This window comes from Flavobacterium sp. RSSA_27 (assembly GCF_051547125.1).
Classification (GTDB): Bacteria; Bacteroidota; Bacteroidia; order Flavobacteriales; family Flavobacteriaceae; genus Flavobacterium.
This window is the reverse complement of the sequence record NZ_JBPTTN010000003.1, coordinates 288358-340911: the sequence shown is the minus strand read 5'-3', so window position 1 is coordinate 340911 and position 52554 is coordinate 288358. Positions and strand designations below refer to the sequence as shown.

Genomic DNA, 52554 nt, shown 5'->3' with positions numbered 1-52554 from the left:
TACATCAAATCAAACCTTGAATTTAGTTTCGATAAATAATCCGACTACTTCATGTACTCAGACATTGTCCGGGTCTTCAACAGTAACAGTTAATCCAAATTTACCTGCGACTGTAAGTATTGCTATTACAGCAGGAACACAGGTTTCATGTTCAGGAACATCAGTAACATTTGCAGCAACCCCAACCAATGGAGGAGCTTCCCCAGCATACCAATGGACTAAAAATGGTTCAAATATTAGTGGAGCTACTTCTGTAACCTATACAGGAGTTTCTGGGACAGATTTTGTGAATACAGATGTAATTGCTTGTATAATGACCTCTAATGCTTCGCCATGTTTAACAGGTTCTCCAGCTACAAGTTCGGGTTTGGCAATGACAGTTAATCCAATTGTAACGCCAACCTTTACCCAAGTTGCGCCAATATGTTCGGGAGCCACTTTATCTGCTTTACCAACAACATCAAACAATGGAATCACAGGAACTTGGTCACCAGCGTTGGACAATACAGCAACAACAACCTATACTTTTACGCCAGATGCAGGATTGTGTGCTACTACAGCTACTATGACCATCACGGTAAATCCAAATGTAACCCCAACCTTTACCCAAGTTGCGCCAATCTGTTCGGGAGCGACTTTATCGGCTTTGCCAACGACTTCTACTAACGGAATCACAGGAACCTGGTCACCAGCGTTGGACAATACAGCAACAACAACCTATACTTTTACGCCAACTGCAGGACAATGTGCGACTACAGCTACTATGACCATTGACGTTTTACCAAATGTAGCAAATGCAGGTAATATCAGTGGAGCAACTTATGTTATATCAGGTAGTTCAGCAACTTATACTGTTCCAGTAATTGCCAATGCTACCTCCTATGTTTGGACGTACTATGATAGTTCTGATGTTATAGTAAATACTTTTACTACAGCAACAGACTCTCTAACTTTTAAGCCAACAAAGTTTGTTGGTTATTTGAAGGTAAAAGGAATTAATAGCGCTTGTATTGGACAAGATTCTGATAAGTTCGATATTTTTGTAGGTGATTCACCCTCTCCACCAACTATTGAAGGGCCTTTAACTGTTTGTCAAGGGCAACAAGGGGTAGTGTATTCTGTAGACAATTTTGTGAAGGATTATGAATGGACTGTTCCTACTGGGGCAGTTTTTAGAGAAGGCAGTCTAGGACCTCGATCAATTATAGTTGACTTTTCTTCATCAGCTGTTTCAGGAGAGGTAAGGGTGGAAATTACCAATGATTTTGGGACTGTAGCAGCTGCAAAACCTGTAACCGTTAATAGCACTCCTAGTGCTCCAAGTATTGTTTCACAAAACAATGTTACTTGTACTTCATTAGGGTCTGTTGAATTAGGTGGTTTGCAAAATGGTTGGACAATTGCTCAATCGGGTACTTCGTCGGACAGTTATACTGCAACAGGAACAAGCTTTACGGTTACCGAATTAGTTGCAGGAAACTATACTTTTACAGTAAGTAATACCAATTGTACTTCATTACCAATTGCGGTTACAATCAAAGACGATTCCAGTACCACTTGGGATGGTTTGTCTACATCTTGGAGCAATGGGCCGCCAAATGCCTCTAAAAACGCGATAATTACCGGTGTCTCTCCAAATGCTCCTTTCACTACAGATTTGACAGCTTGTGCCTTAACTATTAGTTCAGGTGTAACTGCAACAGTACCATCAGGAGTGACTTTAACGATCACGAATGCTGTTACCAACAACGGTCAATTAATCTTTGAAAACAATGCAAGTTTGGTACAAACTACCAATGCAACTAACACAGGTGCTATAGAATACCGCCGTATTTCTGCCCCAATGAAGAATTTCGATTTTACGTATTGGTCTTCTCCAGTTTGGGGAGATGGTATTGTTGTACCAAAACAGACTGCCAAAAATTTGTCCCCAAATACTTTATGGGATAAGTACTTCAGATACAATGCTACTACTGGATGGGTTTTTGATGCTGGAGAAATGAAGCCAGGGGTTGGGTTTATTATTCGTACTCCTAAACCTGGAACCTATGGACTTCCTTATCCCGAAACAGTTACCATGCCTTATTCTCAACCCGTAGCCTTCAAAGGGGTGCCCAACAACGGGAATTACTCTTTTGCAGTAGGTGCAGATGAGTATAATTTGATTGGGAACCCGTATCCATCCGCTATCGATGCTACAAGGTTTATGCAGGACAATAGCGCTATTATTTATGGTCCGTTGTATTTTTGGACGCACAATACCCCTATTACCAATAATGTATATACGGCTGATGATTATGCAACTTTTAATATCACAGGAGGAACTGCAACCGGGCCGCCTTCGGGTCCAGCTGCAAGTCCTGGAATAAATACAAGTACACCCAATGGTTTCATAGCCGCTGGCCAATCGTTTTTTGTGGGTAATGCAGCAGCAGGAAGTTTTCAATTTACCAATGCGATGCGAGTGGCAGGCAACAACACCCAATTCTTCAAACAAGCCAGTACCAAAAAAACTGCGACTATCGAGAAAAACCGTGTGTGGTTGAATTTGTCGAACAGTCAAGGTGCTTTCAAGCAATTATTGGTGGGTTACCTTACGGGAGCGACCAACGATTGGGATAATTTGTATGACGGTCCCACTTTTGATGGGCAACCTTACATCGATTTTTATAGTATCAATAAAGGGCAAAATCTCACCATTCAAGGACGTGCTTTACCATTCGACAGTGCCGATGAAGTGCCTTTGGGGTATCGCAGTACGATTGCAGGCACCTTTGATATCAGTATAAATAATAGAGACGGAGTACTAGCGAGTCAAGAGATTTGGTTGCAAGACAAGAAAACGAATACGATCCATGATTTAACCAAAGGCAAGTACACGTTTACAGCCATCAACGGGGTAGAGAATAACCGTTTTGTTTTGAAATACACCAATGCTACTTTGGTCAACAAACCTTCTACCAATAAAAATGTATTGGTAACTGTTACTTCCAAAGAGGCGGTAATTACTTCTACAGCAGAGGTTATTGCGCAAGTACAAGTATTTGATTTGTTAGGAAGATTGGTATATACAAAATCCAATATCAATGCGCAAAATTGGTCCATTACAGGTCTGCCAACAAAGGATCAAGCCTTGATTGTGAAAACCACTTTGGCCAACGGTACCATTAGTACCAAGAAAATTATCTTATAAAAAAACTTTTTTTTTAATCTAACCCTTTCATAGTGAATGCTTTGAAAGGGTTATTGTTTTTATAGTGATTTTTATTGTTAGACGGCCTCTTTTTTAACTTTATATAACCTATTTATTAGTTACTTTTGCGCCGATTTCCAAATGGGGAAAGGCATGGTTTCTGCTGCTTTATTTGGTTTCATTGTTAAAATTGACTACTTATTTTTTATGAAAAGAATACTATTTAGTGCGCTCTTATTTTTTATGATAGGGTTGGTTAATGCTCAAGCTACATTTACAACTTCTCAAACAGGAAATTGGAATGCCTCCACTACTTGGACTTTAAGCAGTGGTACAGATTCAGATGGTATTCCTGATGCTGATGATAATGTAATAGTTGATAATAAACATGTTTTAAACCTTACTCAAAACGAAAGCTGTGCCTCTTTGACGATAAATGGATCTGCAGGAGCAAATACAGCTATTCTTAAGATCAATTCCTCTACTTTAAATGTTATCGGGAACATTTCAGTTCCTGGCGCAGCAAATTCTCAAGTTGAAATGACTACTGGTGTTTTAAATATTGGCGGTAATTTTAATAGTGGCGCTACATTTAGTGCAGGGGCAGGTACTGTAAACTACAATAACACGGGTGCACAAACAATAGGAACCTATACTTATAATAATCTAACCTTATCAGGGAGTGGGGTAAAAACAGCTAACGGTAATTTAACTGTAAATGGAGCTTTGACAACAGCAAATGCTGTTACACTCAATATGGGAACCAATCAATTGTTAGGATCACTTACGGTACTAAACAACTTAGGGACAATACAAACTCAAAATATTGCTACAACTCCAATACCTACAGGAAAATCTTGGGGAGGATCAGTAGAATTTAATGGAATTGCCCAAACAGTTAGTACAGGTACCTATAACAACCTGATTCTTTCTGGGAGTGGTACCAAAACAACAACAGGTGTGACCGTTAACGGAATTCTTTCTATGGAAGGAACTGCGACAGCATCTGTGGTGCCAACTTATGGTACTGCCGCTACTTTACAGTATAATACAGTAACGGCAAGAACTACTGGGGTAGAATGGCCATCAACTTTTTCTGGAACAGGTGGGGTGGTTATTAAAAATACAGGTGTCATTACCTTAAATAATGCAAAGACAATGAATACTATTTTTTCAATTGAAACTTCAGCAAGAGTAAACCTAGGGATCTTTACCCATTATTCAAACGGACTAAGTTTAGGAGGCTCTAGTAAAGCTGTTGGAAGTTGGGGAAGTACTAGTTCTGTTGCACCAAATACTGATAACACTTTTTTTGCTGCTTCTACAGGGATACTAAATGTATCTTCAAGTACTTGTGTGAATAATTTAATTACTAATGGTGATTTTACTAATGCCGCCACAGGATTTAACCTTGCAGTTGGCTGGGTTTTTACCCCTAAAAAAGGAACTTATGTAGAGACGTATCCAGAAGACACTTATTTTAGTACCGGTAATACTGGGTACACTGCTGAATTAGATGCTGGAGCATCACTTCGACAAACCGTTACTGTAGTACCTGGGGTTTCCTATACACTAAGTTTTATTTATGCCCGTAGAAATGGCTCTCAAGCACCTTCACCATCAGGGGTTACCGTTGATGTAATTCAAGGAACTATAGTAACTTCCCCATTAATTTTAGGTACTACTAGTTCCATTCCTCAAATAGGTGCTTTCACGTTTACTCCTACGAGCGCTTCAATTACTTTGGATTTTTACAATCATTTAGCTACAAACCAAACGTATGGAACGATAATCGATAATATAGTTTTGGTGCCTACGAGTCAAGTGACTCCATTTGCCACCACCATCCCAAAAGGAATTTTTAATACTTTACTTTCATGTGTAGGAACACCAGTGCAATTAGATGTTGATAATGTACCAACTTCAGGGGTAACTTATTCATGGACTGGATCGTCTGGCGCCACCTTTTCTGCAACAAACATCAAAAATCCAATAGTAACCTTTACTTTGAATGGTTTGAATCAAGCCACAGTAACTGTGACAACGGCAGGAGGTTGTGTCTCAAGTTCTACTACTTATGTAAATAGTACTAGTACAAACGGTCCTACTATAACTACTGCAGCAACACCTGCTGTAGTGGCAGCAGTTTGTCAAAGTTCAAGTGCCCAAAACACGACTTTGGCTTATACTACCACAACTAATTCACCAACAAGTTATAGAATTGATTGGGATACCTTGGCGGATCAAGCTTCTACTTCATTTACTACTGGAGGTAGTTTGACTGGAATTATTGTCCCAGCCGGAACCCCAGCCGGAACCTATTCGGGTACATTGATTATCACAAATGCAAATTGTTCCTCTACAAAAGCAATTACTTTGACGGTAAATCCACTGCCACAAGGGAGTTTAACGGCTAATGGTCCTTTTTGTTCAACAGGATCTGGTCAATTAACTTGGACAGCTACTGCAGGTACTGGGCCTTTTACTGTGATTTATAATGATGGTGTTGCCAATCGAACGGTAACTAATGTAGTAAGTGGAACTCCTTTCGCAACATTTACTTCACCGGTAACAGCCAACACTACTTATACCTTAGTCTCAGTAACAGATGCCAATGGTTGTGTAAGAAACACCTCTTTTACAAGTGGTTCAGCTACAATTTCCGTTACTGCTTTGCCTGCAACCCCTACAGTGGACACAGTAATCAATGTTACTTGCTCTGTATTAGGAAGTGTAGTATTAAGCGGTTTACCAGCCAATTGGACCATTACACAATCCGGTACTACACCTGCAACTTATTCAGGGACTGCACCTGTTCATACTGTCACTGGTCTAGGTGTGGGAAGCTATGCTTTTACAGTTTCAAGTAGTGGAAGCCCTTGTGTGTCCTTACCCACTGGTAGTATAGCTATAGCTGATGCCTCAAGTACCACTTGGAATGGAACGGCTTGGAGCAATGGCTTTCCAGATGCCACTAAAAATGCAATCATAAACGGTCCTTTTACAGTCGGTTCAAATATGACAGCTTGTGCATTGACTATAAATTCAGGTGTTGTAGTAACCGTTCCATCAGGAGTTACTTTGACAATCACTAACGCCGTAACTACTAACGGTCAATTGATTTTCGAAAACAATGCTAGTTTGGTACAAACAACCAATGTTGTGAATACAGGAACGATTGAATACCGCCGAATTTCTGCGCCCATGAAGAATTTCGATTTTACGTATTGGTCCTCACCAGTAACAGGGCAAAATATAGTGGCTTTGTCACCCAATACCTTAGCAGATAAGTATTTTAGATATGATCCTATTAACGGTTGGTTATTGCATACTGGAGTTATGACACCTGGCGAAGGGTATATCATTCGTGTGCCAAAACCTGGAACTACCTATCCAAATGGAGAAAATTGGAATACTCCCACTTATGCACAGCCGGTAGCTTTCAAAGGTGTTCCAAATAATGGGAATTACTCTTTTGGAGTAGGTACAGACCAATACAATTTGATTGGAAATCCCTATCCTTCAGCAATCGATGCCGATTTGTTTATGACTGATCCTAATAACAAAAGTATTATTTATGGTGCTTTGTATTTCTGGACGCACAAAACAGCAATTACTAATAATGCCTATACTGCTGATGATTACGCTACTTACACCTTAACTGGTGGAGTTGGCACAGGAGTCACTACTTCCCCAAGCGGTATAGCTGCACCCACTCGATACATTGGAGCTGGCCAATCGTTTTTTGTTGGAAATGCAACAGCAGGAAGTTTTCAATTTACCAATGCGATGAGGGTAGCAGGGAACAACACCCAATTCTTCAAACAAGACAGTACTAAAAAAACGACGGCTATAGAAAAAAACCGTGTGTGGTTGAATTTGACCAATAGCGGAGGGGCTTTCAAACAATTGCTAGTAGGCTACATCACCGGTGCAACCAATGATTGGGATAATTTGTATGACGGACCCACTTTTGACGGACAAGAGTTTGTAGATTTTTACAGTATCAACCAAGGTCAAAACTTGACCATTCAAGGGCGTGCGTTACCTTTTGAAAATACCGACGAAGTGCCTTTAGGATATCGAAGTACTATCGCTGGTACATTCGATATCAGTATCGATACTACAGACGGGGCTTTGGCAACTCAAGAGATTTGGTTAGAGGACAAAAAGACCAACACACTTCATGAATTGACCAAAGTTAAGTACACTTTTACAGCCATAAAAGGAGTGGAGAACGATCGATTTGTGTTGAAATACACCAACAAAACTTTAGGAACCGATGATAAGGAAATAGCAGATCAATCACTTGTAGTAAGTGTTAAAAACAAAAAAATCACGCTGATTTCTTCAGCTGATGCAATAGTACAAGTACAAATATTTGATTTGTTAGGTAGAAAAATTTACGAAAAAGCTAAAATCAATGCACAAGAATGGTCAATTGCAACTTTGCCTTCGAGTGACCAAACTTTGATTGTAAAAACTATTTTAGCTAACGGCGCCATCAGTAACAAGAAGATTGTTTTCTAGAGCAGATTAATCGGTTAACCGTTTAATTGGTTAATCGTTTAAACTTTGCGTTCCTTGCGGTTACATTTTTACCACAAAGCCTCACGAAGCAGTCACGAAGCTACACAAAGAAGTACGGATAAACTTTGCACCCCTTGCGTAATTCTTTGCGAACTTTGCGGTAAAAAAAAGACACAGATTACACAGATTTTCACAGATTAAAACGTTGCGCTCCTTGCGTAATTCTTTGCGAACTTTGCGGTAAAAAAAGACACAGATTTTCACAGATTAAATCGTTGCACCCCTTGCGTAATCCCTTGCGAACTTTGCGGTAAAAAATGACACAGATTACACAGATTTTCACAGATTAAAACGTTGCGCTCCTTGCGTAATTCTTTGCGAACTTTGCGGTTAAATTTTGAGTGCATTGAGCCTTCTTAGTGCTTAAATTTTGCCACTATTTTACTGTGATTAACGCTCTTTAGCCAAGTAGTTATGAGTATCAGTGATTGCTTTTTCGTTTTTATAATCAATCCATGCTTGTCCTTTAATTTTTCGCATTGCATTGTCAAAATATCGCATAACAAAAACATTGTAAACAGCTTTAGACAAATTTGGAATTCTTCTAGGAAAAGCTCTCAAACTCATTGAAAATCCAGGTGTAAGGTATTTCATATAATGCCAATATCCTTCTGGCATATAGAGCATTTCTCCATGCTCTAAAGTAGTAATAAGTCCTTTTGCTTTTTGTAAGGCTGGAAATTTATCAAAATCGGGGTCATCAAAATTAATATCTTCTCTCGCGATTAAGGCGTGCGGAACTTTGTAGAGATAAGGTGTTTGATCAGGGGCAAAAAGAATGCATTGTTTTTTACCATGAAAATGGAAATGCAAAATATTAGAATAGTCAATGTCGTAATGCATAAAGACTTTGGAGTTTTCACCTCCAAAAAACAACATGGGCAATTGTTTGACTAGTTTCAATCCTATTTTTGGCCATTTAAAATCATTTTGAAGGATGGGCACTTCTTTCATCAATTCGTATAAGAAAATGCGGTAATTGGTAGGTTTGGACTGTAATAAATCTATATAATCGGCCATTTTCATGGTGGCATGGGCGCTATTAAATCCTTCTTTATGCGATACAGGACGATCGTCATATAAGGGTACTGTTTTGTCTCCAGCTACCTCTTTGATGTAATTGAGATGCCACTTTTCGTAAGCAGGCCAATCTTGCGTCAGTTTTTGGATGACTAAGGGCTTTTGTTTTTTAATGTAATGATTATAAAAATCCTCTTTAGAAATGGTTTCAACGCGTTCAATTTCAGTAAGATTCAGTTTCATAAATGGAAATTAAAAATTAAAAAAAAAGCTCTTAGTTTATAAGACTAAGAGCAAATGTAATAAAGCTTTAATTTATGGTAAAATATTTTTACTTATTCTTAACAGCGGCCTCGATATTTTTTTCGATGGTATGACCTGGTCTTGACCATTTTGGCTTTTCGCCCAAAGCAGTATATTGTGAATCCGCTGCTTCTACGGTTTCGGGCTGCATAATTTTAATAAAAGGTTTTTGTGGAGTTAATCCAAGCATTTCAAACATTTTCATGTCTTCATTTACATCGGGATTGGGAGTGGTCAACAATTTGTCACCAGCAAAAATAGAGTTCGCACCAGCAAAGAAACATAAGGCTTGTCCTTCTCTACTCATGTTCATTCGTCCAGCAGATAAACGAACTTGTGTTTCTGGCATCACGATTCGGGTAGTAGCAACCATTCGAATCATTTCCCAAATTTCAACTGGTTTTTCTTCTTCTAGTGGGGTTCCTTCAACGGCAACCAAGGCGTTAATAGGCACAGATTCTGGTTGAGGGTTCAACGTTGCTAAAGCCACTAGCATGCCAGCACGATCCTCAATGCTTTCTCCCATGCCGATAATTCCGCCACTACAAACGGTTACATTAGTTTTACGTACGTTTTCAATTGTTTGTAAACGATCCTCAAAACCACGAGTTGAAATTACTTCTTTATAATATTCTTCAGAGGTATCTAAGTTATGATTGTAGGCATATAGTCCTGCTTCTGCTAATCGTTTGGCTTGGTTTTCGGTAAGCATTCCCAACGTACAACAAACTTCCATGTCTAGTTTGTTGATGGTACGCACCATTTCCAAAACTTGATCAAATTCAGGTCCGTCTTTCACATTTCGCCAAGCCGCACCCATACAAACTCTTGAGGAGCCTCCTGATTTTGCTCTTAATGCTTGCGCTTTTACTTGACTAACAGACATCAAATCATTCCCTTCAATATCCGTGTGATATCTAGCGGCTTGCGGACAATAGCCACAGTCTTCAGGGCAGCCACCGGTTTTAATTGAAAGTAAGGTAGACACTTGAACAACATTTGGATCGTGTTGTGTTCTATGAACCGTAGCTGCTTCATAAAGCAGATCCATTAAAGGTTTGTTATATATGGCAATGATTTCTTCTTTGGTCCAATTGTGTTTGATACTGTTCATAGGTGCATTTTTAGTGCCACAAAAGTAATCAAATAGTTTTTAAGTAGCAATGCTGTGCTAAAAACCACAGGGCAAACGCACCATTTATTTTTTCGCCACGAATTTCAAGAAAGTGGAAAAACTTTGACGGCAGCTTGGCTAAATTTGTTTACCGCTGATTCGCTGATTTTCATATATGTAAATTTTATTTTTTATAGGTCATATATGGTATCGCCTTTTATTATTGGTGTTTGTTTGCAACAAACCTGTTTTTAATGGAGATTTCATAGATTTAAAAAAGTGTTTGATAGAATGACACTACTACGCACTACTATTTGTTATAGTAAAATTCGAATGACACGAATCGTATCTTTCTTTGGCAGATTTGTGCTATATATGCTATTCTAATGTGTGTTTGTTTGCGTAATTGCTTCGCCAATTCGCTGCCGATCGGGTTGTGACTATTTTTTTTAAATTCATGCTTTTTCCCTGCTAAAAAGCATTTTTTATTGGCCGACTAGTAATCGGTTACCATGCGGTTGTTCCAATATAAGAGTAAAAGCATTGTAACGACTACCGAGGAGGCAATTCCTTCAAACAATAAGCAAATACTGTAGGTCATCACCGAAGGACTTCCTCCAAATAAAAAGGTTTTCGATAAGGATTGAACATAGGAATCGCCTCCTTGAAAATAGCTATAGGCAATCAATCCCATGATGCTCAGAAAAACACCAATTAGGGAGGTTTTCATGGCCGATTTTGCATTGTTGGCCAATAATACGTTGCCTTCATGAATGTTCATAACAATAGAGCGATTGACTCCGTAAAAGACAAAAATTGTATTGAATAAGCGCAAGTAAAATACATCAGACAAACCAACAAGGTTCATGATCAAAAAATAAATAGCAATTCCCAAAAAAATGAGAAAGCCGTTTTGGAATTCTTTGGAAAGTTTCATGGCATAATTTTTTAAATAAGACTTCAGTGCATTGAATATCAATTCAATAGGTATAAAGTTACTTAAAAAAAGGACTGAAAATTTAGTAGGATCGTTTATTTTTGTGCAGTGACGGATAAGTAGCGCAATAAGCCCTTGCCTCGTATTCATCTTTAATTAATTGAGCCTTTAGAAAGTCAATATTTTGGAATTTTTGTTCGGAACGCAAGCGGTGTAAAACAGAAATTTTTACTACTTGATGGTATAAGTCCTTATCAAAATCAAAAAAGTGCACCTCAATACTTTGCTTTTCGCCTCCAACAGTAGGATTGGTGCCAATATTCATCATTCCGTAGACAATTTCGTTGCCGATATGGCTTTGTACTACATACACTCCATTTTTTGGAATGAGCTTAAAATCCTCAGGAATTTGAATATTCGCGGTAGGAAATCCAATGGTTCTACCTAATTGTTTGCCTTTAACTACAAGTCCCGTCAGGGGATAAGGATATTCTAAGTAAGCATTAGCAAGATCTAGATTACCTTCTAGAATGGCTGTTCTTATTTTGGTAGAGCTAATAGAGATAGCATCAATTTCTTGAGCCGTAATTTGTTCTACTTCAAAGTTGTATTGTTTGCCATACCTAATCAAGTCATGAATATCGGCAGTTCTATTGCTGCCAAAACGATGATCATACCCAATAATTATTTTTTGAATATTGAACCGTTGCACCAAAACATCTCTCACAAATTCCTCAGCAGTTAGTTTGGAAAAAGCAGTATCAAAGGGATGAATGACTAGGTTTTCTATGGCTAAATCTGCTAATAATTCGATTTTTTCATCGATAGTGTTGAGTAATTTTATAGCTGATTTTTCTTGAAGCACCATTCTAGGATGCGGAAAAAAAGTAAGCACCACACTTTCATAGTCACCATGGTTAGTGTTTTGAGTGAGCTTGTTCAATATGGTTTTGTGGCCAAAATGAACACCGTCAAAGGTGCCCAAGGTAAGGATGGTTTTTTTAGTGCTAACAAATTCGTTGATGGAATGAAAAATCTTCAAAATGACTAATTTATAAAGCTGCAAATTTATGCTTTATATCACATAACAAACAAATTCATAGAAGACATTTCTGCTGTTTTTGCTGAATTCTGGGGATAAATTTTAATTTATTTGGTTCTAAAAATCGATTTAAAGCTAGTTTTCATATAATTGTTATATTTTTGGATAGTAAATACTTATCCAATGAAGAAAATTGTATGGTGCCTACTATTTTTTTATGTATCTAATTTGGCTAGTGCACAAAGTCAAGGGTTCTGGAAAAAAATCACTTTGCCCCAAGATGTTCAGTTGCAAATGTCGGAAGAAAGGCCTTTCGAAGGGGTGTATGAATTAGAAGTGTCTAGTTGGACTTCTAGTTTGCAATCAGCTGTCGGTAAAAGTGCTGAGAATACTAAAACCATACTAACTCTTCCTAATTCAAAGGGAGCAATGGAACAGTTTTTAGTCTGGGAAGCCTCCAATTTTGATCCACAATTACAAGCGCAATATCCTACTATTCGTTCGTTTTACGGTAGAGGAATAACCGATACTCAAGCCACGGTATATTTCAGTACCTCTGGTTCCGAGGTGCAAACCATGATTTTGCGCAGTGATTCCCAAACCGAATTTATGGAGCCCATGAAAGGGGATGCTAATAAATATGTAGTTTACCAATCCGATAAAAGAGCCAAAGGCGCCTTGCCATTACATTGTAGTACAGAAGATAAAGCATTGGCCAAAAACATCACTACTAAAACAGCCAAATCAACGATTAATGATCGTGTTTTTCGTACGCTACGTTTGGCGCTATCTTGTACTGCAGAATATACTGCTTATCATGGTGGAACTGTTCAAGGTGCGTTGGCAGCAATGAATGCTACGATGACTAGAGTCAATGGGGTTTTCAATAGAGATTTGGCCTTGAGGCTAGTTATTATTGCTGATAATGAAAAAGTAATTTTTACTAATGCATCCACCGATCCTTATACTGCAGTAAGTGGAGGAGAAGCACCAATTTCATGGAATCAAGAACTACAAACTACTTTGACTAACATCATTGGTGAAGATAAGTATGACATCGGCCATTTGTTTGGGGCTTCTGGTGGGGGTGGTAATGCGGGCTGTATTGGTTGTATTTGTGAGGCGGGTAAAGGGAGTGCTTATACCTCTCCATCAAACAATAGACCTGAAGGTGATTTGTTTGACATTGATTTTGTAGCGCATGAATTTGGCCATCAATTGGGGGCAACACATACTTTTTCGTTTGAATTAGAGGGTGAAGGTACCAGTGTTGAACCCGGCAGCGGTACTACAATTATGGGGTATGCAGGTGTTACGGATTATAATGTTCAATCCAATTCGGATGATTATTTTGTTTACGCTTCCATAAAACAAATTCAAGATAATTTGATAACCAAGCAATGTCCGGTTCGGACTACCATTCCAACAACTAATTTTACTGTGGATGCAGGTGCTGATTTTACCATTCCAAAAATGACACCCTTTTCGCTGAAAGCAACGGCAACTGGAACCAATTTGGCGGCACAAACCTATGTTTGGGAGCAAAATGATTCGGCGAGTACCTCACAAGGAAACCAAAGTATTGCTTTTCCTGAAAAAATCGACGGGCCGATGTTTCGTTCTTTGCCACCAACTAAGTCTTTACAAAGGTATTTTCCTGAATATGAAAAAGTAGTGTCTGGCCAACTAAGTTCAACATGGGAGTCGCTAAGTAGTGTGTCTCGCGATCTTACGTTTGTAGTTACTGCAAGAGATAATGCAGCATTGGGAGCCGGGCAAACGGCTTCTGATACGGCTATTATTACAGTTGATGCCAGTAATGGACCCTTTGCGGTTACTTCACAAAACACTGTGGATTTGAGTTGGAATCCAAGTACTAGTCAAACGGTAACTTGGAGTGTCAATGGAACCAACACAATCCCCGGTGCTGCCAATGTGAATATAAAATTATCAACTGATGGAGGGAAAACATTTCCTACGGTGTTAGCCAACACTACTCCAAATGATGGCTCCGAAGTAATTACAGTACCTGCAGTTACAGGCGAAAATTGTAGAATACTTATTGAGCCTACAGGAAATGTTTTTTATGCCATCAATGCTACAGCTTTTGCAATTGGTTATACTACAGTAACCGATTGTAAGACTTATGTTTATGATACTCCTATCGCTATACCGGATGGAGTTGGCTCCTTTACAACCAGAGAAATTGTAGTGCCTGCCAATCTTGGATCTATAACAGATGTGAATGTGGTGCTTGGAATAACCCATTCCTATTTGTCTGATGTGGAAGTTGAAATTGTTAGCCCACAAAAGACTACGGTTAAGTTGCTGCAACGCAATTGTGGAAGTACATCTAATACCTTAGTGCTTACTTTTGATGATAATGGGCAGAATATTAAATGCGCCGATGGTTCTCCTCAAACGGTTACACCTGCTGGCGTTTTGTCTAGTTTTAATGGGCAAGATCCAGCTGGAGTTTGGAGATTACGTGTTAGAGATGTTTCTGATGTAGACAGCGGAACTATTAATAATGCCTCGGTATCGATTTGTACTAAAAAAGCAACTTTAGCCACAGAGGATTTCGCTATAGCCGATTTTAAATTGTTTCCAAATCCGTCTAACGGCAATTTTAAAATAGAGTTCTCGAGTGGGTCCAATAACCCAATTGTAGTTTCAGTGTTGGACCTATTGGGGCGAAAAGTATATCATAAAGCGTTTGAAAACACCGGTAATTTTAGTGAATCTATCGACTTAAAAAAAGTAACTCCAGGAATTTATGTAGTGAACGTTGAAGAGGGCAATAAAAAGCAAGTACAAAAAATTGTGGTGGAATAAACGAGCTTAAGGAATTAAAAAAGGGAAACAATGGTGCAATTGTTTCCCTTTTTTTATTTCCCATTAAAAGCAGACATGGTGTTGTCTAGTCCTGCCGTTCCAAATGACTTGATAATTTCGGAAGCAATTTCGAGTCTTTCGGGTAGTTTGGCTTTTTCGTTATCATCCCATTCTCCTAATACATAATCCACTTGTTGTCCTTTTTTGAATTCATCGCTGATGCCAAAGCGAAAACGAGTATAGTCTTGCGTATTCAAGACCTGATTGATGTTTTTGAGTCCGTTATGCCCACCGTCACTCCCTTTTTTGCGAATGCGAATGGTGCCAAAGGAGAGGTTTAAATCATCGGTGATGATGAATATATTTTCTAAGGGGATGTTTTCTTTTTCCATCCAATATTTTACAGCTTTTCCACTTAGGTTCATGTAAGTGTTGGGTTTTAAAAGCAAAAAAGTTTTGCCTTTAAATTTGTATTCGGCCAAGGCGCCGAGTTTTACGGTTTGAAAATCTAGGCTTTCTTTTCTAGCTAGGAAGTCTAGCACTTTAAAACCAATGTTGTGACGGGTATTGACATATTCGGCACCAATGTTGCCTAATCCGACGATTAGAAATTTTTTACTCACTTTTCCAATATTGTTTTTTTGGTGTTTTTGAACCACCGGTTACTTGTTACTTCCTTTCTTTGTTTTTTTGGGAGATGAAAACAACTGTTGTGTCCCTTTTATCAAGCTGCAAAAATAGTGTATTTAGTGCAGAAGTTAAACCCAGATTCCGCATTAGAAATCTGCTACAACTAAATTACTTCACCATTTTTATATTTTTTGGCGGAGTTAAGTGAATGAATTTCTTCTTCAAAACCAAGAACTTTTTTCACGAGTTTATATTTTTTGAGAGGAGTTCAAGATACGCTACGCTTGATTCTCCTATTTTTAAATTCAAAATACAAAAGTAGTAGCTCATTGGTTTATATTTATATAGGTATTCGCTGAACGTTGTTTCCTTCTTCAAAAATAGTCCGTGAGCTCTTGCTTTTATTGAATAATTCAGTTTCCCTACGAAGTCTAATGCGGATTTTGGGTTAAAAAAAAGCGCCAGTTGTGTAACTGACGCTTTGGTATAGAGATTGAAAAAAAATTATTTTTTCTTTCCTTTTGCAGGGGCTTTTGCTGCTTTTGCTGCTTCTTGAGCTGCTTTCATAGCCGCACGAGAGATCTTCACTTGACAGATAACAGTGTTGTCTGGGTGCATGATTTTGAAATTTGGTGTAGGTACTTTAGTTACATACAATTTGTTACCCATGTCTAATGGAGTGATGTCAGCTTCAACAAAATCAGGAAGATTTTTAGGTAAAGCTTTTACTTTTAATTTACGGTTGTTCATACGTAAATCACCACCTGCCATAACACCTTTAGATTTACCAGTGATTTTTACTGGAACTTCCATAGTGATTTCTTTATCCTCGTGGATTTGAAAGAAGTCAACGTGTAATATTCTGTCAGATACTGGGTGTACTTGAATGTCTTGCAAAATTGCATTGTACGTAGTTCCGTTGGCCAACTCAATCACAACTGTGTGCGCGTTTGGAGTGTAAACCAAGTTTTTGAAAGCTGCAGTTTCTGCTGAAAAATGCACCGCTTGATTTCCTCCGTATAATACGCAAGGAACCAATCCAGCATTACGTAAGGCTTTAGTTGACACTTTGCCCACGCTTTCTCTTTCTGATCCTTTAATTGTAATCGATTTCATTGTAAATATTTAAATAGTTATTAATTAAACTCTTCTTTTTGAGTGATTAGTAATTGGTAATTAGTGATTAGCCTTGTTTTTTTGCTAATTACTAATCACTAAGTGCTATTCACTAATGCTACATTATAAATTTCCCACTAATGGAATTGTTGTGGTGCACCATGTGCATTACTTCGGCAAAAAGTGGTGCACAACTCAACACTTTTATCTTATTGGATTCTTTTCTTAACGGAATAGAATCGGAAACGATTAACTCGCTTAATTTTGAATTTTCTATTTTTTCGTAAGCGCTACCAGACAAAATTGCATGTGTACAAATGGCTCGTACGCTCAAAGCCCCTTTTTCGATCATTAAATCGGCGGCTTTGGCAAGTGTACCTCCTGTATCGATCATGTCGTCTACTAGAATTACATTTTTGCCGCTTACTTCTCCAATCAATTCCATAGATTCGATGATGTTGGCAGCTTTTCTTTGTTTGTAACAAATTACCACATCGGATTCTAAGAATTTAGAATACGCATAAGCTCTTTTAGAACCTCCCATATCGGGCGAAGCGATGGTCAAGTTTTCAAGCCCTAAACTTTTTACATAAGGCAAAAAGATGGTAGAGGCAAATAAATGATCCACCGGTATTTCAAAGAAGCCTTGAATTTGATCGGCATGCAAATCCATGGTCATGATTCGGGTTGCCCCGGCAGCATCTAATAAATTAGCTACTAGTTTGGCTCCAATTGGAACTCTTGGTTTGTCTTTTCGGTCTTGTCTCGCCCAACCAAAATAAGGAATCACTGCGGTAATGTGTCTAGCTGAAGCTCTTTTGGCTGCATCTATCATCATTAACAATTCCATCAAATTGTCTGCCGTTGGAAATGTAGAACAAACAATAAAAACGCGTAACCCTCTGATCGACTCTTCATAAGAAGGTTGAAATTCCCCATCGCTATACTTAGCTAAGGTAACTTTCCCTAAAGGGATTCCGTAATTTTTTGCAATTTGTTCTGCAAGATATACACTTTGTGAACACGCAAAAATTTTAGCTTCTGGTTCTAGGTGTGACATGTATTGTGTTGTTTTATTCCGATGCGCTTACAATGGTACTGAAATATTTCATTAAAGTGTGGTTGTATTTGCCTCGGATGTAGTTAGTTAGTGTGTGTCGTTTTAACGAGGTGCAAATTTATAAAATTTATTCAAGACTGAAAGGAAAAATTTAAGTATTTTTAGTTGAACATTTAATTTTATTTTTTACATTTGCACCGTGTTAAAGGAAAAGACGTTTAGCTACCACTAAACATCTCTTTATTGCGAGAAATAACTGTTGTTATTTCAGTCTGCTAAGCCCGGATGGCGGAATTGGTAGACGCGCTGGTCTCAAACACCTGTGGGAAACCGTGCCGGTTCGACTCCGGCTCCGGGTACAAAACCGCTTCGAAAGAAGCGGTTTTTTTATGCTTTTTACTTAATTTTAGCTATATTTCCTTTTAAATAAGGACTATACATCAATTGTCTAAACCTTTCATAATTTATCCAAGAGTATACTAAATATGAAAAATACTTTCACAATACTTTTTTGTTGTTGGTTAGCAGTACAAACAGCATGCTCTAGCGATAGCGAAAAAAGCGATGGCGGAACCGTTACGCCACCTGTAGTAACAAGTGATTTTATCAAAGCGGCTGATATTTCTTTTTTACCAGAAATAGAAGCGGCAGGTGTCGTTTTTACCAACAATGGAAAAACCGAAGACATGTTGACTACATTAAAAACTGCTGGTTGTAATACCATTCGAATTCGATTGTGGAAAGACCCTGCCAATGGACATTCTGGATTGACAGAAGTAAAAGCTCTAGCACAACGAGTAAAAAAAGCGGGTCTAAAAGTTTGGTTAACGGTTCACTACTCTGACACTTGGGCTGATCCAGCAGCTCAAACCACTCCAGCTGCTTGGAAAAATTTATCCTTTACGGATTTGAAAGCAGCAGTAGCCGCGTATACTTCAACTATTTTGACAGAAATCAATCCAGATATTTTCCAAATCGGGAACGAAATCAATAGCGGATTGCTTTGGCCTCAAGGACATTTAATCAATCAAGAAGCACAATGTATAGATTTGTTAAAAACAATGAGTACTACTATTCGAAGCAAAGCGCCAACTACCAAAATTATGATTCACTATGCAGGCGTTTCGGCTACAGATACTAATTGGTTTTTTACTAAAGTAAAAAATGTTGATTATGATTATATCGGTTTGTCGTATTATCCTATTTGGCACGGGAAAGATTTGACTACGGTAAAAACCACTATCGATGCCTTAGGAAAAAACTTTTCTAAAAAAGTAGTGATTGCAGAAACTGCTTATCCCTTTACTTTAGGATTCAATGACTGGACGAATAATATTGTTGGCTTAGATTCACAATTGGTTACCGGTTATCCAGCTACGGCAGAAGGGCAAAAAAACTTTATTTTGGCGATTAAAGAGTTAGTAAAATCCTCTACTTACGGACAAGGATTTGCGTATTGGGGAGGCGAATGGGTAGCTTTCAAAGGCAACCAAGCTACTAATGGTTCTACTTTCGAAAATCAAGCTTTTTATGATTTTTACAATAAATCGTTACCTGTTTTGCAAGCGTTCAAGAATTAATTTTGGAAAAAATAGAATTGTTTTCAAAAAAAATAGCGCTACACTTTTTTAATCACATAAGTTACCATACCCCAAATGATCAATTGGTTTTCTTCGGTAACTAAAATGGGTTTATAGCTGGGGTTTTCGGGTAGCAAATACATACAATCCTTTTCGACTTGAATGCGTTTTACGGTAAATTCACCATCAATACAGCAAATTGCAATTTTGTTGTTTTTGGGTTCCAAACTTCGGTCAACGACCAATACATCTTTGTCATTGATACCGGCATCAATCATAGAATTGCCTTTGACTTTGATGTAAAATGTAGCCAATGGATTTTCGCTCAATTCTTTGTTCAAATCAATATTGGTTTCCATAAAATCTGCTGCCGGCGAAGGAAATCCTGCCGAAACGCCCTCATTGATATACGGTATTCGAAGTTCACTTTCGAAGTCTGGACGGAAGAAAGTGAGCTTTTGTTCTTTGTTTACAGACATTGTATTTCGAGTATTTCTTTAAACTTTGTGGTGTATTTTGGTGACAAATGATTTTGATTCATGTTCCAAGTCAGACTCAAATTTTGGGTAGCCAATTTTACTTTTGTCATTCCAATTTTGCGATTGAGCTGATCGATGGTTTGCATCAAAGCCAAGTGTTTTGGATTTTCTTCTTCGAACAAATGCAGTTGTTTTTTGTTTTCGTCAATCAGTTCGGTCACAATTACTCCCGCTTTTTTGAACTTAATGCCTTCGTTGCCTTGGTGCAATTCTTTCAGTAAAGCGATGGCAGCGTTGGAAATGGTTAGTGTCGAATTGCTTGCATAAGGTAATGTTATGGCTTTATTGAAATAGTATTTTGAGGCGTTGACCGAGTGTTTGTCAATGACCAACATCTCGATAATGGTATGGCAACAGGAATGTTGTTTGCGTAATTTTTCGGCACAAACTGCGGCAAAAGTAGAGATGCGTTCTCTAAGTAAATCAAATTCTGCGATTTGTTTTGGAAAGCTTCTTGTAGTGGCAATACTCTTTTTTTGAAGCACAACAGGTTCTAAATCTAATACGGATTTGCCTTCTAATTCCTGTTTCAATCTAAGGCCAACAACGCCCATTTCTCTTTTTATCCAAGCTTCGTGTTGCGGTTGTACAAAATCTAGTGCGGTTTGTATGTTGCGCAGTTTGGCTTTTTTGGTCGTGCGATACCCAATGCCCCAAACGTCTTCAATTTTGGTCCATTTTAGGGCTTTGATGCGTTTTTCTTCGGAGTCAATAACATAGACGCCTTGGGTGCGATCTTGAAATTTTTTAGCAATTTTATTGGCGACTTTAGTGAGTGCTTTGGTTTCGGCAAAGCCAATGCAAACCGGAATTCCCACCCATTTTTGTACTCGGGTTTTCATCTGAAGGCCGTAGCTGTGGTAGTCCTTAATTGAAAGGCCATCAAAATTCAGGAAGGCTTCGTCTATACTGTAAATTTCTATATTTGGTGTGAACTGATTCAATATGTTCATTACTCGATTACTCAAATCGCCGTACAAAGGATAATTGGAAGAAAAGACAGCGACTTCTTTTTCTTTTATTAAGTCTTTGATTTGAAAGGCAGGTGCGCCCATAGGAATGCCAATGGCTTTGGCTTCATTACTTCTAGAAATCACACAACCATCGTTGTTGGATAATATCGCAACGGGTTTTCCGTTGAGTTTCGGCTGAAAAACACGTTCGCAAGAAGCATAGAAATTATTACAATCGACTAAAGCATACATAGCACAAATTTACAGCATTCGAACTGCTGTAAGTAGCTAACGATAGTTAATTTTTTGTAGCTGTTGATAAGTTACAACCACTCCTTTTAGGCGTGAAAATTATCCAACCAATTGGGGTCGCTCATTTGTTTTTGAATCCTTTCAATGTCGCCAAACGTAGTCACCAAAGCGTCGTTGTTGTTGCTGTCGACCAAATCTTTCTGAAAAGCGCCGCCTTTTTGGATGATGTATTCGGCCATTTGTTGACCAATGACTTGCATCAAATCAAAGCGATTAATATCGGCCATATCAATTGAGTTCAAGATGGAATAATCTACATCGTGCAACCATTTTGAAGGATATTTTTTGGGGTCTAATCCGTCGGTGTTTGGTATTTTTTTGATAGAGAGAGGGTCTAATGAAATTTGGAATCGTCGAAAATCGATAATTTTATTAATTATTGGAGAGCGCAAGGTGTTTACTTGCATAGCGCTAGAATCTTGTCCCATTTGTGTCATCAGCCATTCCAGCCAAAAGGTAATATCTAGTCCTTTGATTTTGAGCGTAGCATCGGGTTGTACAAATTGTCTGGAGATTCCGGTACCAAAACTGAAAATGCATAATTTGGTGATATCATAAGCAGAATCTTCTTCCTTGCCTTTGGGAAAGCTATAGGAAATGGCTTCCATAAATCCAGCAAGAACAGGATTGTTGTAGGTAGTCGTTCCACCATCTACAAAACGTTCAAGTGGATTGAAATAAGTAGGAGCACTCATCGTGGCTTCGAGTACGGCACGGAGTAATACGTCTTTGTAGGTTCCATAAAAACTACCGTCTTTTTGTTTGAAACAACTAAAAAAAGTCTCTTCAGAAGCAGTCATATCGTGCGCCGTAATCATCAAATCAATATCGGTTTTGGCACAACTTTCGGCTAGGGTAGTGTTTTGAATTTCTTTAAAAAGTAATTTTCGGTAATTGCCTTTTAGGTATTTTGGAGGATTTACAAAACGGTCGCCCAAGGGTTTTTTGTCAAAAACTTCTTCGATTAGTGTACTGTATTTCTCTTCTATCATCGCAGCGGTATAGCCAGAAGCTATGAGTCCCGAGATGATGCCTCCAGTAGAAGTTCCTGAAACCATATCAAACAATTCAAAACAAGGAATGCCAGCGGTTGCTTCTAATTTTTTGAGCAGTTGAAGGGTTAAAATTCCTCTCATACCGCCACCATCTAGGCATAAAATAACTCTTTTGTTGGGGTTGATGTTGAGTTTTTCAAAAGCCTTTTTTCTAGAGGCCGGCATTTTGGATCCGTTTTGTTTTGCCATAATGGTTGGTTTGGTTAATAGATGGGATTGGAGTAATCTAAAAATACTTAAAAAAATAGTTTTTATATTTCATTTCCAATAATTCGATCCATAACCCAGTTGGTATGTGTGGCTGTTGCTCCGGTTGAGGGATGTTGTGAGTGACCTAACAAGTGGTCTCTCATTTGTTGCACATGATGCAATTGGATGTTTTCTGGTTGGGCTATTTCGTGTACTGTTGTGCCTTCTGAAGTTGTGAGTAGTATAGGTTCGTTTTCAAAAACTGAAAAAACAATAGTACCCTCGCTTCCATAAATTGCTACTTTGTCTTCCCGTTCTAAGGTGCCAAAATTCCAACAACCACTTCCAGTGATTCCTGATTCGTGCAACCAACAAGCGGTTGCGGCATCTTTTGCAGTGTATAATCCTTGTTGGTTGAGACTGATGCCTGAAACATTGGTTATAGTTCCAAAATAATGCACAAACAAATCCAATCCGTGGCTGGCCAAATCATCAAAATAGCCTCCTGTAGCAATTTTACTATCGGTTCTCCAATTGTACTCTCCAGAAAGGTCTTGTGCTGAGGTGGGTTTGCTCAAATGCCAATGAATGTGTCTAATTGTGCCAATTTTATTTGTGTTAACCCATTCTTTTATTTGCTCAAATCTTGGCAAAGTTCGTCTGTAATAGGCAACAAAAAGCGGAATTTTTTTAGAGGCAAATGCTTCAGTGATGGCGACACAATCTTTATAGTTGGGGGCTAATGGTTTTTCTATACAACAGGGTTTTCCAGCCTCGGCTACTTTTAGACCATAATATCTGTGAACATCTGGAGGCGTTGCAATATAAACCGCATCAATGTCAGGATCGTTGATTAGGGCATCGGCATCGGTGTAGTATTTGGCTATGCCGTGTCTTTTGGCATAATCCGCGGCTTTTTCTTCATCACGACGCATCACAGCTCCGATGGTAAAACCTTCTGTCTTTTGATAGGCGGGGCCACTTTTAATTTCGGTCACATTACCGCAACCAATAATTCCCCAGCGGATTGTTTTCTCTTTTATATCCATTATTTTTAAATGCATTTGTATTGCACTAAATCTTCGGTAGCACCAATGGAATGATTTAGTACTCTACGAATATACTTAAAATTCGTAATCGAACCTTTCAAAAATAGAGGACACAATATTTTCTTGTAATTCAGTCTACAATTCTCAAGATAAGTACAGTGGTTGATTGATGTGGAATTGGAGCCAATCCATAAAAGTTTCATTGTTCGTGCTCCATGCAACGATACTCTAACGGTTTGGCATAATTATTCCTTTATTAGGGTTAAGGTTTTATAATCAGTTTGTCCATTGAAAAATTTATCTAACACCGCTTTAAAAATATTTTCTTGCGATGCATCAATTGCTGCGAATAATGTCATGCTTGATTTTAGCTTTAAGTCATCCGGTTTTCCAAACACTTTGGTTGCGTTATTCTCATTAAGGGCTAAAAGTTCTTTTGTAAGTAACTTTAATCTATCCCCTAAAATAGGATGATTTAAATAACATTTGGCTTCATCTAAGTTGTTGATGGCATAATATTTTGATGTCTCACTGAATCCCAATCCTTTGTATTGTGGGAATATAAACCACATCCAATGACTTCTTTTTCTTCCAGATTTTATTTCAGAAAGTGCTTGTTCGTATGCGTTTTCTTGTGCTTTAATAAATCTGTTGAGTTCTTGTTCCATTTCTTTCGAATACTTTTAATTAACTTCTTGGCACTACTGTGGATGTGGCGGATTAAGGAAGCCTAGACTTTTCGGTTAATTAATTCAAGTTGCTAGTTGATTGATTTACTTAATTGCAATCCGAATACAAACAATGTTAGCTTTATTAAAAATCCATCCAAAGTAACAGCATGTATGGTTCTTGGGAATAATTTTTTAATATCACTAATGGTTGTTTCTACTCTTTTTCTCATTTTTAATTTCTCCATTTTTTGTTCTAAAGTGTCAATTCTTTTAGAATTTGATTTTCGTTGAATTTTCAAAAAAAATACATTTTCTCTCAAAAGCAGTATCTTCTAAACCATAATCTAAATAGGCACTATCGCCATAAATAGAGGCTTCAACAGGTAATTTATCTATCATTTTTCCAAGAGCTTTTGCATCGGCTGTTTTTCCTGGTGTGAAATGAAAAGCAATTGGAATTCCATCTTTTGTCGTGACTAATTGCACTTTAACCCCATAAAAATAATTTCGCATACTTGCTGTATATCCTCTCCACTTCTTTTCCTTTACTATTTTACAATTTGCGATTCTCATATTATTGCATACAGCAACAGGGAAAGAATCAATGATATACTGCATTTCACAACAAAAATCTTTAAAATATGAACTTACAATCTCAAATAATTTATAAAGGATTTTCCCTATTTTATGAAGACGCCTATTAAATCTGCTTTTGTCTAACATATTGGGAATAAATCCATACTGCTTCATAAATTGAATAGCAGAACTATGATTCCCGTAAAAACTTGTTGAGGAAACAATTGCTGTTAGAATAATCTCGCTATCACTTACTTGTCTTCTTATATCATCTTTGTGCTCAATTCCTTGTAAAATATCATCGATTAAACAAAAAATTGAAATAATTTTGTCTTTGCAAAGCATCGGTTTTGTTTATTGGTCAGCAAAACAAATTTACTTAACCTTTGCTTTGTATTTTTAATACACTAACTAGCAACTTGAATTAATTAATAAAATAATCCAATCTTTTTTCTCCATAAAGTTATTTTCATTTTTTACACTTTATTTTCTTTTTAGCACGGTTCTCGTACAATTACCTACAACGTTTTGCGGATTGGCGATGGGCGTGTATTTTGCCACAAATGTTCAAGCGGAGAAGAAATATTGAACCCACTACAAAAAGAGTCTGCGGTGCATGAAACACCGCCTATTGCCAAACCGCTGTTAGGTATAGTTTTGTTTTAATATAATTGATATTTCCTCAATATATTTAATTGCATTTTTGACACCATTTTCTGTAGCCAGTACTTTACCTATCTCAATTGCTTTTTCTTTCTTATTAGGATCATTTGTGATTTTTCTAATTTCAGCTGCAATTTTCTCAGATGTAACAGTTTGTCTGCTTAGTACTTTACCTCCTATGCCAAGTTTTTTTAATTGATGGCCCCATAAAAATTGGTCTTGAATATGTGCTATAATTATTGAAGGTGTACCACACAAAGTTGCGGTTTGTGTAGTCCCTGCACCTCCATGATGAACTACCGCTTTACACTTTGGAAATACCCTTGTATAAGGAGCGGAATTAACTTTAAAAATTGATTTATCTTCAGGTATGTTTTTAACGTACTCCCATCTTGATTGAATAATGGCCCTGCAGCCGGCTAGTTTAGCTGCATCATACATTAGTTTTGTTGTTTCATTGATATAAAGAGCATTGTTTTCTGTACCGGTCATACTGCCAAGCGTGAAATAAACAGGCGGTTCGACATTATCCAGAAAAATTTCAAAATCTTTTGGTAGTTCCCATTTGCTTGCATAATCATCTAAGTTGAAGAAACCACATACTTTATTATTCTTACTCCAATCATCGGTAGGAGGTGATAAAACAGGACTTACTGCGATGAGATTTAATAGTGGTGATTCCCAAATTGTACGGAAAGTGTTGACTTCCTTTAAACCATGTGAAATTCTAAAAGTATTTATTTGGCCGAGTATTGCCTTGTTAATCATCTTTTCGGTCAGTTTCCACAACCAAGTATTAATGGTTTTACCCAAATTGGGGAAAGGCACTGGCGGATAATGTTTAGTGGGTATTGCACCATGGTTCAGTGAAACGGTAATATATGGCTTACCTGCTTTTTCACAAGCACACTGTAGCGGGTAATGTATAAAATGACCAATAATTAAATCATTTTCGGACACTAGTTGATTGGCTGTATCAAACATTGAATGAACACCTGGTAAAAACATTTTTTCAAAAATGAATTTTAACTGTACTAAAGGATTTTTTTCTTCAATCATTTTTTTGCCCAGCATATTTAATGTTTCTTCATTTTCACCGATATAATCAACAGTCCCTAATTTAAAGCCTAGTTTTTCTGCAAGTGCTTTGAAATCCTTTCTGTCTGAGCAAGTCACGGCAAGTGTTACATTATGTCCAGCCTTTGATAATCCCGAAGCGAGAGCTATAAAAGGGTTAATATCTCCTTCGCTTCCCCATGTTTGTATTCCAATTTTCATATTACTTTATAAAATTATGCCTAACGGTAAATTGTATGAGTAGTGGCAGATTGCGTGGTACTTTCCTGTCAAAACTCTATGCAGTTTGAACTGACTGCAAACCTTGAAAGTTAGCATATTTCCTGCCACTACTTATACAAAATGTTAGCGATTTGTTGTTTTATGTTTCAGTTAACTCTTCTGTTGACTTAAAACTCGGAGTTTTGATGTTCATCAAATCTTCTCTTATACTTTTAATATTTGTGATATTGAGAGCACCTTGTCTATCCGTTGAATAGGCTGCTCCTCTTATATCAATCCTTTTATTTGGTTCTAAATTAAACATGATGTTGCCCATTAATTCTAATTCTGTAGCATGGCATAAAAAGAATGAATGATATTGCGATTCTCCAAGAGGCACCCAGCCATCATAAAATAATATAACTTGATATGTATTTGAGCATTCAGGGGAAGAAGTTACTATGCCAACGACCTCAAACAAATTCTTATTATTAGATGAGTCTAATCTATTTTTTTCAAAATACTTAAAAGGATCTCTTTCATTTGAATGAGCACCTTTTACTCGAACTATATCACCTGTGTAAATCTTTTTATTAAAGTCATCTTTAAACCCAGTATCGTGACCAGCATATAATCCCTTAATCTCATAATAGTTAGGCTTTCTAAAAGGGGTATAAACCGTATTGGTAATTGTATTTTTCAGGTCTAATTCTTTATATCGAGGATTATCTGAAAGAATATAAACATCGTCCTTATCAAAAAAGAAGTATCCAAATTTCGCGTAATCAAATTCATTTAGTGAATTTATAAATCTTATATCTTTTCTTACAAAGTGTCTATTATTTTCAATGTGAACTTTGTTTAGATTTCTATTATTTAAAAAATACAAATTTGACGATACTGATATACTAAATTCTTCTTTGTTATAATTATTAAAACATTCATCACATAAATACATTTGATTTACATAGTGAGAATTCCAATGATACAACTTATCTCGAAACGAGACATTTTTTTGAGAACCGCATTGACTGCATGTAACATTTAGAGTGTCTTCAAATCTATCAAGTTTTTTTTTGAGGTCCGAAATAATATCATTATCGTACAAACTATCTTCCGATTTTTGAATCCAAAAATGTAAGCGAGAACTATAATGATTGTCGGTAAATCTCATCCCTAAGTGACAATTGTGTATTGTGTTGAGTTCATTCTCAAATACAATTAATTCATTCAAATAACCAGGACAAGCATCTTGAATATAATTGAAATCGTTATTAAATTTTAAATATCCAAATGAATACTCCAGCATATGATTTTCATGTTCATCTTTAATAGTCTTATTCAATTCGTTTAGTATATCTGGATCTTGTGTATTATTTAAGAAATCTACAAAAGATTTTGGAAGGTAAATGTGACCAGAGTTTAATGCTTTTGCAAATAATGGTGCAATTTGCTCGTCTTTAAATCCTGCAAAACCACAGCCAATTCGAGTTACATAATAGAATCTATCGCAATTCTTTATAGCGAAATCAATGAAGTCATTGACATATGGAATAATTGTCTCAATATCTCCATGCATGGTTGGAATTGCATATGTCTGGCCTTGCAAGCCTACACCTTTGCCATATATTGCACCAAATTTATCTAATGCTAACTTAGCTGCGCCACTATTATGATGACCTTCAAGATTGCTTCCAAAAACAAATATTTCATTAAATGATAATGATTCAATTCTGTTTGGAGTGAATTTTTTATGATTTGAAACTTCATTTAAATTTTTAGTAAAGTCCGTTTCAATTGAATTCAAGCTTATATTTAATTCATCGAGAGTTTTCTCACCATCATTTTTAATGTCTTCTTTAGAAAGTGTTTTTTTTCTGTTGAAAATATTGAATATTCCCATTACTGATTTATTTTCATTTTACAATAATCGCTAACGTTCCCGCGCTACACGCAGGCTGGGATTAAAGATGCGTATTCTTTCGGTTAAAAACAAATGCATCAAATACAAACTATCTTTAAATTAAGCCAATTGCCCAGCTTGCTTGTAGCGTGTGTTAGCGGTTCGGTTGTTTTTCCTTCAGAATAGCAAATAATTTTAAATCCTAGACTAAAAATCTCATTTTTTAATTACAGCTATATCTTTAGTTACTTATGAATTCTGAACCTGAAATATATTTAAAATCTCCCAAATAAATAATAGCAATAATGATTGCAATAAACCAAACAATAACAAATAATTTCACAAAATCAATTTCTTCTTTTTCTGAATAATAATTCTTGTATACTGGATTTTGTTTAAAAAAAAGAGGCAATAAATTCAAGATAAATCCAGAGAAAAAAATTATTTGACTAAAAGTTTTATTCTTTGTTTTATGTATTTGTGCTAAATTATAATCTAATAAATTCTCATTTTTATAAATCATTTCGTAAATATTATCTTTTAATACTTTGATTTTTAAAATTGTGTCTTTATGAATGTTGCTTTTGAAAGTTTCTAGTTTCAGATATTTATAATCAATTCCTTCTAACTTGTATTTAATATCTTCACTATAAATTTCTAACCAATTACTCGAATTTTTTCCTTTTGATTTTTTGAATTCTGGTTCGCTATCAAGTTTAATTTCAATTTCCTTTAATTGTCCTCTTTTTGGATGTGGTGTAGAAAAAAAAGAGAAAATAGACAAGAATAAAAAAATAAAAGCAAATATTGAAAATTTTTCCTTCTTTTCAGACCAAGTGTGTTCAGACCAAGATTTATTTTTTTTACTCATTTTTTTGTAATTAACTTCAGAGTTAATCTTTAAATCAAGATTTTTTTTAGTGTATTTATATGTGATTTTTATTCGGTTTTTCGCAACTGACCGCTAACGTTCCCGCGCTACACGCAGGCTGGGATTAAAGATGCGTATTCTTTCGGTTAAAAACAAATGTATCAAACACAAACTATTTTCAAATTAAGCCAATTGCCCAGCTTGCTTGTAGCGTGTGTTGGGCGTTCGTTTTTTTTCTTCGTCAAAATGGCAAATCGTCATCAATGTCAACTATTGGTTGTCTGTTAGGTTGATTTGCTTGTTGTCCGCCTTGATACCAACCTGATAATTGAAGATAGTAGCCACGAGGTGCTGTAATCTCCGAATTTTCTGGTGGAAATATTCTTGAAAGTGAAACACGTAAAATTGTTCCCGCTGGAATTGTTGCTAATGTGTCTTGATAACCAACGTAACTTATATTTCTGTAATTCGTCCCATTTGGATAACGAAAGCGAACTTTGTTGTTTTCAAATGAAACTCTAATGAGGTCTTTATCTGCAATCCAAAATCCAACACTTTTAATTGGCATTTGTCCAGCCAATGGGATGTATCCAGTTCCGCTGTTCGTCCAACTTAACAAACCTCCAAACAAATTATTTATGTGACCATTCCAATCAATAATATTTCTCTGAGTTAGAAAGTTGGGCATATTATCAACTCTGCGAACAAATGTCTTTGAAGAAATAATAACATCTTCAATGTGTGGAGGGTGGATGTTTATTCTGGCAGTAAATGTTAATTCATAAATATCACCCACTTCAAAATCCGTGTCTGTTGGCTGATTGTAATTGCCAGGGTTTAATAATCTAACATAGCGATTGTTTGATAGAACTAAACCACCAACACAAGCAGCACTTGACATATGGGTTTTTGAAACGATTAATACTTCCATTCTACAAGTGTGTGATTTTATAGTTAAAATTATTCATCAATTTGTCGGCTACAATTGAACGATGACAAGCTTCGGGATGTTCTTCTACACAAAACAATGCAATTCTACTTGCTCCAATTTGGTCAAGGCTTTCAAAAAATTTATCGAAGTCGAAATTTTTAAGAATTCGATTTTTATATTCAATTATGAATACTTTACCTAGCTCTTGTCTTTCTCTTTTAAGTTCTCCCTTTTCTTCATCAATTTCTTTTTGGAGTTCTCTGATTTCAGTTGTTGGTGCTAAATCAGGAACGTAGCCATATTTTATCTCTAAATCATTCAGTCTTTGTTGAAGTCTGTTGCTATTTACAAATGAATATTTTGCACCTCTAACACCTCTACGTTGTCTGATGTCGCAAAATGTGTCAATATTATTTTGAGTAAGTTTTTCAAAAAACTCCTTTTCCTTAGAGTTGTAAACTCCGATTGTAAAAAATTCCATATTTTATAAATAAGCTTTTCTTGATGTTGCGTTAATTGGATTTCCAAATAAGTCATATTCTGAAAGCCCTTTATTTAATTCATTTATTACTATTGATTGGTCTTTGAGTTTTCCTTTTTCGTCAATGTGTTTTAAAACAATGTTGTCTGTGATTAGAACTTTGCCGATTAATTTACTTCTATGGCATTCGCAAGGCTTACTTTCACTACACATTATTACAACATTAATGTCTTTATTGTAGGCGGTTTTTAGTCTGTCAATACCGTTTAGAAAAAACTCTTTCGTTTTTACTGCTTCATAATCAACCTTGCCCTCATTGTCGTAACAGGAAGTGTCTTTGGGTCTGCCACCAATAGTGTCACCCATAAAAACGTATTTAATTCCGTTCCGTTCCAAAAAGAATTTAAGGTCGTTTTGGTTGAACTGAGGATTAAATTTTGAATACGGTTGGGAACGAACATCAATGAGATATTCAATGCCAAAGTCTTTCAGTAAAGCGAGAAAATCTTCTGGCTTTCTGTTACCGTGTCCGATGGTATAAAGTGGCTTTTTTTCCATATTACAAAGTTACGAATTTTTGTCCTTGTTTGTTACTATGTTCATTGTCTGCACGGTCGCCCTAAAATGACGCCCAACGTCCCCGCGCTACAAGCAGTTTGGGACTAAATTAAGCCCATTCTTCGGATTTGCCAAATCTTCCAAATACAAACCAATTTTTCGATTAAGCCAAATCCCCAAATTGCTTGTAGCGTGTGTTAGGTGCTGGCCTTTTCTGTTTGATGCTGTATAATATTTCATTATCAAAAGCTAGCTATTTATAAATTCTAGTCTCAACAATTTTTTTTGAATTAATTCAGCTTTAGTTCTTCCCGATAAATTTGTCGAGAGAATATATTGATGTAATTCTTTAATTAATGTGTCGTCCGTAATGTCGTCGTTTACGTGTTTGATTTCAATTAACCATATTTTATAACTTTTGAAAACAACAGTAACTTTAAAATTTATATTTTTAAAGATTAGTCGTTCTTTCAGTGTATAAATAAATTTGTCTTGGTAGTTATTATAATATTCATAGCCAATTAAATCTATGTCCGCTTGTTTTGTCTTGTTATTTAAGGCTATTTTGCCAATTATAAAGTCCTTATTTGTAATGTGAAAGTTAAAATTTTTGTCCACGATATTTTTTGGTTATAAAATTGCGTTAGATTCTTGACTCTCTGTCAACCTTATACCTAACGTTGTAGTGCTGTTAGGTGCTGGTCTTATTTTGAAATTCAATGTTCTTGTTTAGCCCCAAAAACAACAATGTTTATCTTCTTCAATAATTTTCACAAACTCTTTTAGATTATTTACTTTTTCATTTGGTTTGTAAATATGCCATTTCATATCAGACTTAAACCAATATATTTTCCATTTGTTCACGGTTTTCGTAAATGTTGCTTTTGCTACATTAGATTCCATTTTTTTGCTTGGATTGTTCCAAACAGGACGAATTTCAAAAACAATAATGCTTTGACCTACTATTTTATAATTGATGTCTACTTTGTTTCTAACTTCCTCTGGTGGACGAGAATTTATTAAGTAGCCTTCCATTACTTCAATGATTTCAATTTCGTTTTCAAATCCTAACGCCATTATTTTTGGTTTTTAAGTTTCTACTTTGTAAAAGTATCATCTTAATTTATATTTTCGATTTATTTTCAGTTTTTGTTGCGCACCGATCGGCTAGCACCTAACGTTCCCGCGCTACACGCAGGCTGGGATTAAAGATGCGTAATCTTTCGGTTAAAAACAAATGAATCAAGTACAAACTATTTTCAAATTAAACCAATTGCCCAGCTTGCTTGTAGCGTGTGTTGGTGGCTGGTTGTTTTGTCGAAATTACGAATTTTCGCAAAGTTTTTACGCTTCTGTTTTTCGGTTAGTTGTTTTCAAGTTTTCGTTTCAATTCTGAGGAAATGCTTTTTTATAAAATTTGGAATTAATAAAATCATAATGATTAGTAAACAAAACAACAGCGAAAGCCATATTCTAAATGGATTAAAAATAGGAAATGAAAATATTCCAACCGATAAGATAGAAAATATTCGACTAAATGTTTTTCTGTTCAATATTGAAGTTAGCACGTTTTGAATAAAGACGATGATGAAAAAAGCGAGTATAATAAAAGGGAAAACAGTTCCTATAATTAGTTTTTGATTTGGAGTTATCGTTAAATAAACTAGAGCAAGAAGTAAAGAATAAAATACAGTTTGTACAATACTATTCAAAAAACCAAATGCCAATATTCTTTTCATATTTTAAACATTACAGATTATTTTCTGTTTAACATAAACTTATTCTTTTGTCTAAGTTCCAATTTTCACGCTTCCGTTTTCCAAGTTTCAACATTTTAAGTGTCTGTTGGTACGTTCCAATTTCCACGCTTCTGCTTTGAAAACATTCGGCGGGAACAACTGTTTATTTTCAAATTGGATTTGCCTGCGTAATTTCGGCGCAACTTGCCACCAACGTCCCCGCGCTACACGCAGGCTGGGACTAAAGATGCGGAATCTTTCGGTTAAAAACAAATGTATCAAACACAAACTATTTTCAAATTAAGCCAATTGCCCAGCTTGCTTGTAGCGTGTGTTGGTGGCAGTATTTTTATTAGTCACAATCTACGTGCAATCTATGTTGTCCGCAATTCACACACTGAAACAAGTAACCAACTAAACTTCCATCTTTTGATAAATATTTTTTAATCATTTCAGGTTCATACCCATTATTCTCAATATCATCATTTAATTCATCAAGTAATGGTTCAATAGTTTTAGTGTCAGCATAATCGATTAATTTGCAAGGTTCGTTACAATGAGTTAGCCAAGCTTCTTGTTGCCAACTTACATAACTCGGCGTACATTTACTCACTTCTAATAGTAGTTCTTTGTCAATATTTTCATAATTTTCAATTCCATCGTAATCGTTAAATACTCCATTAAACATTTCTGCAACTTTTCCATTTTCTATACACCACGGACAAATATAATCGGGTTTTTTTCTGCTATAAAATGAACCTGTATATTTTAAACTTCTATTTTCGTTACAACACGAACAAATTCCGTCAACTTTTTCAAAAACATTTAGTTGATATGCGTTTGGACTATATTTGAATTTCGGTAATTCCATAAAGTGAGAGAATTTTAAATTTTCTTATTTTACGATTCGGCGGTTATATTGCCACCAACGTTCTGGTACTACAGCGGGTTTGGGTTCTAAATTAAGATTTATTTTTCGGTTATCATTAAACATCCAAGTACAAAACCATTTTCCCATTAAGCCAATTGCCCAAATCCGTTGTAGTAGCTGTTAGTGGCTGGTTTTCTTGTCCGTCCGCTATTTCTAGTTACGATATTGTCGAAAGTTTGCATTTATCATTCTTGTTAGTTCGTTACCTAGTTTCTTTGCATTGTCTGCATTTTCTTTGTCCATTTGAAACTTCAATATTGGAGTTTCAGAATTATGGTCTTGAAGAAAATGAGTAACAACAATAAAGTCAGAACCTAAAGTCCCAACTCGTCTTATATTCATTACTTCTGTTTTCATTTTTACTTTTAGGTCACTACTCAAAGGAATTATTGATTGTTTAAGATTGTGTCGAAACGTAATTGTTCGGTCTGTGATTTGAAGTCTATCTGCTACTTGTCTTATTAAAGTCAAGATTGATAAAACCAAAAATAAAAGTCCTAATACAATTCCAATAAATTTTGTAGTTGTGTCAGATGTCTTAATGAATGGGGCAATGATTAGAAATAGTCCGCCAAACAAGAAGAAAATAACACTTAACGTTGATTTGTCTCCTAAGCGGAATTTGTGTTTTATTTCCACTAGTTTGTCGTCCGCTAAAATTTTCAAGCAGGCTTGGTTTGCAATTTTTAATATGTCATCATTAATTGTTGTCAATATTTATATCGTTTGATTTTCGTCGTCTAAACTTGCCACTAACGTTCTGGTACTACAGCGGGTTTGGGACTAAATTAAGCCCTATTTTCGGATTTGCCCAATCATCCCAAATACAAAATCAACTTTCCATTAAGCCAATTGCCCAAATCCGTTGTAGTAGCTGTTATACGGTGTTGATTTGAAGTCTAGTTATCAAGCAATATATTTAAGATATCATCTGTTTGTTTTCAATATCAATACCGTTATGTTCAATTTTTAGTATCCAATTGGCATACTTTGAGTATTCGATATAAACAGAATCATTTATATTTAAATCATTAAATACATTTTCTGTGACTTCGTATTTTTTTATAACTTTTGAATCAAGTGTAATAAAATATCTTACTCCGCGCTTCTGTCCATAATCTACATATTTATTAGTCACTGTTAATTCATCAATAATTTTAATTTGATTTTTAATATCAGTCTTCGTAGTAATAATTTTTTTTGATATAGAATAAATGAGCAATAATAAAAATGATATCAAACCAATGTTGATTGAGTTGTTTAAAATTGAATAAGGGGATTCTTGACTATTCCAAATCCAAAACCAAATAGAAACAAATGCAAAAAAAGCAACTATAAAAATTTTCGTATTTTTAACCTTGCTTTTTATTAAAACAACTTCGGCATTAATCATTTTAGTTTCCGTGGGATTCATTTTTAATTTTTTATTTTGAAACTTATTTAGTTTTAGTTCAATACCGTATAACGTCCCCGCGCTACACGCAGGCTGGGATTAAAGATGCGGAATCTTTCGGTTAAAAACAAATGTATCAAACACAAACTATCTTCAAATTAAGCCAATTGCCCAGCTTGCTTGTAGCGTGTGTTAGGCGATGTTTTTTTATATTTCCCAATTATTTTTCATAGCTTCCAATTTCGGAACTATGCAAGATTTAGTTTCGTCGTTTTCAGAAACAAAAAGTTTGATTTTATCATCTACTTTTTTCTCTGTCAATATTGAAAAATCTGTTGTTTTAGATTTTCCAAATATCTTTTGTCCGTTTGCACCTAAATAATAATAGTTGATTAGAATACTTTGCCCAATATTTGTTATTGGCAAACCTGAATCTGGCGTTAGTGAAATAATAGTTCCTTCTTTTACAATTCCATTTTTATATAAATTATAATCTCTCAAAGCAGGAATTAATCCTATAGCTGAAAAAATAGAACCGAGAACAAAAAAGGTAAATGGTAAAATGTAAAATAAATAAAATGGAAAAGTAAATGGTTCCAAATTTTGAATTTTTGTTTGATTTTCAAAAGTTTTAATCTTTATTTCACTTCCAATTTTCATTTCATTAGTTTTCTCTAAATCCATAGTTTGGAATTTGTCAGATTTAGTTACACCATTGTCTAAAAAATCATAGCTTATTTTTAATGGATGTTCTCCATTTATTGTAACATTATATACAGGTCTTAAATCAGTAATTTTTGCGTTTTTTTCAGTTCCATTTTGCTCAATTTTCTTAAAATCATATTTTTGATACGCTTCAACAAATGAGTTTGTCATAAATATAACGCTTGGAAGTAAAATAAAAATTGATGAAAAGACAAATACAATTCCTATGATTGAAAAAGGTCTTCTGTCTTTAATTAGTTTAATAAGGTTTGAAAAAGTAACTTCTCTTTTGTTCATTTTATTTTGGTTTAATTTTTACGTTTTTTTAGGCAAAATATCGCCTAACGTTCCCGCGCTACACGCAGGCTGGGATTAAAGATGCGTAATCTTTCGGTTAAAAACAAATGTATCAAATACAAACTATTTTCAAATTTAACCAATTGCCCAGCTTGCTTGTAGCGTGTGTTAGCAGTCGTTCTTATTAGTAATATTTGTAGTCGACTCCATTGTCTTCTCCGTCATTTTTCAATTTCATTTCTTTAAAAACCTTAATTATTTTGTCTCCTTTATCTGAGCAAAAATGTGGAAAATTTATATTTTTCGATTGTCTACTTCCTCCACATTCTGCACAAAACTCATAAAAGTCAACGATTTTATTATGTTTGTAAAATAAGATTAGATGTCTTGGAGTGTAACAATCAGCAACTGAACATTCTTTATCTGTCGAAAGTAAAATTCCTGCTATTTTTTTTGAAAAGTATTTGTCTAAAAGGATATTATCAATAACTTCTATGTTAGGTATATTAATAGTGTCTTTTTCTATTTTTAATTCATTTTTTGGTGTGTAAACATTTCTGTGTTTGTTATAAGAGATAAGTCTGATTATGTCATATTTTTTTAAAAATTTAGAAGTTTCATTCTCTGTTTTATTATATAAAATTTCAGAACTTTTCTCCTCTTTTTTATTGCAAGAAAGAAAAGATACAGACAATAAAATAAAATATAACATTTGTTTTTTCATAATATTTTTTTGATTTCAGATTCTCTCAGAATGACTGCTAACGTTCCCGCGCTACACGCAGGCTGGGATTAAAGATGCGTAATCTTTCGGTTAAAAACAAATGTATCAAATACAAACTATTTTCAAATTTAACCAATTGCCCAGCTTGCTTGTAGCGTGTGTTAGCAGTCGTTCTTATTAGTAATATTTGTAGTCGACTCCATTGTCTTCTCCGTCATTTTTCAATTTCATTTCTTTAAAAACCTTAATTATTTTGTCTCCTTTATCTGAGCAAAAATGTGGAAAATTTATATTTTTCGATTGTCTACTTCCTCCACATTCTGCACAAAACTCATAAAAGTCAACGATTTTATTATGTTTGTAAAATAAGATTAGATGTCTTGGAGTGTAACAATCAGCAACTGAACATTCTTTATCTGTCGAAAGTAAAATTCCTGCTATTTTTTTTGAAAAGTATTTGTCTAAAAGGATATTATCAATAACTTCTATGTTAGGTATATTAATAGTGTCTTTTTCTATTTTTAATTCATTTTTTGGTGTGTAAACATTTCTGTGTTTGTTATAAGAGATAAGTCTGATTATGTCATATTTTTTTAAAAATTTAGAAGTTTCATTCTCTGTTTTATTATATAAAATTTCAGAACTTTTCTCCTCTTTTTTATTGCAAGAAAGAAAAGATACAGACAATAAAATAAAATATAACATTTGTTTTTTCATAATATTTTTTTGATTTCAGATTCTCTCAGAATGACTGCTAACGTCCCCGCGCTACACGCAGGCTGGGATTAAAGATGCGTATTCTTTCGGTTAAAAACAAATGTATCAAATACAAACTATTTTCAAATTAAACCAATTGCCCAGCTTGCTTGTAGCGTGTGTTGTATGCTGTAATTATTCTTTCCACTTGACATAATTAGTTATTCCGTTTTCGTCCCAATCAATTTTCAAAGTGTCTTTTGTAGCGTTTTTAATTATTCCAACACTAATAAAGTCTTTATAGTAAACTTTAATTGTGTCTTTGTTTATGAGGTAAGGCATATCTCCATTTCCATCATAATCTACAACATAAAATGATTTCTTTGTCAATTGGAAGTCAGCGTGCGGACCTTCTGGGTCATATGTCCAAATTCCAAAAAGTAATTTTGAATCAAATTTCGGGTTGATTATTTTACTCTGTTTCGGCTGTTCAATATTTTGAACATTTTCAATATCTGTATTCTTTTCAGAAACGGTTTCTACAATTCTATTTTCCGTTTTGTCTATTGTTGATTTCTCAATATTTGCTTTTTTGGTGCTTTCTTTTTTTGTGCAAGAAATTATAATTAAGACAAAAATAAATAATAAGTATTTTTTCATCGTTCTGTTCTTCTATTATAGCATACAACGTTCTGGTACTACAGCGGGTTTGGGTTCTAAATTAAGATTTATTTTTCGGTTATCACTAAACTGCCAAGTACAAATCCATTTTCCCATTAAGCCAATTGCCCAAATCCGTTGTAGTAGCTGTTAGCAGCAGGCATTAGATATATTATTCTAATTTATTCAGTACAGAATCATAGTATTTCTTTATTCTTTTGAATCTTAAAAAATTTACTGTCAAACATATCAATCCCAAAACAATAGAAAATTTGATAATATTTTCAGGTAACATATCTTTTTTATCGCCAACAATCAAAATCAGTAAAATAGCAACAAATGGGAAAAATGATAAACTTAAATTAATGCTTTTGTTTCTTATGAAAATATCGGCAGGTAAATTTGACATTGCAGTTATAAAACTTGCAGCAAATATTCCAGATGATACATAAGAAATCATATACCAAAACGTATCTTGATTTGGAGAAGCAATAATTAAAAAGATTGAACTTACAATGAATGTTATTGCAAAAAATAATATGAAGTTAAGACCAAACTCTTTGATAACGAATTTCAATTTATTTTCTAGACTTGATTTTTGGTTGTTCATTTATAACTATATTTTTATGTAACTTACGAGTTGTTTTTGTCTAAAATTACTTTAGATTTTGAATGTGTGTTATGCTTGCTGCTAACGTTCTGGCACTACAGCGGGTTTGGGATTAAATTAAGCCTATTCTTCGGATTTGCCAAATCTACAAAATACAAAACCATTTTTCCATTAAGCCAAATGCCCAAATCCGTTGTAGTGGCTGTTACAGGCTGGTTGTTTTTGTCGAAATTATGAATTTAACCGCAAACTTTTCACGCTTCTGTTTGCACATTTCAACTTTCAATTTTCAATTTTTCGGTCTTACTTTTCTTTTTGGTAATTACGGCATCTGAAAAATAAATAACCCAAAAGAACAACTATAACTATTAAAAGTAATCTTATCAATGTCATTTGTTTTTCTAAAATTTCATAATTATTAATGACTGACCTTAATTTATTTTGGGTTTTTACTTGTCTCAATTTACTTATATCTAAATTGAGTTCTAAAATGGCTAATTTAAAATAGGTTTTCCAATTTAATTCATTCAAATATGGATCAGTTTTTGGTAAAGGAGGAGGAGGTATGTCTATAAACGGTCTTTCAAAACTTCTTGAATTACCACAACCGCTAACATAAAAATCATTTTTATCACTTTTATTTAAATATAAAAGCCATGTTTCTCCTAAATCTGGATAGATACTGTTATGACCTATGTATGAACGGATTTTCTTGAAATTTTCACCTTTATAAACTTCTAGTACTTTAATTTCAAAATAACTATCATTAACATAAGTGATTTTTCCTAAAAGAATACAGTCAGAATTATTATACTCTTTTTCTTTTGAAATAGTTTTGCAATCATTTGAATATGAATTAATAGCAAATAAAGCCAATATGAAAATTAATAATTGTTTCACTTTATAGTTTTAAATTTATACTTTAGGTTTTCACGTTTCTGTTAGCAAGTTCTAACTTTCACGCTTCTACTTAGAAATTTTCAACGTAAACAAATGTATCTTTTCGGATTATGATATTCTGCGTAATTTCGGCGCAACTTGCCTGTAACGTCCCCGCGCTACACGCAGGCTGGGATTAAAGATGCGTAATTTTTCGGTTAAAAACAAATGTATCAAACACAAACTATTTTCAAATTAAGCCAATTGCCCAGCTTGCTTGTAGCGTGTGTTGGTGGCTGGTTGTTTTGTCGAAATTACGAATTATCGCAAATTTTTCACGCTTCTGTTTTCACTTTATATTTTAACTTGTCTTATTCTAAGAAAGTGATATCTTCTTCATCTTCTTGATACTTTTCATATTCATCATCATCTTTAGCATCAATTTCTTCAACATAGCCATAAGACTTTCTAATTCGGTCTTGAATAAATATTGTAATAATTAAGATGAAAGTAAGAAATAATGAAACCATTATAAGTCCAACTAATGGTAATCCACAAAAATTACTGTTTTTTTGAAGGTTAGATAGAATTATGTTATGCTCCAAAATGGTTGTAAGGATTTGGCCTAAAAAACTAATCAAGCAAACTGTTCCAAAGCTTAATTTAATATCTCCACCTATAGCTTTTCTGCCAAAAATAATTTGAAATAATAATGGCAAAAAAATTAAAATTATGCTCATTCTTTGATTTTTAGTATTGTTAATTTCTGCTTTTTAGGTTTGCTTCGCCTGTTCGCTTTTGTTCGAGTCTGTTGGTAGATTCCAATTTTCACGCTTCCGTTTTCCAAGTTTCAACTTTTTAAGTTTCTGTTGGTACGTTCCAATTTTCACGCTTCTGCTTTGAAAACATTCGGCGGAAACAACTGTTTATTTTCAAATTGGATTTGCCTGCGTAATTTCGGCGCAACTTGCCACCAACGTTCCCGCGCTACAAGCAGTTTGGGACTAAATTAAGCTCATTATTCGGATTTGCCAAATCTTCCAAATACAAACCGATTTTTCCATTAAGCCTAATACCCAAATTGCTTGTAGCGTGTGTTGGGTGCGGTTTTTTTATTTCTGTTTGGTTTAATCGGTTTACATTTTTATTTCGTTGGGTTAGTTTTTCAAGCTTCAACTATTGAATTTTAAATTTATGTCTAATTTATTTTGTCAAACCAATTTCAATTAATTATTAAATCCAAGAAGCCTGGGGAACGAGGACCTTCATCTGAAAAGAGTTTTTTCATTTGGTCCTTTCTGCACTTTAAAATTAATGTATCTCCGGAATAAATTTCCATTTCTTTAATGTCATAAAAATCAGGTTTGACATGCATACTTCCATCGAGATCATATGATTCTGAAGAGTCAATTATGACTTCATAGTCTTTTGGGTTTTGTTTGTCAAACATTAAACCCTTTTCTAAATATTCTTTACGTTTTTTATCAACCGCATCATTATCTATTTTTATTTTAACCGTAATTTTATTTTTCGAATTATTTACAATCGACGCGATATAAAATTTTTCGCAAGATATTAGTAAAAATAAAGTAAATATTAAAATGACATTTTTGTAAATATTCATAGTGTTGTTTTTTCGGTTTTCTTCGTTAAAATCTCACCCAACGTTCCCGCGCTACACGCAGGCTGGGATTAAAGATGCGGAATCTTTCGGTTAAAAACAAATGTATCAAACACAAACTATTTTCAAATTAAGCCAATTGCCCAGCTTGCTTGTAGCGTGTGTTATAGGGCGGTTGTTTAGTCGAAATTACTATTAAACCGCAAATTTTTCACGCTTCTGTTGGCCAGTTCAAGCTTTCACACTTTTTCCCGTTAGAGTAGGAGAGCCCCAATTTTAGGTTTGCTTCTCCTGTTCACTTTCTTTAAAGTCTGCTTTTCAAGTTTCTCTTGGCAAGTTCCACTTTTCACGCTTCTGCTTTTACGCTTCTATTGGCAAAGTTCGATTTTCACACATCAGTTTTTCGTTTGCTTGTCGTTAGAATCCGATTTTCCAACGTTTGTTAGCGCTTCCAATTTTCACGCTTCTGCTTTGAAAACATTCGGCGGAAACAACTGTTAATTTTCAAATTGGATTCGTCTGCGTAATTTCGGCTCAACTGCCCTATAACGTTCTGGTACTACAGCGGGTTTGGGTTCTAAATTAAGATTTATTTTTCGGTTATCACTAAACTGCCAAATACAAAACCATTTTTCCATTAAGCCAATTGCCCAAATCCGTTGTAGTAGCTGTTATAGCCAGTTTTTTTAATCGTTATTTCTGCCGTCATAAATGCTGGGATTCAAAACCTTTTCTAAATCGCCAATTTTGAATAGATGTTCGATAGTCTGCTGAATACACTCCCTTGTTAGCTCCTTTACAAATAAGTCTGGAGGAATTTGATAAAGTCCGCTTAAATTCTGTCCTGATTTCTTGTCTTCTTCAATTGCTGTTTTTAAAAACTTATAAGTCCAAACATTAATTCCATAATGTCGTCCGTCTTCCAAGTCAACGTGAATATTGCAAAATTGATTTTCAATGTCCCAATTATTCGGGTCAACTTCTTCAAACTCTAGCCACAGCTTAAAATTAATTTTTTGTCGCTTGCTTATTCATAGATTTTTGCACCTTTTAAAATGTCCGCAAATATTGACCAGTCTGCTTTGTCAGCATTTGCATTTAGCTTCATATTGTCGTAATAGCCTTGAATATCTTCGGTATATGCACTCAGTGCTTCCAAAAAGTCAGGCAAAGTTTTGTTTTCCCAACTTTCAGGATTGTTCAAAAAGTCCTTGCGTAATAAATCAAGAAACTTAATGAAAGTTTGTCTGTCCGTTACTTTAAAGTCGTTAAGTGTGTCGTTCATAAAATTGGCTATAACGTTCCCGCGCTACACGCAGGCTGGGATTAAAGATGCGGAATCTTTCGGTTAAAAACAAATGTTTTAAATATAAACTATTTTCAAATTAAGCCAATTGCCCAGCTTGCTTGTAGCGTGTGTTATAGGGCGGTTGTTTAGTCGAAATTACTATTAAACCACAAATTTTTCACGCTTCTGTTGGCCAATTCTAGCTTTCACACTTTTTCCCGTTAGAGTAGGAGAGCCCCAATTTTAGGTTTGCTTCTCCTGTTCACTTTCTTTAAAGTCTGCTTTTCAAGTTTCTCTTGGCAAGTTCCACTTTTCACGCTTCTGTTTTTCACGCTTCTGTTGGCAAAGTTCGATTTTCACACATCAGTTTTTCGTTTGCTTGTCGTTAGAATCCGATTTTCCAACGTTTGTTAGCGCTTCCAATTTTCACGTTTCTGCTTTGAAAACATTCGGCGGAAACAACTGTTAATTTTCAAATTGGATTTGTCTGCGTAATTTCGGCTCAACTGCCCTATAACGTTCTGGCACTACAGCGGGTTTGGGTTCTAAATTAAGATTTATTTTTCGGTTGTCACTAAACATCCAAGTACAAAACCATTTTCCCATTAAGCCCAATGCCCAAATCCGTTGTAGTAGCTGTTATAGCCAGTTTTTATTTCTCCGAGTAAAGTAGTCCCCATTTTCCTATTTGCATTGTCTTGTTAAATGTTTGTCCAACTTGATATGGTTCTTGAACTTTTAGGTCTATTATTCTGTCAAGTTGTTGGTCTTGAATTTTAATATAATGTTTTGTTCGTCCCTTGCTTGTCAAAGTATAGTAGTCAACAATTTTTGCGTTTAGATTTATTGTCTTGCTGTCTCCAATATATGCGTTGGTCAAAATTATCATTGAAAGCGTTGTCCCGATAAGAATTCCGGTCATTGCTAAAGTCAAAATGAATATTCTGAAAATTGTCCGAAGTTGTGTCCATATTTTTGATTTATATTCCTTTTTCTCGTGTTGTCTAATAAACCTTAAATAAATGAAGTAACAACTCGGTGTCATAGCAACGAGAATTGGTAAAGCGAAATATTTCATTGTCCAAATTGTCGCAATGTCAACCTCAATAAAGTCAAACGAGGTAGATGATAGAACAATTGTCAGAATACAAAGTCCGTGTATAGAAAAGAAAATGATTTGAAATTGTCGTGTCGTCATTGGTTACTTTGGTCGTTCTAAAATTGGCTATAACGTTCCCGCGCTACACGCAGGCTGGGATTAAAGATGCGGAATCTTTCGGTTAAAAACAAATGTATCAAACACAAACTATCTTCAAATTAAGCCAATTGCCCAGCTTGCTTGTAGCGTGTGTTAGCGGTTGTGCTTACTACCACTTCTGATTTATATTTTTATTCCACAATTTTTTCGCGTAGTCTTTATAATAGTTTGGAGCTTCATTGAATGCTTTATCAAAAGTGTAATTTCCACCATAAAATTCATTATCTGAAACTTTTACACGATTTTGACCACGCATTGCTAGTTTCAGTTTGTCTTGGTACATAATAATTTTCATTTCGCACGGACTTACATCGCCGTGGCAAACGATTTTGTACATTATCCAAATTTCTCCTATTCCGTCATTGTTTAAGTCCGTAACATTCAACGTGTTTTTTAAAAAACTAGCTTCGATATCAACTGGACAATCCTTTATGAAATCGTATATTTTCCAATTCTGTTTAATAACCTTTTTGGAACGAATGTAATGATATGCGTAAATTTCAGAATCCCGACCATCATTTTCGGAGTGTTTAGTTTTAAATTCTCCTGTTTCACAAGTCAAGACAAAGTTTTCGCCTAGTTTGTCATTCCAAGTTATTGCGCTATTGACTTTTCCATTATATTTAATTTCTTTCGGAATTTTGTTAATATCGATTTTAGTTACTACAATTTTATTCTGTCCGATTATTTTTAAAGTACAAAAAACTAGAAAGAAGATAAGTTTTGTTTTATTCGATATTTTCATAAAGTTCTTGGTTTTGCAGCATAACCGCTAACGTTCCCGCGCTACACGCAGGCTGGGATTAAAGATGCGTAATCTTTCGGTTAAAAACAAATGTATCAAACACAAACTATCTTCAAATTAAACCCATTGCCCAGCTTGCTTGTAGCGTGTGTTGGCGGTAGTTATTTGTTCACTGAACGACCTCTATAAAGAATTAATAATTTATTCAATATTTTCATATTGGTATTATAGTCATCTATCTTTAGATATTCTTTTCCATTAGGATAATCATATACTAAATAATAATGTGTATTTTTTCCAAAACCATCACGAATTACTTCTTCGTTTTTGATGTTTTCCCAATTATAAAATTTAGTATTTACAGTTTCGATACCTTTATCGTTCAAAATAATTTGTGGAGTTGTATTAAAAGCCTCTTTAAATTCTTTATAGCATAAATATATACCTAACACTAAAATTAGTATTCCAAAAATTATATTATTTGAATCAGATGTTAAATATATTCCAATAGCAATTCCGCAAAAACCCAATAAAGTTTGAAAAAGATTTTTTATTTTAGAATAGTAAATAATAGTTTGCTCAGAAATAGATGGGTCATTTTGAAAAATGTCATCTTTGTCAAATTTTGATTTAAGTAATTCCCATTCTTTGTGGTCGTTTTGACTTTTAATTTCAAACTTTTCATAAATACTATTATCAGCACCAATTAATCTTTCTTGAATTGCTCTTTTTTTTAATTCATGTACATTTCTAACATTTTTAAAAGCCCAAATGCGCCATTTTGTAATTGTTATACACCAATAAAGACAAGCTAAAAAAAAGGGAAGAATATAAGTGATTGGAATAATTGTCCAACCAGTAATTATATTTTGTGATTGTAGAATTATACCAATTATAAGGGAGGTAAATAAAATTGTTTTTGCGGGATAATCAATTAACCATTTTCCTCTTTTTATTGCAATCTCAACTGTTGTATTTTCGCTCATGTTTCTGTTTTATAATTACCGCCAACGTTCCCGCGCTACACGCAGGCTGGGATTAAAGATGCGGAATCTTTCGGTTAAAAACAAATGCATCAAACACAAACTATTTTCAAATTAAGCCAATTGCCCAGCTTGCTTGTAGCGTGTGTTAGGCGGCGTTGTGACACGTAAGGTGTGCATGCTTTCAAAATTGACGCAATTCGGCCAAGCGATTTCAGTATTAATTTATGTTTTCGTTTTTATTGTTTCTCATTTTTGTAAGCGCTTTTATATTTTGCTTTTACATACTAAGTATTTACAGATATCATCTTTCTTTTCAATAATAATCTTGTCTCTCTGCAATTCTTCAAGAGTATATGGCGGTTCCCCCTCTATAAGCGGCAAATCATTGTCTGCACGATATTTAATTATTTGTTGTAAAAATTTGTCAATTATTTTCTTATCGACTTCTGAAATATTTTTTTGGTTGAAACTAGTTATTCCTAATATCCAAACATCTGTATATTCCTGTTTTGCTTTGTATAAAGTTGATAATTTATCTGAAAGTTCGAATGATAAATCTTTATTTGTAATGAAAACTATAGTCGGCCTCAAAGCACTATAACTTGAACTAACAAATTGATATGTTGCATAGGCTTTTCCATCAAGCTCACGATAGTGATCAGAAATCTCTATACTAACATTTTGTCCGAATGAAATTTGGAATTGGAAAATCAAACAAATAAATAATATTCTTTTCATTTTTTATGTTTTTTTGTTCCTAGCTTCTCTTACAATGACGCCTAACGTTCTGGTACTACAGCGGGTTTGGGACTAAATTAAGCCCATTCTTCGGATTTGCCAAATCATACCAAATACAAAACCAACTTTCCATTAAGCCTATTGCCCAAATCCGTTGTAGTAGCTGTTACCACTCGTTTATTTTTAGAATATTTGTTGTTGAATCTTATTTCGGATTAAGAATAAAACAATCAAAATCACTAATGTAATTATGTTCGTTTTGGATTCAACATATTTCTGATTTTTATAGTTTGTATAAGTTGTAAACATTAAATAACCTCCGATTAGTACGATTGGTAAATAGTCCAAAATTATTTCAACGTACCAAAGTTCTGAGATTCTACTTGCAGTAGCTCCCTCTCCAAAAATTCCCCAAAAAACAAAAAATTCGATTACGAACAATAAAATAAGAAGTGCAAAAAGTAACGCACTACTAATTACAATACTTTTATATTCCGTCTTTATTTTAGCGAATTTACGTATATTCAAAATGAGTCATTATTAAAGTAAAAGCATAAAAGAACTGCAAATAAGTGTATTCCAATCAAAAGGTATTTCCATTTCGGTTTATTCATTAAAATTCCGTTATAGATGGGGATTTGAAGTAAAGCGAGTATAATACCAATGAAATTTATTTCGTTGGTTAACTTTGCTGATAACATTGTAAAAGGAAAAATTATTTTTGCCGGAATATATGTACCGTGTCCACCGCCTGCAAAGAATATCGTTATAAGTAGACATAAAAACGTAATTGTTAATATTTTCGCTATTTTCATTTAAATGAGTGGTAACTAGTTTATAGGCGAAACAAATTTTCGTATATACACCCCAAGATGGGCGGATAGGCGAAGGTTGGTTTCGCTTTTTTGATTTTCAAATATATTATTTATTTCTTATAAATCATCAAAAGGACTTCTAATTTGTTGCAAACTTTTCGTACTAACATGCGTATAGATTTCTGTGGTTTTACTGCTATTGTGCCCTAATAATTCCTGTATGTACCGCAGGTCGGTACCACTTTCTAATAAGTGTGTCGCAAAACTGTGTCGCAACCAATGCAGAGTAGCCGGTTTGGTAATACCTGTTTTTTGTAGCGCTTGCTTGAGTACAAGTTGCAAACTTCGAGCATCATAGGGCTGTCCTTTGATTTGTCCTTCGAATAAGTAGGTGGTGGGTTGGCACACTTTATAATACTCTCGAAGCATTTCTAAAATTTTGGGAGACAAAGGCGCAATACGGTCTTTCTTGCCTTTGGCGTTTTTGAGTAAAACAATATTTCGCTTAGAGTCAATGTGCATTGGGCGTAAGGCTAATAATTCGCCACAACGCAGCCCACAACTATAAATCAACGAAAGCATTGTTTTGTGCTTGATATTTGTATGAGCATTCAAAATTAATTTCACTTCTTCTTTGCTCAACACATTCGGGAGTACTTTTTCGCGCTTCGGACGGTGAATTTTGTCGATCTCTATTTTGGTATCACGAACAGTAGCAAAGAATAACTTGATACCATTCACAATTTGATTTTGAAAGGAAGTCGAAAACTTTTTTTCCAAAACATACTCGTTGTTGTATCGGATTACATCTTCGTTGGTGATTTCGGAAATGGGTTTTTCGGGATAAAACACCAAAAATGATTTCAATGCTTCGCTGTAAGTAGTAATGGTACTTTCACTATACCGTCTGGATCGCATCCATTGCTTGAATTTGTCGATTTGTGCGATGCCTTCATCAGAAGGTACATTGGGGGAGGAAGTGTGAATTTTAAATCGAATTCGGTTTTCAAAGGTGTCAGGCAAATGCCAAACCCCCAAAGTTTGACTCCATCGGGAGCCTTCCAATTGCTTGATTCGGGCAATTAACTCCGGTTTCTTTTCAAAATAAACGGCAATCCGCTTTTCTTTTCGGTGTGTAATCAATTGGGCATTCCAACGCATAAGGCTTATAATTAGAGCCTTAAAGATATAAAAAAAAGTTATTAATGAAAAGTGAGGAGTAATAAACAAAAACACACCCCCAGCCCCTCTAAATCGGAGTCGTCGCATCTTCGATTTCAAGAGGGGAATAATGGTGTAATTATAATGATTTAGGGTTCGACAAAAACACACCCCCAGCCCCTCTAACTCCCTATTTTATTTATTTTTGGAGTCGTTGAATCTTCGATTTCAAGAGGGGAATAATGGTGTAATTATTGTGATTTAGGGTTCGACAAAAACACACCCCCAGCCCCTCTCTAGAGGGGAGCAGTCTCTGCTATAATTGGAATTTGGAATTTAAAAATTGGAATTTCCTCGTGCTAACGTTCCTAGCCCTGATGGGAACGGCATCCTCTTGTGGCGGGGTTCGACACAAGAGATATAGTGGACAGCAGGATTAGCTCCTAAACATTAATCCAAATGCCATCGCAAGCCCACAAAAGCGCGAATGCCTTGGTTGGGTCCGTAGGCGTAGGTCGGGTCGAAAGTGAGTGCATAGGGATTGTCGGGAGTGGGTTGTGCAACGCCGTTGCTATCGAAGGTGACTTGCTTGTCGAAAGGGTCATGGGCACGCGCAATTAAGAAAGGATTGCCGCGATTGGGTGTCCAATTCAGGAGGTTTTTGACGCCGCCAAACAACTCTACGTTGTGGAATTTCTTGTACGTGATTTGAATGTTTTGAATGCTGTACGGCAAGGAATACTCGCGGCGCGGATCGAGTGGGGACAACAAGGGCAAACGCATACTGCCGGTATAACTTCCGGTATAATCCAAACTCAGGAACCAGTTGGGGATTTCGTAGCTCAAAGCCCAAGACAAACTGACTTTTTCGGTAAACAGAGGCACAAAACGACGGCCTTCTTGCTCGGTCAACGGATTGAAATAACTACCGCCCAAAGTTCCTTTCAACCCAAACGGACTGACCCAATCCAAGGAAATACTACTTCCGAAAATTCTAGAAAAACCTTCGAGATTGGCATAAATAATTTGGTTGGGATTCGTATCATAGTCGGCAATAATGCGGTTTTTGAAATGGGTGTACCAAGTCGAAGCTTCGAGGGTGAGCACGCCCGCCGTGTTGGTATCGAATTTCTTGAGGTAATTCAGGTTGGCGGTATACGAAGTTTCGGGGTCTAAATCGCCTTTTAGGACGACTTCTCTAGCTCCCGAAAGCGCTTGATGGTCTTCGGTAAATAAATTCACCACTCGGAATCCCGTTCCCAAATTGAGTCGCAAAATATCGGTGGCGGTGGGTTTCCATTTCAAGGCGAGACGTGGCGTGACAATCGAGCCGTGTGCTGGGTGGTAATCGTAACGCGCGCCCAACAGCAAGCCCGTTTGCTTAGAAAGTTGGATATCGTCTTGGAGAAATCCACTGTAAATAGCGGTTTGAGAGGAAGTGGCCGTGGCAGGCGTGTTGTCGTTATACCAAGTAAAACGCGCCGCGGCACCGAACAAAAGCGAATGATTTTGGAGCTCTTTGTCCCAAAGGTATTGCCCGAACGCAATTTTTTGGTTCGCCAAAAAAACGGAAGTACCATAGACTGAATTTTGGTCGTGGCCCACCATCGAAAATTGCAGGCTCATTTTTTCGTAAACAGGCAATTGGTACTTGCCCAAGATTTCGTAGCGCGAGGTGTAAATGCTTTCGCCATAGACTTGGTCGCCTCCTCGAAAGCTGGAATTCCACTGCATTTCGCCTCCCCAACGGTCTTCATATAAATAACGGGCGACGAGGCTCATTTCTTTTTTGGAACGGCGTTCAAAATGCCAGCGGCTAAAAAAGGAAACTCTTTTCTGCAAGGAACTATCCGTAAAATTGTCGCCATTGTTATCGACAGCATAATCATTGTAAAATGTGCTGAGTCCAAAAAGCGCATTAGATTTTTTACCAATGTTGGTGCGATAACCCAAATCGAGACTGTTTTCCAGCCAAGAAGTAGTCATCAAGTCGGCAGTAAATTGTGGAGCGTTTTGTGGTTTTTTGGTAATGATATTGATGAGTCCACCTACAGCCTCGCTCCCATACAAACTCGAAGCGGCACCTTTGATGATTTCGATTTTGTCGATCATCGCATTCGGAATTCCAGACAAACCATACACCGTTCCCAAGGCACTCACTATGGGCATGCCATCTATCGTGACCATCGTATAAGGGCCTTCCAACCCATTGATGCGAATATCACCGGTGTTACAAACATTGCAATTGTTCTGTGGACGCAAACCATTCACGTTTTGCAAACCTTCAAAAACAGAAGCGGTGGGGTTTTGTTTCAAAAAAGTGGTCGAAATAATTTCTACAGGAACTGGATTTTCTAAACGACGTACGGCTTTCATCGTACCCGAAACCACTACTTCGTCGAGCAGTTGTTCGTTGGTCACCACATTTATTTTTAGTAAATGCTTAAAATCCGCACTGCTGATGGACTGCTGATGGGTTTTGATTCCCATAGCAGCAACGCGAAGCGTGTAGCGTTGGAGCGGCAATTGAGGAATTTCAAAAAAACCCAAACTATCGGTTTGCGTTCCAAAAGCAGTGCCTACAATTTCGACCTGTGCTTGTGCTACAGGTTGATTTTCGGAGATGACTTGTCCACGCAAGGTGGCTTTTTCTTGTGCCAAAGCAAGAGATAACGAAAAGAAAAACAAGCAGCTATATAATAATTTCATTAGAGTAAATAATATTTTAGACAAATCTAAAAAATAAATACATACAAACGAAAAAAATCCAGTATCGAACTTCAATACTGGATGTTACTATAATTTTACTTGACTATCCCAGACTAGTGCCATTTTGGCGATTAAATTAATTGTGGAATGTTTTTCATTAAACTTTATTCTCTATGTTCTTTGCGTCTCTGCGACTTTGCGTGAAATTTGGCTCGCAAAGGCGCAGCGTCGAAAAGGAAATTCTTCATTTTTTAATCTCTTGGTATGACCTATAATTTTTCTTGATTAATTGCGGGCATTATAAATTGTCCTATTAAAATCCAATTTGGACTTACACTATTTTGTTTTCATTGCTTAGCTTACAAATCTTCAAAAATTTGAACGGTCAAACCACTTTCTTGATCATAATCAATCTCCAAAGCTCCCGCTTCGAAAGTGATGCTGACATAATCGCCTGAACCAGGTGTATCTTCACGTTCCACTTTTATACCTAGCAATGGTGTTTTGATGTTTTCAACCCACAAAGGCGCAGCAGCAACATCTATGCGTTTTAAAGACAAGCTACCGTTAAATTGTTCTTCTAATTGTTGTTGCTCTTTTTCGAAATCATAATCGGTCACAATAGAAAATCCAGTATCTTCCTCATTGATTTTGAAAAACAATTTTTGTTCGTTCTCAAAATGCAATTCTACCGTATCAATAAAAATGAATTTATTGTCCGGTTGTACCAAATTGACCCACAAATGATAAAACACAGCGGTTACTTTACTACCTTTTTGAACTTGGGATAAAAGAGCTACTTCTTGTGAACTAAAGGTATAACTACTACTCATAAAATGACATGGATTAAAAAAATAAACAGCTTACAAAAGCAACTGTCGCTATTCAACGCGCAAAATTACGATAACTAAGAGGAAAAAAAGAGGAATAGACTATAATTCTTTTTCGATTGATTTCAGGGCATTCGCTTTAAAATACCCACCACGAATTCACTAATGAATTCACATATAAAAATGTGTTTTAATATCACGAATTAGTACTGTTGTTGTAATTCATGACATTAATTTCAATTTGAATTACAATTAGTGTCAATTGGTGAAATCAGTGGCTAACTTTTTTTTTAGAGCGAATGCCCTGATTGCTTTATGGT

42 protein-coding genes, 1 tRNA gene and 1 pseudogene are annotated in these 52554 nt (G+C 35.5%); 5 read left to right on the top strand and 39 right to left on the bottom strand.

The annotated features are described in order from the left end of the window. Together ACSVH5_RS06410 and ACSVH5_RS06405 are read left to right on the top strand one after the other, a co-directional pair. Positions 1–3193, top strand: a 3193-nt coding sequence (locus ACSVH5_RS06410; protein WP_438060618.1) for a T9SS sorting signal type C domain-containing protein, incomplete at its 5' end; no start/stop codon positions are given. Between the two features lie 207 nt (positions 3194–3400). Continuing rightward, positions 3401–7723, top strand: coding sequence for a T9SS sorting signal type C domain-containing protein (locus ACSVH5_RS06405; protein WP_438060617.1), 4323 nt, complete (start codon positions 3401–3403; stop codon positions 7721–7723). Between the two features lie 450 nt (positions 7724–8173). Here the strand turns inward: ACSVH5_RS06405 and ACSVH5_RS06400 are convergent, their stop codons facing one another. From ACSVH5_RS06400 to ACSVH5_RS06385, 4 genes are all read right to left on the bottom strand, one after another. Next, entirely contained in the window at positions 8174–9046 is an 873-nt protein-coding gene (locus ACSVH5_RS06400) for a cupin-like domain-containing protein (RefSeq protein WP_438060616.1), read from the bottom strand. Positions 9047–9134: 88 nt separating this feature from the next. Then, complete coding sequence (gene bioB, locus ACSVH5_RS06395; RefSeq protein WP_438060615.1) at positions 9135–10220, bottom strand: biotin synthase BioB; 1086 nt, start codon at positions 10218–10220, stop codon at positions 9135–9137. 496 nt (positions 10221–10716) lie between these two features. Beyond that, complete coding sequence (locus ACSVH5_RS06390) at positions 10717–11157, bottom strand: hypothetical protein (RefSeq protein WP_438060614.1); 441 nt, start codon at positions 11155–11157, stop codon at positions 10717–10719. A gap of 82 nt (positions 11158–11239) precedes the next feature. Continuing rightward, positions 11240–12199 carry a bifunctional riboflavin kinase/FAD synthetase gene (locus tag ACSVH5_RS06385; RefSeq protein ID WP_438060613.1) on the bottom strand — a complete coding sequence of 320 codons (960 nt, stop codon included), beginning with the start codon at positions 12197–12199 and terminating at the stop codon, positions 11240–11242. Between the two features lie 183 nt (positions 12200–12382). Here ACSVH5_RS06385 and ACSVH5_RS06380 point away from each other — a divergent pair, with 183 nt between their 5' ends. After that, positions 12383–15034 carry a zinc-dependent metalloprotease gene (locus tag ACSVH5_RS06380; protein WP_438060612.1) on the top strand — a complete coding sequence of 884 codons (2652 nt, stop codon included), beginning with the start codon at positions 12383–12385 and terminating at the stop codon, positions 15032–15034. Between the two features lie 53 nt (positions 15035–15087). Here ACSVH5_RS06380 and pth read toward each other — a convergent pair whose 3' ends face one another. The 3 genes from pth to ACSVH5_RS06365 all read right to left on the bottom strand — a co-directional run bounded on the left by pth (position 15088) and on the right by ACSVH5_RS06365 (position 17840). Further along, entirely contained in the window at positions 15088–15657 is a 570-nt protein-coding gene (gene pth, locus ACSVH5_RS06375) for an aminoacyl-tRNA hydrolase (RefSeq protein WP_438060611.1), read from the bottom strand. A gap of 511 nt (positions 15658–16168) precedes the next feature. Next, entirely contained in the window at positions 16169–16780 is a 612-nt protein-coding gene (locus ACSVH5_RS06370) for a 50S ribosomal protein L25/general stress protein Ctc (protein WP_438060610.1), read from the bottom strand. A 118-nt stretch (positions 16781–16898) separates the two neighbouring features. Then, a complete protein-coding gene (locus ACSVH5_RS06365) occupies positions 16899–17840 on the bottom strand; it encodes a ribose-phosphate pyrophosphokinase (RefSeq protein ID WP_438060609.1) in 942 nt (313 codons plus the stop codon). 279 nt (positions 17841–18119) lie between these two features. On the opposite strand from ACSVH5_RS06365, the gene ACSVH5_RS06360 reads away from it, so the two are divergent. Then, positions 18120–18199: transfer RNA gene (locus tag ACSVH5_RS06360), tRNA-Leu, on the top strand. Positions 18200–18325: 126 nt separating this feature from the next. Further along, positions 18326–19420, top strand: a complete 1095-nt coding sequence (locus ACSVH5_RS06355) for a glycoside hydrolase family 53 protein (protein ID WP_438060608.1) — start codon at positions 18326–18328, stop codon at positions 19418–19420. Positions 19421–19458: 38 nt separating this feature from the next. On the opposite strand, the gene ACSVH5_RS06350 is transcribed toward ACSVH5_RS06355, so the two are convergent. The 32 genes and pseudogenes from ACSVH5_RS06350 to ACSVH5_RS06195 form a co-directional block, all read right to left on the bottom strand. After that, complete coding sequence (locus ACSVH5_RS06350) at positions 19459–19899, bottom strand: LexA family protein (RefSeq protein WP_064715334.1); 441 nt, start codon at positions 19897–19899, stop codon at positions 19459–19461. After that, positions 19890–21164 (bottom strand): Y-family DNA polymerase, encoded by a 1275-nt coding sequence (locus ACSVH5_RS06345; RefSeq protein WP_438060607.1) that lies wholly within the window; start codon positions 21162–21164, stop codon positions 19890–19892. The genes ACSVH5_RS06350 and ACSVH5_RS06345 overlap by 10 nt, the downstream gene beginning before the upstream one ends. Positions 21165–21250: 86 nt before the next feature. Continuing rightward, the gene (locus ACSVH5_RS06340; protein WP_438060606.1) at positions 21251–22468 is read right to left on the bottom strand and encodes a patatin-like phospholipase family protein; all 1218 of its coding nucleotides are present in this window, start codon (positions 22466–22468) and stop codon (positions 21251–21253) included. A 62-nt stretch (positions 22469–22530) separates the two neighbouring features. After that, the gene (locus tag ACSVH5_RS06335) at positions 22531–23517 is read right to left on the bottom strand and encodes a Gfo/Idh/MocA family protein (RefSeq protein WP_438060605.1); all 987 of its coding nucleotides are present in this window, start codon (positions 23515–23517) and stop codon (positions 22531–22533) included. A 245-nt stretch (positions 23518–23762) separates the two neighbouring features. Further along, positions 23763–24185, bottom strand: a complete 423-nt coding sequence (locus tag ACSVH5_RS06330; protein ID WP_438060604.1) for a DUF1810 domain-containing protein — start codon at positions 24183–24185, stop codon at positions 23763–23765. Positions 24186–24277: 92 nt separating this feature from the next. Beyond that, a pseudogene (locus ACSVH5_RS06325) lies at positions 24278–25109 on the bottom strand (IS982 family transposase). Positions 25110–25409: 300 nt separating this feature from the next. Continuing rightward, positions 25410–26705, bottom strand: coding sequence for a glycosyltransferase (locus ACSVH5_RS06320; protein ID WP_438060603.1), 1296 nt, complete (start codon positions 26703–26705; stop codon positions 25410–25412). Positions 26706–26865: 160 nt separating this feature from the next. After that, positions 26866–28608, bottom strand: a complete 1743-nt coding sequence (locus ACSVH5_RS06315) for an A1S_2505 family phage non-structural protein (protein WP_438060602.1) — start codon at positions 28606–28608, stop codon at positions 26866–26868. A gap of 241 nt (positions 28609–28849) precedes the next feature. Continuing rightward, positions 28850–29479 (bottom strand): hypothetical protein, encoded by a 630-nt coding sequence (locus ACSVH5_RS06310; protein ID WP_438060601.1) that lies wholly within the window; start codon positions 29477–29479, stop codon positions 28850–28852. A 241-nt stretch (positions 29480–29720) separates the two neighbouring features. Further along, the gene (locus ACSVH5_RS06305) at positions 29721–30410 is read right to left on the bottom strand and encodes a dual OB domain-containing protein (protein ID WP_438060600.1); all 690 of its coding nucleotides are present in this window, start codon (positions 30408–30410) and stop codon (positions 29721–29723) included. Between the two features lies 1 nt (position 30411). Then, entirely contained in the window at positions 30412–30891 is a 480-nt protein-coding gene (locus ACSVH5_RS06300; RefSeq protein WP_438060599.1) for a DUF488 family protein, read from the bottom strand. Positions 30892–30894: 3 nt separating this feature from the next. Next, entirely contained in the window at positions 30895–31449 is a 555-nt protein-coding gene (locus ACSVH5_RS06295) for a DUF488 domain-containing protein (RefSeq protein WP_438060598.1), read from the bottom strand. Between the two features lie 729 nt (positions 31450–32178). Then, positions 32179–32526 carry a DUF3024 domain-containing protein gene (locus tag ACSVH5_RS06290; RefSeq protein WP_438060597.1) on the bottom strand — a complete coding sequence of 116 codons (348 nt, stop codon included), beginning with the start codon at positions 32524–32526 and terminating at the stop codon, positions 32179–32181. Positions 32527–33540: 1014 nt separating this feature from the next. Continuing rightward, on the bottom strand, positions 33541–34059 hold the full coding sequence (locus ACSVH5_RS06285) for a CbrC family protein (protein WP_438060596.1): 519 nt from the start codon (positions 34057–34059) through the stop codon (positions 33541–33543). 213 nt (positions 34060–34272) lie between these two features. Next, positions 34273–34833: a hypothetical protein gene (locus ACSVH5_RS06280; RefSeq protein WP_438060595.1), complete on the bottom strand. Its 561-nt coding sequence runs from the start codon at positions 34831–34833 to the stop codon at positions 34273–34275. 205 nt (positions 34834–35038) lie between these two features. Further along, positions 35039–35533, bottom strand: a complete 495-nt coding sequence (locus ACSVH5_RS06275; protein WP_438060594.1) for a hypothetical protein — start codon at positions 35531–35533, stop codon at positions 35039–35041. 186 nt (positions 35534–35719) lie between these two features. Further along, positions 35720–36514 carry a hypothetical protein gene (locus tag ACSVH5_RS06270; RefSeq protein WP_438060593.1) on the bottom strand — a complete coding sequence of 265 codons (795 nt, stop codon included), beginning with the start codon at positions 36512–36514 and terminating at the stop codon, positions 35720–35722. Positions 36515–36698: 184 nt separating this feature from the next. After that, positions 36699–37238, bottom strand: coding sequence for a hypothetical protein (locus ACSVH5_RS06265; protein ID WP_438060592.1), 540 nt, complete (start codon positions 37236–37238; stop codon positions 36699–36701). Positions 37239–37415: 177 nt separating this feature from the next. Beyond that, entirely contained in the window at positions 37416–37955 is a 540-nt protein-coding gene (locus tag ACSVH5_RS06260) for a hypothetical protein (protein ID WP_438060592.1), read from the bottom strand. A gap of 174 nt (positions 37956–38129) precedes the next feature. After that, on the bottom strand, positions 38130–38594 hold the full coding sequence (locus tag ACSVH5_RS06255; protein WP_438060591.1) for a hypothetical protein: 465 nt from the start codon (positions 38592–38594) through the stop codon (positions 38130–38132). Between the two features lie 172 nt (positions 38595–38766). Beyond that, the gene (locus tag ACSVH5_RS06250) at positions 38767–39204 is read right to left on the bottom strand and encodes a hypothetical protein (RefSeq protein WP_438060590.1); all 438 of its coding nucleotides are present in this window, start codon (positions 39202–39204) and stop codon (positions 38767–38769) included. A gap of 303 nt (positions 39205–39507) precedes the next feature. Then, complete coding sequence (locus ACSVH5_RS06245) at positions 39508–40104, bottom strand: hypothetical protein (protein ID WP_438060589.1); 597 nt, start codon at positions 40102–40104, stop codon at positions 39508–39510. Positions 40105–40454: 350 nt separating this feature from the next. Further along, positions 40455–40823 carry a hypothetical protein gene (locus ACSVH5_RS06240; protein ID WP_438060588.1) on the bottom strand — a complete coding sequence of 123 codons (369 nt, stop codon included), beginning with the start codon at positions 40821–40823 and terminating at the stop codon, positions 40455–40457. Positions 40824–41305: 482 nt separating this feature from the next. Further along, positions 41306–41707: a hypothetical protein gene (locus ACSVH5_RS06235; RefSeq protein ID WP_438060587.1), complete on the bottom strand. Its 402-nt coding sequence runs from the start codon at positions 41705–41707 to the stop codon at positions 41306–41308. A gap of 683 nt (positions 41708–42390) precedes the next feature. Continuing rightward, entirely contained in the window at positions 42391–42630 is a 240-nt protein-coding gene (locus ACSVH5_RS06230; RefSeq protein WP_438060586.1) for a hypothetical protein, read from the bottom strand. 101 nt (positions 42631–42731) lie between these two features. After that, entirely contained in the window at positions 42732–42989 is a 258-nt protein-coding gene (locus tag ACSVH5_RS06225) for a DUF7660 family protein (protein ID WP_438060585.1), read from the bottom strand. Positions 42990–44359: 1370 nt separating this feature from the next. Continuing rightward, the gene (locus tag ACSVH5_RS06220; protein ID WP_438060584.1) at positions 44360–44995 is read right to left on the bottom strand and encodes a M949_RS01915 family surface polysaccharide biosynthesis protein; all 636 of its coding nucleotides are present in this window, start codon (positions 44993–44995) and stop codon (positions 44360–44362) included. 161 nt (positions 44996–45156) lie between these two features. Beyond that, the gene (locus ACSVH5_RS06215; protein ID WP_438060583.1) at positions 45157–45981 is read right to left on the bottom strand and encodes a hypothetical protein; all 825 of its coding nucleotides are present in this window, start codon (positions 45979–45981) and stop codon (positions 45157–45159) included. 264 nt (positions 45982–46245) lie between these two features. Further along, positions 46246–46719: a hypothetical protein gene (locus ACSVH5_RS06210; protein ID WP_438060582.1), complete on the bottom strand. Its 474-nt coding sequence runs from the start codon at positions 46717–46719 to the stop codon at positions 46246–46248. Positions 46720–47651: 932 nt separating this feature from the next. Further along, positions 47652–48695 (bottom strand): tyrosine-type recombinase/integrase, encoded by a 1044-nt coding sequence (locus tag ACSVH5_RS06205; protein WP_438060581.1) that lies wholly within the window; start codon positions 48693–48695, stop codon positions 47652–47654. A gap of 450 nt (positions 48696–49145) precedes the next feature. Next, positions 49146–51404, bottom strand: a complete 2259-nt coding sequence (locus tag ACSVH5_RS06200; protein WP_438060580.1) for a TonB-dependent receptor — start codon at positions 51402–51404, stop codon at positions 49146–49148. A gap of 359 nt (positions 51405–51763) precedes the next feature. Next, positions 51764–52237, bottom strand: a complete 474-nt coding sequence (locus ACSVH5_RS06195) for a hypothetical protein (protein ID WP_438060579.1) — start codon at positions 52235–52237, stop codon at positions 51764–51766. Positions 52238–52554: the final 317 nt, after the last annotated feature.

What these genes read in the sequence shown, in the direction of transcription:
- ACSVH5_RS06400 (WP_438060616.1), bottom strand. Translation starts at nt 9,046, where the DNA reads ATGAAACTGAATCTTACTGAAATTGAACGCGTTGAAACCATTTCTAAA.
- ACSVH5_RS06195 (WP_438060579.1), bottom strand. Translation starts at nt 52,237, where the DNA reads ATGAGTAGTAGTTATACCTTTAGTTCACAAGAAGTAGCTCTTTTATCC.
- ACSVH5_RS06250 (WP_438060590.1), bottom strand. Translation starts at nt 39,204, where the DNA reads ATGAACAACCAAAAATCAAGTCTAGAAAATAAATTGAAATTCGTTATC.
- ACSVH5_RS06405 (WP_438060617.1), top strand. Translation starts at nt 3,401, where the DNA reads ATGAAAAGAATACTATTTAGTGCGCTCTTATTTTTTATGATAGGGTTG.
- ACSVH5_RS06205 (WP_438060581.1), bottom strand. Translation starts at nt 48,695, where the DNA reads ATGCGTTGGAATGCCCAATTGATTACACACCGAAAAGAAAAGCGGATT.
- ACSVH5_RS06370 (WP_438060610.1), bottom strand. Translation starts at nt 16,780, where the DNA reads ATGAAATCGATTACAATTAAAGGATCAGAAAGAGAAAGCGTGGGCAAA.
- ACSVH5_RS06275 (WP_438060594.1), bottom strand. Translation starts at nt 35,533, where the DNA reads ATGAATCCCACGGAAACTAAAATGATTAATGCCGAAGTTGTTTTAATA.
- ACSVH5_RS06215 (WP_438060583.1), bottom strand. Translation starts at nt 45,981, where the DNA reads ATGAGCGAAAATACAACAGTTGAGATTGCAATAAAAAGAGGAAAATGG.
- ACSVH5_RS06220 (WP_438060584.1), bottom strand. Translation starts at nt 44,995, where the DNA reads ATGAAAATATCGAATAAAACAAAACTTATCTTCTTTCTAGTTTTTTGT.
- bioB (WP_438060615.1), bottom strand. Translation starts at nt 10,220, where the DNA reads ATGAACAGTATCAAACACAATTGGACCAAAGAAGAAATCATTGCCATA.
- ACSVH5_RS06240 (WP_438060588.1), bottom strand. Translation starts at nt 40,823, where the DNA reads ATGAGCATAATTTTAATTTTTTTGCCATTATTATTTCAAATTATTTTT.
- ACSVH5_RS06315 (WP_438060602.1), bottom strand. Translation starts at nt 28,608, where the DNA reads ATGGGAATATTCAATATTTTCAACAGAAAAAAAACACTTTCTAAAGAA.
- ACSVH5_RS06350 (WP_064715334.1), bottom strand. Translation starts at nt 19,899, where the DNA reads ATGTCTGTAAACAAAGAACAAAAGCTCACTTTCTTCCGTCCAGACTTC.
- ACSVH5_RS06335 (WP_438060605.1), bottom strand. Translation starts at nt 23,517, where the DNA reads ATGGATATAAAAGAGAAAACAATCCGCTGGGGAATTATTGGTTGCGGT.
- ACSVH5_RS06380 (WP_438060612.1), top strand. Translation starts at nt 12,383, where the DNA reads ATGAAGAAAATTGTATGGTGCCTACTATTTTTTTATGTATCTAATTTG.
- ACSVH5_RS06340 (WP_438060606.1), bottom strand. Translation starts at nt 22,468, where the DNA reads ATGGCAAAACAAAACGGATCCAAAATGCCGGCCTCTAGAAAAAAGGCT.
- ACSVH5_RS06210 (WP_438060582.1), bottom strand. Translation starts at nt 46,719, where the DNA reads ATGAAAAGAATATTATTTATTTGTTTGATTTTCCAATTCCAAATTTCA.
- ACSVH5_RS06260 (WP_438060592.1), bottom strand. Translation starts at nt 37,955, where the DNA reads ATGAAAAAACAAATGTTATATTTTATTTTATTGTCTGTATCTTTTCTT.
- ACSVH5_RS06300 (WP_438060599.1), bottom strand. Translation starts at nt 30,891, where the DNA reads ATGGAATTTTTTACAATCGGAGTTTACAACTCTAAGGAAAAGGAGTTT.
- ACSVH5_RS06355 (WP_438060608.1), top strand. Translation starts at nt 18,326, where the DNA reads ATGAAAAATACTTTCACAATACTTTTTTGTTGTTGGTTAGCAGTACAA.
- ACSVH5_RS06310 (WP_438060601.1), bottom strand. Translation starts at nt 29,479, where the DNA reads ATGAGTAAAAAAAATAAATCTTGGTCTGAACACACTTGGTCTGAAAAG.
- ACSVH5_RS06270 (WP_438060593.1), bottom strand. Translation starts at nt 36,514, where the DNA reads ATGAACAAAAGAGAAGTTACTTTTTCAAACCTTATTAAACTAATTAAA.
- ACSVH5_RS06225 (WP_438060585.1), bottom strand. Translation starts at nt 42,989, where the DNA reads ATGAACGACACACTTAACGACTTTAAAGTAACGGACAGACAAACTTTC.
- ACSVH5_RS06200 (WP_438060580.1), bottom strand. Translation starts at nt 51,404, where the DNA reads ATGAAATTATTATATAGCTGCTTGTTTTTCTTTTCGTTATCTCTTGCT.
- ACSVH5_RS06305 (WP_438060600.1), bottom strand. Translation starts at nt 30,410, where the DNA reads ATGGAAGTATTAATCGTTTCAAAAACCCATATGTCAAGTGCTGCTTGT.
- ACSVH5_RS06285 (WP_438060596.1), bottom strand. Translation starts at nt 34,059, where the DNA reads ATGGAATTACCGAAATTCAAATATAGTCCAAACGCATATCAACTAAAT.
- ACSVH5_RS06330 (WP_438060604.1), bottom strand. Translation starts at nt 24,185, where the DNA reads ATGGAACAAGAACTCAACAGATTTATTAAAGCACAAGAAAACGCATAC.
- ACSVH5_RS06345 (WP_438060607.1), bottom strand. Translation starts at nt 21,164, where the DNA reads ATGTATGCTTTAGTCGATTGTAATAATTTCTATGCTTCTTGCGAACGT.
- ACSVH5_RS06235 (WP_438060587.1), bottom strand. Translation starts at nt 41,707, where the DNA reads ATGAATATTTACAAAAATGTCATTTTAATATTTACTTTATTTTTACTA.
- ACSVH5_RS06320 (WP_438060603.1), bottom strand. Translation starts at nt 26,705, where the DNA reads ATGAAAATTGGAATACAAACATGGGGAAGCGAAGGAGATATTAACCCT.
- ACSVH5_RS06290 (WP_438060597.1), bottom strand. Translation starts at nt 32,526, where the DNA reads ATGGCGTTAGGATTTGAAAACGAAATTGAAATCATTGAAGTAATGGAA.
- ACSVH5_RS06390 (WP_438060614.1), bottom strand. Translation starts at nt 11,157, where the DNA reads ATGAAACTTTCCAAAGAATTCCAAAACGGCTTTCTCATTTTTTTGGGA.
- ACSVH5_RS06295 (WP_438060598.1), bottom strand. Translation starts at nt 31,449, where the DNA reads ATGGAAAAAAAGCCACTTTATACCATCGGACACGGTAACAGAAAGCCA.
- ACSVH5_RS06255 (WP_438060591.1), bottom strand. Translation starts at nt 38,594, where the DNA reads ATGAAAAAATACTTATTATTTATTTTTGTCTTAATTATAATTTCTTGC.
- ACSVH5_RS06365 (WP_438060609.1), bottom strand. Translation starts at nt 17,840, where the DNA reads ATGTCACACCTAGAACCAGAAGCTAAAATTTTTGCGTGTTCACAAAGT.
- ACSVH5_RS06265 (WP_438060592.1), bottom strand. Translation starts at nt 37,238, where the DNA reads ATGAAAAAACAAATGTTATATTTTATTTTATTGTCTGTATCTTTTCTT.